The sequence below is a fragment of the Pontibacter ummariensis genome, from assembly GCF_900188175.1.
GTDB lineage: Bacteria > Bacteroidota > Bacteroidia > Cytophagales > Hymenobacteraceae > Pontibacter > Pontibacter ummariensis.
Map to the genome: position 1 here is coordinate 345,314 of NZ_FZOQ01000002.1, position 56,143 is coordinate 401,456.

57 protein-coding genes (2 of these 57 cut by a window edge) are annotated in these 56,143 nt (G+C 50.5%); 33 read left to right on the forward strand and 24 right to left on the reverse strand.

Annotated elements, in window-relative coordinates:
- Positions 1-1,457: the 3' portion of an amino acid permease gene (locus tag CHB92_RS03525; protein ID WP_089317781.1), read on the forward strand. The gene continues 37 nt to the left of window position 1, outside the view; 1,457 of the gene's 1,494 nt are visible here — the last part of the coding sequence; the start codon falls outside the window, past its left edge; its stop codon occupies positions 1,455-1,457.
- Positions 1,458-1,542: 85 nt separating this feature from the next.
- Here the strand turns inward: CHB92_RS03525 and CHB92_RS03530 are convergent, their stop codons facing one another.
- From CHB92_RS03530 to CHB92_RS03545, 4 genes are all read right to left on the reverse strand, one after another.
- Positions 1,543-4,413 (reverse strand): T9SS type A sorting domain-containing protein, encoded by a 2,871-nt coding sequence (locus CHB92_RS03530; protein WP_089317782.1) that lies wholly within the window; start codon positions 4,411-4,413, stop codon positions 1,543-1,545.
- A 553-nt stretch (positions 4,414-4,966) separates the two neighbouring features.
- On the reverse strand, positions 4,967-5,659 hold the full coding sequence (locus CHB92_RS03535; RefSeq protein ID WP_089317783.1) for a LysE family translocator: 693 nt from the start codon (positions 5,657-5,659) through the stop codon (positions 4,967-4,969).
- A gap of 358 nt (positions 5,660-6,017) precedes the next feature.
- Positions 6,018-6,581 (reverse strand): hypothetical protein, encoded by a 564-nt coding sequence (locus CHB92_RS03540; protein ID WP_089317784.1) that lies wholly within the window; start codon positions 6,579-6,581, stop codon positions 6,018-6,020.
- A gap of 75 nt (positions 6,582-6,656) precedes the next feature.
- Positions 6,657-7,409, reverse strand: a complete 753-nt coding sequence (locus tag CHB92_RS03545) for a hypothetical protein (protein WP_089317785.1) — start codon at positions 7,407-7,409, stop codon at positions 6,657-6,659.
- 139 nt (positions 7,410-7,548) lie between these two features.
- Between CHB92_RS03545 and CHB92_RS03550 the strand changes: the two genes are divergently transcribed.
- From CHB92_RS03550 to CHB92_RS03570, 4 genes are all read left to right on the forward strand, one after another.
- A complete protein-coding gene (locus CHB92_RS03550) occupies positions 7,549-8,310 on the forward strand; it encodes a hypothetical protein (RefSeq protein ID WP_089317786.1) in 762 nt (253 codons plus the stop codon).
- 79 nt (positions 8,311-8,389) lie between these two features.
- Entirely contained in the window at positions 8,390-8,635 is a 246-nt protein-coding gene (locus tag CHB92_RS03555) for a hypothetical protein (RefSeq protein ID WP_245842266.1), read from the forward strand.
- Positions 8,636-8,942: 307 nt separating this feature from the next.
- A complete protein-coding gene (locus CHB92_RS03565; RefSeq protein ID WP_089317788.1) occupies positions 8,943-10,313 on the forward strand; it encodes an NAD(P)/FAD-dependent oxidoreductase in 1,371 nt (456 codons plus the stop codon).
- Between the two features lie 11 nt (positions 10,314-10,324).
- A complete protein-coding gene (locus CHB92_RS03570; protein WP_089317789.1) occupies positions 10,325-11,680 on the forward strand; it encodes a 4Fe-4S binding protein in 1,356 nt (451 codons plus the stop codon).
- A gap of 81 nt (positions 11,681-11,761) precedes the next feature.
- Here the strand turns inward: CHB92_RS03570 and CHB92_RS03575 are convergent, their stop codons facing one another.
- Positions 11,762-12,007: a hypothetical protein gene (locus tag CHB92_RS03575; protein ID WP_089317790.1), complete on the reverse strand. Its 246-nt coding sequence runs from the start codon at positions 12,005-12,007 to the stop codon at positions 11,762-11,764.
- A 533-nt stretch (positions 12,008-12,540) separates the two neighbouring features.
- On the opposite strand from CHB92_RS03575, the gene CHB92_RS03580 reads away from it, so the two are divergent.
- Complete coding sequence (locus CHB92_RS03580; RefSeq protein ID WP_089317791.1) at positions 12,541-13,158, forward strand: TetR/AcrR family transcriptional regulator; 618 nt, start codon at positions 12,541-12,543, stop codon at positions 13,156-13,158.
- Positions 13,159-13,436: 278 nt separating this feature from the next.
- Here the strand turns inward: CHB92_RS03580 and CHB92_RS25715 are convergent, their stop codons facing one another.
- Genes CHB92_RS25715 through CHB92_RS03590 form a run of 3 tightly spaced genes read right to left on the reverse strand, consistent with a single transcriptional unit; the run spans position 13,437 to position 15,815 of the window.
- Positions 13,437-13,574, reverse strand: a complete 138-nt coding sequence (locus tag CHB92_RS25715) for a hypothetical protein (protein ID WP_179222947.1) — start codon at positions 13,572-13,574, stop codon at positions 13,437-13,439.
- 19 nt (positions 13,575-13,593) lie between these two features.
- Positions 13,594-14,751 carry an iron-containing alcohol dehydrogenase gene (locus CHB92_RS03585; protein ID WP_089317792.1) on the reverse strand — a complete coding sequence of 386 codons (1,158 nt, stop codon included), beginning with the start codon at positions 14,749-14,751 and terminating at the stop codon, positions 13,594-13,596.
- A gap of 50 nt (positions 14,752-14,801) precedes the next feature.
- Positions 14,802-15,815: an NADP-dependent oxidoreductase gene (locus CHB92_RS03590; RefSeq protein ID WP_089317793.1), complete on the reverse strand. Its 1,014-nt coding sequence runs from the start codon at positions 15,813-15,815 to the stop codon at positions 14,802-14,804.
- 363 nt (positions 15,816-16,178) lie between these two features.
- Between CHB92_RS03590 and efp the strand changes: the two genes are divergently transcribed.
- The 6 genes from efp to CHB92_RS03620 all read left to right on the forward strand — a co-directional run bounded on the left by efp (position 16,179) and on the right by CHB92_RS03620 (position 22,043).
- The gene (gene efp, locus CHB92_RS03595) at positions 16,179-16,742 is read left to right on the forward strand and encodes an elongation factor P (RefSeq protein ID WP_089317794.1); all 564 of its coding nucleotides are present in this window, start codon (positions 16,179-16,181) and stop codon (positions 16,740-16,742) included.
- A 3-nt stretch (positions 16,743-16,745) separates the two neighbouring features.
- Positions 16,746-17,234, forward strand: a complete 489-nt coding sequence (gene accB, locus CHB92_RS03600; RefSeq protein WP_089317795.1) for an acetyl-CoA carboxylase biotin carboxyl carrier protein — start codon at positions 16,746-16,748, stop codon at positions 17,232-17,234.
- Between the two features lie 129 nt (positions 17,235-17,363).
- Complete coding sequence (gene accC, locus CHB92_RS03605; RefSeq protein WP_089317796.1) at positions 17,364-18,710, forward strand: acetyl-CoA carboxylase biotin carboxylase subunit; 1,347 nt, start codon at positions 17,364-17,366, stop codon at positions 18,708-18,710.
- An 88-nt stretch (positions 18,711-18,798) separates the two neighbouring features.
- Complete coding sequence (locus tag CHB92_RS03610; RefSeq protein WP_089317797.1) at positions 18,799-19,749, forward strand: DUF6340 family protein; 951 nt, start codon at positions 18,799-18,801, stop codon at positions 19,747-19,749.
- A 108-nt stretch (positions 19,750-19,857) separates the two neighbouring features.
- On the forward strand, positions 19,858-20,955 hold the full coding sequence (gene lepB / locus CHB92_RS03615) for a signal peptidase I (RefSeq protein WP_089317798.1): 1,098 nt from the start codon (positions 19,858-19,860) through the stop codon (positions 20,953-20,955).
- A gap of 221 nt (positions 20,956-21,176) precedes the next feature.
- A complete protein-coding gene (locus CHB92_RS03620) occupies positions 21,177-22,043 on the forward strand; it encodes a sugar phosphate isomerase/epimerase family protein (protein ID WP_089317799.1) in 867 nt (288 codons plus the stop codon).
- Between the two features lie 185 nt (positions 22,044-22,228).
- On the opposite strand, the gene CHB92_RS03625 is transcribed toward CHB92_RS03620, so the two are convergent.
- Together CHB92_RS03625 and CHB92_RS03630 are read right to left on the reverse strand one after the other, a co-directional pair.
- Positions 22,229-22,807, reverse strand: coding sequence for a DUF3109 family protein (locus CHB92_RS03625; RefSeq protein ID WP_089317800.1), 579 nt, complete (start codon positions 22,805-22,807; stop codon positions 22,229-22,231).
- A 192-nt stretch (positions 22,808-22,999) separates the two neighbouring features.
- The gene (locus CHB92_RS03630) at positions 23,000-24,649 is read right to left on the reverse strand and encodes an ankyrin repeat domain-containing protein (RefSeq protein ID WP_245842268.1); all 1,650 of its coding nucleotides are present in this window, start codon (positions 24,647-24,649) and stop codon (positions 23,000-23,002) included.
- Positions 24,650-24,918: 269 nt separating this feature from the next.
- Here CHB92_RS03630 and CHB92_RS03635 point away from each other — a divergent pair, with 269 nt between their 5' ends.
- On the forward strand, positions 24,919-27,162 hold the full coding sequence (locus CHB92_RS03635; protein ID WP_089317801.1) for an ATP-dependent helicase: 2,244 nt from the start codon (positions 24,919-24,921) through the stop codon (positions 27,160-27,162).
- Between the two features lie 55 nt (positions 27,163-27,217).
- Here the strand turns inward: CHB92_RS03635 and CHB92_RS03640 are convergent, their stop codons facing one another.
- Positions 27,218-27,502 carry a DUF4296 domain-containing protein gene (locus CHB92_RS03640; RefSeq protein WP_089317891.1) on the reverse strand — a complete coding sequence of 95 codons (285 nt, stop codon included), beginning with the start codon at positions 27,500-27,502 and terminating at the stop codon, positions 27,218-27,220.
- A gap of 134 nt (positions 27,503-27,636) precedes the next feature.
- Between CHB92_RS03640 and CHB92_RS03645 the strand changes: the two genes are divergently transcribed.
- The 7 genes from CHB92_RS03645 to CHB92_RS03675 all read left to right on the forward strand — a co-directional run bounded on the left by CHB92_RS03645 (position 27,637) and on the right by CHB92_RS03675 (position 33,339).
- Complete coding sequence (locus CHB92_RS03645) at positions 27,637-28,518, forward strand: DUF58 domain-containing protein (RefSeq protein WP_089317802.1); 882 nt, start codon at positions 27,637-27,639, stop codon at positions 28,516-28,518.
- The gene (locus tag CHB92_RS03650) at positions 28,511-29,425 is read left to right on the forward strand and encodes a hypothetical protein (RefSeq protein WP_089317803.1); all 915 of its coding nucleotides are present in this window, start codon (positions 28,511-28,513) and stop codon (positions 29,423-29,425) included. Before CHB92_RS03645 ends, CHB92_RS03650 begins: the two co-directional genes overlap by 8 nt.
- Complete coding sequence (locus tag CHB92_RS03655) at positions 29,406-30,458, forward strand: vWA domain-containing protein (protein ID WP_089317804.1); 1,053 nt, start codon at positions 29,406-29,408, stop codon at positions 30,456-30,458. Before CHB92_RS03650 ends, CHB92_RS03655 begins: the two co-directional genes overlap by 20 nt.
- A gap of 113 nt (positions 30,459-30,571) precedes the next feature.
- The gene (locus tag CHB92_RS03660) at positions 30,572-31,255 is read left to right on the forward strand and encodes a YggS family pyridoxal phosphate-dependent enzyme (RefSeq protein ID WP_089317805.1); all 684 of its coding nucleotides are present in this window, start codon (positions 30,572-30,574) and stop codon (positions 31,253-31,255) included.
- A 183-nt stretch (positions 31,256-31,438) separates the two neighbouring features.
- Complete coding sequence (locus tag CHB92_RS03665) at positions 31,439-32,293, forward strand: glycerophosphodiester phosphodiesterase family protein (RefSeq protein ID WP_089317892.1); 855 nt, start codon at positions 31,439-31,441, stop codon at positions 32,291-32,293.
- 107 nt (positions 32,294-32,400) lie between these two features.
- Positions 32,401-32,850: a DUF2750 domain-containing protein gene (locus CHB92_RS03670; protein WP_089317806.1), complete on the forward strand. Its 450-nt coding sequence runs from the start codon at positions 32,401-32,403 to the stop codon at positions 32,848-32,850.
- A 111-nt stretch (positions 32,851-32,961) separates the two neighbouring features.
- Positions 32,962-33,339, forward strand: coding sequence for a DUF423 domain-containing protein (locus tag CHB92_RS03675; RefSeq protein WP_089317807.1), 378 nt, complete (start codon positions 32,962-32,964; stop codon positions 33,337-33,339).
- Between the two features lie 61 nt (positions 33,340-33,400).
- Here the strand turns inward: CHB92_RS03675 and CHB92_RS03680 are convergent, their stop codons facing one another.
- The 4 genes from CHB92_RS03680 to CHB92_RS03695 all read right to left on the reverse strand — a co-directional run bounded on the left by CHB92_RS03680 (position 33,401) and on the right by CHB92_RS03695 (position 36,567).
- On the reverse strand, positions 33,401-33,958 hold the full coding sequence (locus tag CHB92_RS03680; RefSeq protein WP_089317808.1) for a hypothetical protein: 558 nt from the start codon (positions 33,956-33,958) through the stop codon (positions 33,401-33,403).
- A gap of 133 nt (positions 33,959-34,091) precedes the next feature.
- Entirely contained in the window at positions 34,092-34,541 is a 450-nt protein-coding gene (locus CHB92_RS03685) for a DUF1573 domain-containing protein (protein ID WP_089317809.1), read from the reverse strand.
- 80 nt (positions 34,542-34,621) lie between these two features.
- The gene (locus CHB92_RS03690) at positions 34,622-36,028 is read right to left on the reverse strand and encodes an ATP-dependent DNA helicase (protein ID WP_089317810.1); all 1,407 of its coding nucleotides are present in this window, start codon (positions 36,026-36,028) and stop codon (positions 34,622-34,624) included.
- Positions 36,029-36,099: 71 nt separating this feature from the next.
- Positions 36,100-36,567, reverse strand: a complete 468-nt coding sequence (locus CHB92_RS03695) for a PaaI family thioesterase (protein ID WP_089317811.1) — start codon at positions 36,565-36,567, stop codon at positions 36,100-36,102.
- Between the two features lie 38 nt (positions 36,568-36,605).
- On the opposite strand from CHB92_RS03695, the gene CHB92_RS03700 reads away from it, so the two are divergent.
- From CHB92_RS03700 to coaD, 3 genes are all read left to right on the forward strand, one after another.
- Complete coding sequence (locus CHB92_RS03700; RefSeq protein ID WP_089317812.1) at positions 36,606-37,091, forward strand: NUDIX domain-containing protein; 486 nt, start codon at positions 36,606-36,608, stop codon at positions 37,089-37,091.
- A gap of 84 nt (positions 37,092-37,175) precedes the next feature.
- Positions 37,176-38,063 carry a DUF3822 family protein gene (locus CHB92_RS03705; RefSeq protein ID WP_089317813.1) on the forward strand — a complete coding sequence of 296 codons (888 nt, stop codon included), beginning with the start codon at positions 37,176-37,178 and terminating at the stop codon, positions 38,061-38,063.
- 131 nt (positions 38,064-38,194) lie between these two features.
- The gene (coaD, locus tag CHB92_RS03710) at positions 38,195-38,674 is read left to right on the forward strand and encodes a pantetheine-phosphate adenylyltransferase (RefSeq protein ID WP_089317814.1); all 480 of its coding nucleotides are present in this window, start codon (positions 38,195-38,197) and stop codon (positions 38,672-38,674) included.
- Here the strand turns inward: coaD and CHB92_RS03715 are convergent.
- Positions 38,628-39,308 (reverse strand): NUDIX hydrolase, encoded by a 681-nt coding sequence (locus tag CHB92_RS03715; RefSeq protein WP_089317815.1) that lies wholly within the window; start codon positions 39,306-39,308, stop codon positions 38,628-38,630. The genes coaD and CHB92_RS03715 overlap by 47 nt on opposite strands.
- A 110-nt stretch (positions 39,309-39,418) precedes the next feature.
- On the opposite strand from CHB92_RS03715, the gene pyrE reads away from it, so the two are divergent.
- Entirely contained in the window at positions 39,419-40,057 is a 639-nt protein-coding gene (gene pyrE / locus CHB92_RS03720) for an orotate phosphoribosyltransferase (RefSeq protein WP_089317816.1), read from the forward strand.
- Positions 40,058-40,142: 85 nt separating this feature from the next.
- Here pyrE and CHB92_RS03725 read toward each other — a convergent pair whose 3' ends face one another.
- Positions 40,143-41,288: a glycosyltransferase family 61 protein gene (locus CHB92_RS03725; RefSeq protein WP_089317817.1), complete on the reverse strand. Its 1,146-nt coding sequence runs from the start codon at positions 41,286-41,288 to the stop codon at positions 40,143-40,145.
- Positions 41,289-41,726: 438 nt separating this feature from the next.
- On the opposite strand from CHB92_RS03725, the gene CHB92_RS03730 reads away from it, so the two are divergent.
- Entirely contained in the window at positions 41,727-42,224 is a 498-nt protein-coding gene (locus CHB92_RS03730) for a metallophosphoesterase family protein (RefSeq protein ID WP_089317818.1), read from the forward strand.
- A 109-nt stretch (positions 42,225-42,333) separates the two neighbouring features.
- Here CHB92_RS03730 and CHB92_RS03735 read toward each other — a convergent pair whose 3' ends face one another.
- The gene (locus CHB92_RS03735; RefSeq protein WP_089317819.1) at positions 42,334-42,546 is read right to left on the reverse strand and encodes a hypothetical protein; all 213 of its coding nucleotides are present in this window, start codon (positions 42,544-42,546) and stop codon (positions 42,334-42,336) included.
- A gap of 77 nt (positions 42,547-42,623) precedes the next feature.
- On the opposite strand from CHB92_RS03735, the gene CHB92_RS03740 reads away from it, so the two are divergent.
- The 5 genes from CHB92_RS03740 (at position 42,624) to CHB92_RS03760 (ending at position 48,164) form a co-directional block, all read left to right on the forward strand.
- Entirely contained in the window at positions 42,624-43,670 is a 1,047-nt protein-coding gene (locus CHB92_RS03740) for a threonine aldolase family protein (protein ID WP_089317820.1), read from the forward strand.
- Positions 43,671-44,235: 565 nt separating this feature from the next.
- Positions 44,236-44,574, forward strand: coding sequence for a P-II family nitrogen regulator (locus tag CHB92_RS03745; RefSeq protein ID WP_089317821.1), 339 nt, complete (start codon positions 44,236-44,238; stop codon positions 44,572-44,574).
- Positions 44,575-44,626: 52 nt separating this feature from the next.
- Complete coding sequence (locus CHB92_RS03750; RefSeq protein ID WP_089317822.1) at positions 44,627-45,943, forward strand: ammonium transporter; 1,317 nt, start codon at positions 44,627-44,629, stop codon at positions 45,941-45,943.
- A gap of 231 nt (positions 45,944-46,174) precedes the next feature.
- Positions 46,175-47,296, forward strand: coding sequence for a porin (locus CHB92_RS03755; protein WP_089317823.1), 1,122 nt, complete (start codon positions 46,175-46,177; stop codon positions 47,294-47,296).
- Positions 47,297-47,540: 244 nt separating this feature from the next.
- Entirely contained in the window at positions 47,541-48,164 is a 624-nt protein-coding gene (locus CHB92_RS03760; protein ID WP_245842270.1) for a DNA-3-methyladenine glycosylase family protein, read from the forward strand.
- A 34-nt stretch (positions 48,165-48,198) separates the two neighbouring features.
- Here the strand turns inward: CHB92_RS03760 and CHB92_RS03765 are convergent, their stop codons facing one another.
- Together CHB92_RS03765 and CHB92_RS03770 are read right to left on the reverse strand one after the other, a co-directional pair.
- Positions 48,199-49,110: a DUF58 domain-containing protein gene (locus CHB92_RS03765; protein ID WP_089317824.1), complete on the reverse strand. Its 912-nt coding sequence runs from the start codon at positions 49,108-49,110 to the stop codon at positions 48,199-48,201.
- Between the two features lie 3 nt (positions 49,111-49,113).
- A complete protein-coding gene (locus CHB92_RS03770) occupies positions 49,114-49,530 on the reverse strand; it encodes a septal ring lytic transglycosylase RlpA family protein (RefSeq protein ID WP_089317825.1) in 417 nt (138 codons plus the stop codon).
- A 133-nt stretch (positions 49,531-49,663) separates the two neighbouring features.
- Between CHB92_RS03770 and CHB92_RS03775 the strand changes: the two genes are divergently transcribed.
- On the forward strand, positions 49,664-49,999 hold the full coding sequence (locus tag CHB92_RS03775; protein WP_089317826.1) for a DUF3276 family protein: 336 nt from the start codon (positions 49,664-49,666) through the stop codon (positions 49,997-49,999).
- Between the two features lie 338 nt (positions 50,000-50,337).
- Positions 50,338-51,435, forward strand: coding sequence for a redox-regulated ATPase YchF (gene ychF / locus CHB92_RS03780; RefSeq protein ID WP_089317827.1), 1,098 nt, complete (start codon positions 50,338-50,340; stop codon positions 51,433-51,435).
- 111 nt (positions 51,436-51,546) lie between these two features.
- Here ychF and CHB92_RS03785 read toward each other — a convergent pair whose 3' ends face one another.
- The gene (locus CHB92_RS03785) at positions 51,547-52,866 is read right to left on the reverse strand and encodes a type IX secretion system plug protein (protein WP_089317828.1); all 1,320 of its coding nucleotides are present in this window, start codon (positions 52,864-52,866) and stop codon (positions 51,547-51,549) included.
- A gap of 161 nt (positions 52,867-53,027) precedes the next feature.
- Here CHB92_RS03785 and CHB92_RS03790 point away from each other — a divergent pair, with 161 nt between their 5' ends.
- Positions 53,028-53,891: an SDR family oxidoreductase gene (locus CHB92_RS03790; RefSeq protein ID WP_089317829.1), complete on the forward strand. Its 864-nt coding sequence runs from the start codon at positions 53,028-53,030 to the stop codon at positions 53,889-53,891.
- A gap of 3 nt (positions 53,892-53,894) precedes the next feature.
- Here the strand turns inward: CHB92_RS03790 and CHB92_RS03795 are convergent, their stop codons facing one another.
- From CHB92_RS03795 to CHB92_RS03805, 3 genes are all read right to left on the reverse strand, one after another.
- Positions 53,895-54,341 carry an OsmC family protein gene (locus CHB92_RS03795; RefSeq protein ID WP_089317830.1) on the reverse strand — a complete coding sequence of 149 codons (447 nt, stop codon included), beginning with the start codon at positions 54,339-54,341 and terminating at the stop codon, positions 53,895-53,897.
- Between the two features lie 72 nt (positions 54,342-54,413).
- Positions 54,414-55,769, reverse strand: a complete 1,356-nt coding sequence (locus CHB92_RS03800; RefSeq protein WP_089317831.1) for a sensor histidine kinase — start codon at positions 55,767-55,769, stop codon at positions 54,414-54,416.
- On the reverse strand, positions 55,759-56,143 hold the 3' end of the coding sequence (locus tag CHB92_RS03805) for a sigma-54-dependent transcriptional regulator (protein WP_089317832.1). It continues 1,001 nt past the right edge of the window; 385 of the gene's 1,386 nt are visible here — the last part of the coding sequence; its start codon lies off the right edge, out of view — the gene reads right to left on this strand; its stop codon occupies positions 55,759-55,761. Before CHB92_RS03805 ends, CHB92_RS03800 begins: the two co-directional genes overlap by 11 nt.

Genomic DNA, 56,143 nt, shown 5'->3' on the forward strand with positions numbered 1-56,143 from the left:
AGTTAATCAGCGAGTCGGAGAGCGGTGAGCATGGGCTGAAACGCACCCTTACCGCCTCTAACCTCACGTTACTGGGTGTTGGCGCCATTATCGGCGCGGGCATCTTTGTTCTCACCGGCACCGCTGCTGCCAACGCGGCTGGCCCCGCCATTGTCATTTCCTTTCTTATTGCCGGGCTGGGCTGCTTGTTTGCAGGCCTTTGCTATGCCGAGTTTGCCTCCATGATCCCCATTGCCGGGAGTGCCTATACCTATGGCTATGCCACGCTGGGCGAGTTCATTGCCTGGATCATTGGCTGGGACCTAATACTGGAGTACCTGTTTGGCGCTGCCACGGTGGCTGTAGGCTGGAGCGGCAACTTCGTAAGCCTGTTAAAATCACTGGGCATTACAGTGCCCGCCGCCATTGCCGCCGCCCCTCTCGCCTATGACGGCAGCTCTTTTACCGCTACAGGTGCGGTTATTAACCTGCCTGCCATCATCCTGATTCTGGTGATGACGGCCCTGTTGGTCGTGGGAATACAGGAGTCAGCCCGCTTCAACAACCTCATCGTGTTTGTGAAAGTAGCCATCGTGCTGCTGGTGATCGGCTTTGGTTTTCAGTATGTGGATGCGGCGAACTGGGAGCCTTTTATCCCCGCCAAGGAAATCCTGACCGATGGTAGCACACGCTATGGCTGGCAAGGCGTAGTGGCCGGAGCGGCCATTGTTTTCTTTTCTTATATCGGTTTCGATGCGGTAAGTACTGCCGCACAGGAGGCGAAAAACCCGCAGCGCGACATGCCGATCGGGATGCTGGCCTCTTTAGGTGTTTGCACTTTGCTGTACGTGCTGATGTCGCTGGTGCTGACGGGTATGGTGTCGTTTAAAACCCTGAACGTTCCGGATCCGGTACTGGTAGCCCTGCAGGCCGCTGGCCCGGGCTTGAAATGGCTTTACTTCTTAACAGGCGTTGGCGCTGTGGCCGGCCTGGCTTCCGTGGTGCTGGTGATGCTGATGGGACAACCGCGCATCTTCTTTGCCATGAGCCGCGACGGTTTGCTGCCGGCCATGTTCGGCAAGGTGCACCCGCGCTTCAACACGCCATACGTCACCACCGTACTCACCGGGCTGGTTGCCGCCGTAGTGGCGGGAATTTTCCCAATCGGTTTACTGGGCGAGTTGGTCAGCATCGGGACTCTGCTGGCCTTTGTGATCGTCTGCGCGGGCATTATCATGCTGCGCCGCACGAACCCCGAGCTCAAACGCCCTTTTAAAACGCCTTTTGTACCGCTGGTTCCCCTCCTGGGCATTGCTATTTGTGGGTACATGATGCTAAACCTTGGTTTTGATACCTGGCTGCGCCTCATCGTATGGATGGCTGTAGGCATCGGGATTTACTTTCTGTACGGTCGTAAGCACAGCAAGCTACAAAAAGATGCCGCTGCCCCACCACAGCAAAAAGAGTTAGTTAGTTAATTGTTTGTTAACTAAACGCCGCCCCGCTGGGGCGGCGTTTCTTATTCAGACGCCTTACCATGGTTGGGGCAGTTCAATCCTTCCCTTATAAAGCAGACTTTACAAATCGAAGCATGTGTGTTCCTTCTGCTGTGCGCAGCTGCAAGAAGTAAAGGCCTTCCGGCAGCGAAGAGACATCTATGGAAAAGCTGGAATTGTTTGCTTGCCCGTACCTCTTGTGGAGCAGGGTCGTTCCTGCCAGATTCAGTACAGTATAATGCTGAACATCCCTGCTTTCCAGGTTTGCTACCTGCAGTGCATCCTGCGTCGGAACGGGATAGGCTTTAAAGGCAACACCATCGCTACCGACATTCCTTACACTTTTAATGGAAGAATAGGTGCTTGTACCATCAAAATCAATTTGTGCTAGCCTGTAATAGACAGTGCCACGGGGTATGTTTGTGTCAGAGAAAGTATATTGGTGAGGTATTGCCGAAGTGCCAGCCCCTTTTACCCGGCCTATTGTTTTAAAGTGCTTCCCATCGGTACTTCTCTCGACATGAAAGTGGCTGTTGTTCAACTCCGAGGCGGTTTCCCATTCCAGGGCTACTGCGTTAATCCCATCAAGCGAAGCATGGAAACGTACCAACTCTACCGGAAGCGGGGTAATGGTCCTGATTAACACCGGGTTGTCATTGGCGATACTCGTATTGTAACGGACCTTGTCATGAGCATTGTTCAGCTCATAAATTCTAAACCAATACGCCGTGCCCGGCTCCAATCCTGTTATCGTCAAGGAGTTTTTGCTGTCCCCACCCCTGTACATGGCCTGCTCTCCTTGCGATCTATAAACGTTGCCCGTTACCTTTACTTCTTCCCCGTCCGCTGGGTCTGTAAAGTCGTTCTCGGTGTTTACCTTCACTACCCGGCCTGTTCCGTTTCCATTCGTCCAGGCAATAGTGATTCGTTCGGCACCCACATAGGTTCCATGAATGTCATGCGCCTGTTCCGTAGGAGCGGCCGGCAAGGTCGTAAATTGTACTTCGTTTCCATAGGCAGTTCCCGAGCTGTTGGTGGCATAGGCCCTTACATAGTAAAGGGTGTTCTGCTCCAGGCCATCCATCCTGCTGCTAAAGCTTTCGCTGCCGCTTCCTTCCGTTGTGCTACCTGCGTTTTCCTCCAGACTTGGCCCGGGAACTGGACTCCACACGATCCCTTTGGCTGTGATCGGGGACCCGCCGCTAGATTGGATAATGCCACCACTAACGGCACTAGCGGCAGTAACATCGGTCACACCCGCGGTTGTGAGCACGGGTTTGCCGACAACACCGGTACCATTTACCAATACCTCGGTTTTACTAAAGCCGCCAAACACTGTTTTACTGCTCAAGGCAATCGCATCATCATACACCTGCGCAGAAGCAGGTACAAAACGCACCATTATAGTCGCGCTGACAATTCCATTCTCTGGGCTTAAGGTGACAGGTTCACTGGTAAAGCCCTCTTCACCAACTACAGACAGTTCAAAACCGGGGGGAGGCACAATCGTTACATCGCCTTGGATCCCCCGCCCCACCAGCATAAACAACTGCGGGGCCGACTCCTGCCCTACACTTACCTCACCAAAGGACAGGGCGGAGGGAAACACGACCAGTCCTTGTAACTCTATTATAACTGGTTCACTCATACCCACTGCCCCACAAGGGCTTGTTGCCGTTGCGACAAGGTAATAGGTGCCGGGGCCCGGAAAATCTGTAGGGTCCACCGTATAAGAGCTGCTCGTAAGCCCGGGGATGGTATGATCATAGGGGCCATCAGCCGAGGTCGCGTACTTCCAGGCATACGATGACTCTCCGGGTAAAGAGGAGCTTGCCGTAAGTGTATTACCTTTTCCGTTAGGATAGCTGATTGTCTGCGCATTGACCGGTGTAACCTTCACCTCATAAGGGTAAACAACACGAAGGTCAGCGCCATACGGAATGCCGTATCTCAGCGGTTCCGTGTTCAGGACCCGGATGCGGTACCCGGTCCCGCAAGGTGTGCCTGCCGGTATCCGGGCCTGTACTACGCCTGTTGCCGCCCCACTGGTACCAATGATGTTTTCGTCCAGATCCATGGAGAACCTGCCGTTCCTGTCCGAAAGCTGTGCTTTCCAGATACCGGTAAAAGTGCCGTTATAGGTATAGGGCACCTCAAAGGGTTTGCTTCCGGAGATTTCGGTGACCTCATACTGGGTTAAGCTAGGTTGTAACGTGGTGATCTTGGGGAGGTGGGTGGGGATAGGGGTTGCTGTGGCCACGACCCTGTCGATGAAAAATTTAGGCCGGTTGCCCGTGTCCCCACCCGGCGTGGTGACCAGATAAAACCGCACCCGGGCGTCTGCTTTTCCATCAAACGCAGCAGGTAGCTTTACCTGAATTGTTCCGCTGGCAGGGGTATAATTCGCAATGGTTACAGCACTGTTCGGCAGGTCTACGAAGGCTCCCCCTGGGCCTGTGTTTGTCTGCACCTTGAAAAGGGCCTGCCTGTTACTGCCGGTGTTCCCGTTGTTTCTGGACTCCCACTTTACATCAATAATACCGGCAGTGGTGCTCGTAAAGTCGAGGTACAGGTCAAAAGCTGCAGCATTCTCGCCGGCTGTTGTACCTGTTGCCAACAGCATAATGCCTCCTGCCCCCTTTTGCACCCCGCCTGTAAAACCATTGGTAAACACACCTGTTTGGTTTGGCGCTGTGGGCAGTGCTGTGAAAGGGGCTGATGCCACCCCATAATGACTCGCCCCTGCCCCGCTCTGGAAGTTATTTCCCCAATTACTGATATTATCGAAGCTTTCGTAGTAATCTCTGTTCGCTAGAGAAAACGGGACCGGTGCACTTTGTCCAAAACCCTGCCCCGAGGCAAGTAGAAACAGTGCTAAAAGAAACAGGCAGTATTTGGCAAGGAGTTTAAAAACATGGTTGAGGTACAAGTGTTTCATAAGTTTGTTTTATTACAATAAGCACATATTATAATAAAACGCTGTGTTCCTCAATCAGTTACACGACACCATCTTGCACTATTTAAAGCCGCTATGCTTATCTTTCGTTTGTCCAAAGCCTGCAGAAAGCGACACACCTTTTTCTCCTCATATAAGAAGAGCTAAAGCAGTACATTTTATCAGCACAACTGCGAAGCATTTGGGTCTAATTTCAGGCTTTACCCGAATACAACAACGATATGGATGGCAGGGTAGCGTGGGGATGCAAGGAACAGGGAAAACCAGCTGCAGCTATACCGAATGCGCAGGCAGGAAGAGAGTCTTTTGGGGATACGGAAGCAAAATGATTACTCTGAGGCAAAACAAAAAGCCGCAGCATAAACATACGCTACGGCTTTTCTCAGATGGAAATTTATGTATATGTACCGCCTTCCCGAACGATTTGTTTCAGCGTGCCAACACTTTAAGAGCTCTCATCAGATAGGAAGAGAGTTTGAGAGAGGCGCTAACAGGCAAAAGGTAGAGGGCTGAGACAGTATTGTTTCAGCGCAGCTTATTGCAGGCTTTTCGTCTCAGCCTGCTTTTCCAACATGCTTTCACTGTCTTTTAACTGGATGCCGTTGTTAAACTCTAAATGCTGAAAAACCTGGTAGGTGCCGATACTGACAATCAGCAGGCCCATGGCAAACTTAACTTTCCCCCAGTGCTGCAGTAGCTTGCTTTTTTCCTGGAGCAGCAGCCAGGAAACCAGGGCTAAGGTCAGGAAGCTGGCAAATTCGAAAGTCAGGATATCGATAACATACTTCATTGTGGACGTTTCCTTTGTATAGGCCTTGATGACCTGCAGGAAGCCTAGGTAAATAAAGGGAATAGCCGGGTTGCTTATTCCAACCAGGAAACCTTTCTTATACAGGGAATCTACGCTCAGCTCTATCGCATCGCCGCTGTCCTTCCTGCTTTTAGCAATGATGATGCCCCCCCAGATAATAAGTACAAAGGAACCGATCAGGTAAACAAGAGCCTCCACTTCTTTGCTTAAGGTAAGGAGGTTAATGATTAAAAGGGCTACAAAGGCATAGAAGAACTTTGTCGTCATTAATCCTCCATATACCTGCAAGGCAGCCCTTTTCCCCTCCTTGATGCAGGTATCCACCACAAAGAAACGGGCAGGCCCGGTGGGAATTCCCAGCATAATTCCAGCCAAAACGGAAATAAGCAAGGTGGCAAGCTCTCCTGATTCAAACATACACTTTTAATAAAATAGGAATTGCCACAGCACCTCAGACAGCACTTTCATTTAACAGATGCGTGCAGGTGGTAGCAGCAAGTAGCAAGACTATAACGCTCAACCCGGGCAAACGTTCCAGAAAAGTGCGCTAACAAGGTATCCTGCACGAGGTCTTAGATCTTGGCATGAGAGTAATGACAGGTTTTAATTTACCCCCAGCTGTTGTTACAGCGAACGGAAAGTACTTTAGCTCCTAAGCATTTCAATAACCTGTCTGTATTTTAAGGGGTTTATCGTCCCGCACAAAAGTAGAAATGGCCAAAGCAAGGTGAACTGCTCTGGCCATTTCTACTTACACTTTATCTTGAAGGAAATCTTAACGGTTGTATCCGCCAAAATGTCCGTAGTAATGTGTACTCACATCATTCGGATCCCCATAACGGTCGTCGCCGAACTCTGAGAATCCGCCATCACTGCTGTACCCTCTGTCATGCCGGAACCCATGGTTACCACGGCTATCGAAGTCGCGGTAGCGGTCGCCTTCCTCGGGGTTGTCGTAGTTCGGGTTATAGCCCATCTTATACGTGTAGTTACGAGGGCGGCCAGCATAAGGACCTTCCTGGTAAGGGAAATACTCTACCCTGTCCAGGTCGTTCTCGGCGCCCCGTGGTAAACCGTAATCTATTGATCGGGGCTGGTAAGTATAGTTGCTCGTATCGTACATTTCGCGGTATCGGTCATCGTGGGTGCCCGCTCTACCACCTTCACGACCGTACTGCTGGCTTTTCTGCAACCTGTAATGCTCTCCCGGCTCGTTGTAGGTATCGCCCAGGTGGGCGTGCTCACGCCCATGGAAGCGCCAGTGCCGGTGGTTATTATGCCCTTCCTGTCTATAGCTGCGGCTAAAGTTGCCGTAATTCATATCTCTTTCGTTTCGCATAGCTTCTTTTTATAAAGGCGGCACCAGCTTTGGGTGCCGCTTGAATTATCAGATCATTTTTTAGGGAAGAGGTCTTTAGCGCCTCTCGTCCCGGTTGCGGATGTTCCTGTCACGGTCGTCCGGGCGGCCAAAACGGCGGTTGTCTCTGTCCCAACGCTCCATGTTGCTATAGTACTGCCCTTCGCCATAGTGCGGTACATCGCGGCTGTAGTTACGCGCACCATAGCTGGAGCTGTAATCGTTGTCATACATATCGTTGTCGTGCTCGTACCGGCGATACGACTCATAGTCACTACGCGACCCACGCGACCAGTTGCTCTCGTCCTGGCCTCTGCGTACGTCATGTCCAAAACGTTCATCGGCTAGCCCATAGCGGTAATCCGGTCGGCCTTTTTGCCGGAGGTCGTCATAGTCCCTGTCGCTGTAATCCACGTTTGGGTCATACTTTTTACCAGCGTTTAATCCTTCGTCTCCGATATAAGTCATACCAAAAGGATTATCCTCGCTAAAGCTACCTCTGTTACCACGGGTATAGTCATCCCCTGCATAAGTAGCGCCGCCTGCCTGGAAGCGCCCCTGTGGGTACATCTGGCTTTGGTCGGCGTTGCTGTTAAAGCTGTTGGTATCACCGTACTGGCTGTTAGCATTATCGCCATAGCCCCTGTTAAAGTGCGAGTCCCGCACATAGTTTCCGCGATCAGAGTTCTGCCCGTGGTGATGCCCGTGCGCCCAGCGCGGCTCCATGTCTCTGTTTCTGTCGTTTCTGTTTCTATCGTTGTCCCGGTTAAAGTTACCGTAGTTATAGTTGTCTCTTCTGTCGTCTCTCATAGTTATCAGTTTAGTTTTTGGATCGTAATTACCTTTTTGTACGGATTCGAGTAGGCAATAGGTTAATATCCTCATTCTCTGACCCTAAACCCAAGGTGAATTCATGCGTTAAAAAAGTATAACCAAAACCTGAACAAACATGGACAGAACAAACTGGAATGATAGAAGAGACTACGATAGGGATAACAGAAGAAATAACAGAGACCGGGGAAACGACTATTGGAGCCAAAGTCGCCCTGTAGATGAGGACAGATACCGTGGCTCTTACCGGCTGGATAATTCGAGCGAGGACCGAAACGAATCGACCTGGGACTGGAATGAGCGCCGCAATAATGGCAACGGAGGCCGTGACAACTACAACAGCAATTACAACCGGGACTACAACCGAAACTATAACAACGACTACAACCGCAACTACAACGGTGGCAATCGCATGTCCGATCGCAGCAACTTCGACGACGATTATACCCGTGACAGCCGTTACCAATATCGCAGCGATAGCGGAGACAGCCGTAACTGGGATGAGCAGTACCGACCAAACAGCGGTGGCTACGGCACGCGTTTTGGCGGCAACCCTAACGGAAGGAATGCTGATATACGAAGCGTCAGAAGCCGCATAGCGGATGAGGACAGATACGGCACGAGCAATTTTAATGGGGACTACGGGCCAGACAACTATGGTACGGGCAGAGGCGACAATTACGGAAACATGGCGGGTTCATTAAGCTATGGCTATGACGGTACCAGCAACTATGACCCTGACTGGAATCGTTATTATGAGCCACAGAGCGGAGAGCGCCGCAGTTATCATGGCAATTATACCAGCCGCCATCCTGAACGCAGCCAGTATCAGAACAACGCTAGCCGTAACCCATCCGATCACGGCAGAGATCGCTATTAACAAGAGGCGGTAAAAGGACATCAAGCAGGGAGACTAACCTGGCCTCCCTGTTTTTTTAAAAATTTAAAACATAAGAACCATGAGCAACAACAATAAGAATAAAGATATCGATAAGCTAAAAAACGAAGACGTTAATAAAACGATCAACGAAGGAAACTCTGTTCCGAATATTCATCCAACTGCCCAGAAGCAGGAAAAGGTGGATGAAGAAGAACTACTGAAAGGCAAGGTGGGCGGAGCCCCTTCACAGAAAAGCGGCAGCCGGGGCAGTGCCGACGTGCAGGACGGTGGTACGGACGTTGGCAGCAGTGCCGGTAGCCACTAAAACTTACAGAAAGCTAAAAAGAGAAAGGCTGGTTTTGCACCAGCCTTTCTCTTTTCCCTAAGACCGACTGTGGTATGTTGGTCTAGCAAGCTGTCATTAATATAAGAAGGCTCCCTAAACTGGTCCCTTTCGTCCCCAACCGGTTCGCCTGCCTTTACTCCCCAAGCAAGCAATGCCCTCGCAAGTCCAACAATAAAGACCATATCAAGTATATTTTAGCGTTCTTTGTAAAAGGACCGGAGGGCATAAAGTTTTTCCTTTGCCTTCAGGCGCAATTCTAGTTAAACAGGCCTTCAAAACATCAAACATGCAGGAAGAGCAGCATTTGGTTATCATTGGCAATGGCATCGCCGGTATAACGCTTGCCCAGCAGGTGCGCTTCGGCAGTAAGTGCCGCATCACGCTGGTGTCCGCCGAATCAGCGACTCATTTTTCGCGCCCGGCCCTGATGTACGTGTACATGGGGCACCTCCGTTACGAGGACATCCTGCCCTACCCGGGCTGGTACTTTAGAGAGAAAAAGCTGGAGCAGCAACATGACCGGGTGCTGAGGATAGATGCACAGGCCAAAACACTACAACTGCAAAGCGGCGAGCGCCTCAGCTACGATGTGCTGGCCATTGCCTCCGGCTCTGTGGCTGCCTTCTATAACTGGCCGGGGCAGGACATCGCGGGCGTACAAGGTTTGGTAAGCCTGCAGGACCTGGAACAGATGGAGGAGAACACCCAGGGGATTCAGGAGGCGGTGCTGGTAGGCGGCGGCCTGATTGGGGTAGAAATGGCAGAAATGCTGCGTAGCCGGGGCATTGCGGTAACCATACTGGTACGCGACAAGCTTTATTGGAACAGCGTGCTGCCCGAGGACGAAGCCCGTCTTGTAACGAAGCACATCCAGGAACATGGGGTGGAGCTATTGCTGGAGGATGAACTGCAGGAGATCTTACCAGATGCGCAGGGGCGCGTACAGAGGGTCAGGACAAAGCGCGGGAAAGAACTCCCCTGCCAGTTTGTAGGCATCGCCACCGGTGTAAAACCCAATGTCGCCTTTCTAGAGGAATCTGGCCTGGACCTGGACAGGGGCATCCTGGTAAACGAGTACTTCGAAACAAACCTGCCACAGATTTATGCCCTGGGCGACTGCGCCCAGTTTCGGCAACCAGAGGCAAAGGCCCTGACAATAGAACAGCAATGGTACTCGGCCCGCCTGCATGGGGAGACCCTAGCGAAAAACCTGCTGGGCAAGCGTAGTCCTTACCGCCGTGGCCCCTGGTTTAACTCCGCCAAGTTCTTTGACATTGAGTACCAGGCTTACGGGTTAGTACCCAGTGCGCTAGGGGATGAACTCGACTCGCTGTACTGGCAACACGAGGCGAAGAAAAAGTCTATCCGGCTGATTTATAACCGGCAGTCTGCGGAACTGAGAGGAGTAATTCTTTTAAGCGTACGCTACCGCCACGACCTTTGCCACCACTGGTTACAGAACAAATACACGATTCACGAGGTTATAAAAGAAATCTCGGCCGCCAATTTCGACCCCGAGTTTTTCCAGCGCTACGAGCAAGAACTACAGCGACAGTACCTGAAACGCTTTCCGGAAAAAACAGCGCCAGCCAAACCCGGTAACTGGTGGAAGCTACGGCACCGCTTCGGTTTGTTTTCTGACACTGAAAACTGCTAAAACAGTACAACATGCACACGACTACCTCTACATATACCCCACCCTTTAACTCAGAAAGTTCCGGAGGTGCCTTAAAAACCATTGGCCTGTTACTTGTAAGCTTAGGCTTACTGGCACTGCTGGTAACGGTTTTCAGTATAGACGCCCTTCCCACTGCTGTAACCGGGCTGGGAGGTACTGCCGCCGTAACGATAGGAGCCCTGCTCTGGATCTGGGTAACTAGAAACCAAAAATCAGTGGCGGGGCAAAACGACGGCGTTTGGCAAAATGGCATGACCAGCAGAGGCACGATTGCCTGGGTGCTGGGCGTGGTGCTGACGGGCTTTTATGTGCTGCTGTACTGGTACCCGGCAGCCTTGCAAGGGCTTATTGAAGCAATGGACCCACTCAGTCTGTGGCTCCGGGACAGGCCTGCTGATCAGTGGTTTTTGTACGGCACCTTCTATACCCTCGCCATTCTGATCATGGGGGTCCATGCGCTGCTCAAGTACCGCAACAGCCAGTACCACATCATCCGTACACTGTCTCTCATGTTCTTTCAGCTGTGCTTTGCCTTTCTGATACCGGCACTGTTGCTTTTTTTGAATGAGCCGGAATTTTACTTCAACTATTTCTGGCCCCTCAAGTACGACTACCTTTTCCCGAGCACCATTGATTACCTCATCGACAACGGTGCTGCGCTGGGCGTGTTCATGGTGTTCTGGGGAACCCTGTTCACTTTCATCGCCACCCCTATCCTGACCTATTTTTATGGCAAGCGCTGGTACTGCTCCTGGGTATGCGGCTGTGGCGGACTCGCCGAAACAGCCGGTGACCCCTACCGCCATTTGTCAGACAACAGCCGCAAGGCCTGGCGCTGGGAAGTTGCTATTGTTTACTCCGTGCTGGGCTTTATTATCCTCACCACACTGTTGCTCTGGCTTAACTCCTGGAGCGGCGGCAGCATTTTAGGAGGGCTATCCTGGGGCTTTTCGGCTACCTATGCTTTTTTTATCGGGGCTATCTTTTCCGGTGTGGTGGGTGTCGGTTTCTATCCGCTGATGGGCAATAGGGTGTGGTGCCGTTATGGCTGCCCAATGGCGGCCTACCTGGGGATACTCCAAAAGCACTTCTCCCGCTTCCGCATCACGACGAATGGAGGGCAGTGTATCTCCTGCGGCAATTGCTCTACTTACTGTGAGGTGGGAATCGATGTACGCCATTACGCGCAGCAGGGAAAACCGATCATCCGGGCTTCCTGCGTGGGGTGTGGCATTTGTGCCCATGTGTGCCCCCGTGGGGTGCTAAAGCTGGAGAACGGCCCCAAAGAAAAGCGCTACGCCGCCACCCCCCTCATCAAGCGCGACGAGTTGCACATACTCTCCTAGTCAAAACAGACTGACTAAAAAAAGAAGAAGCCACCCGTGGGTGGCTTCCGTTTTCAGAGGTATAAAAGTAAAACGTTCTGATTATTGCAACTCTTCCTGCTCCATATACTCCCACATGGCATCTTCGCTCAGCCCATGCTTTACGGCATAAACCAACATGGTAGTATATACCCCGATCAGCAGAAGGCTCAACGGAACAGAAAAGACAAAGGAAACAATAAAAGTCTTGATTGGATCTGCCTTTGATTTCATTTTCGTGGATGCGTACCAAAAAAACAAAACGTTGAAAATACCTGACAGGGCCACGAAATTAATGATGTCCACCATGGAGAACCAGTTAAATGTTGTTTAGCGTAAGAAAACCTGCATGTACTTGTGTAAGCTCTTTCCGTTTATTCCGTACCACTTCGCAGCTATTCGCGTCAGTATTTAATTGCACCTTTCAGGAAAGTACTTGACACAAAGTAAAGGGGTATGAGGCAAAAGTCAAGCCACTTAAACGAAATATTTTACAAAAAGAAGCAACCTATATTATAGCAAATAAGCTATATATCAGTGCAATTAGTGTTACCGCATAAGCTCCGGGTGCAATCGGTGCTCCCCCATTGCTTTAAGGGATATTGGGGAAAATGTACTCCCAAGTCTTCAGGATTATCCCTGGCTGGCAACAGCCCTTTCCACCATAACTGTGCTATAAGCCACTCCAGGGGCGCCAGAGGAATAGTTCATGTTACACCATTCTTTTTATATAGGATATTAGACGCAAGTTTTTAAATTTGCTCAACTGCAGTAGCTTCCTTGCCTCGAAAGAGGCTCAATTTTCGAGCTGCAGGAAACTAAACAGAAAGATTAAGTTTCCTATGGAAGTAACAGTAAGCCCTCGCGATAAAATAATTGCTGCGGCACAAGCGCTTTTCTTCTCCGTTGGCTACAGCAAAGTGCTAATGGCTGATATTGCGCGTCAGCTGGGCATGAGCAAGAAAACGCTCTACCAGTATTTTTCCGGAAAAGAGGAATTGCTAAGCATGGTGATTCGCGCCCATGGGCAGGACATACAGCAGGAAGTGGAAACAATATTGGCAAACAACACCCTTGATTTCCCGGAAAAGGCCCGGCAGATCTTCAGCTATGTGGGCACTAAACTGCACGATATTAACCCTTCCTTTGTAAAGGACATCAAGAAGAACGCCCCCGCTGCCTGGCAGGAACTACAGCAGTACAAGGCCGATGCAGCTTTTCTGCGCTTTAACGCTTTGCTGGAAGAAGGTGCCCGACAGGGCTATATACGAAAAGATGTTCCGCGCGCCATGGCCGTTCTGCTGTATGCCAGCGCCCTGGAAACCATTCTGAACCCCTCCTTTACGCAGCAAGTTCCGGAAGAACTCATGAACCAGCTGCCACAGACTCCTGAAACCGTGTTTGAGAGCCTGGTAAAGATCATCTTCACTGGCGTGATGGATGGCAAGGCACATACTTAGGCTTCCAGGAAAAAAAGCTTCTGGATAGAACGAAAAAATACCCACACTAAACGTGAGGGTACAGTGCTAACCTGGGCCGCACGTAGCGTTATGCTGCATGCCCTATTTTTAGACATAAGTGATCCTAGTTCTCTTGCTCAGCTGCTATAAAAGCCAAAAGCACGTGTAACAGAACTTTGCCTTTCCATACTAACTTGTTCATTTCGTACAGGATTTATAGTTCAAGAATGTAAGGATGCCAGCTTCAAAGCCTATTTAACGGGAATCTTTAGGCATGGTTATGCTTTAAAGTGCTCTTTCTTAAATTCTTTCTGAACTACGACATAAACACCCTGCTCTTCAAAGCGCATTGCCTTACCATGAAGCGGAAGAAATAAAAAAGCCTTTGCAGCAATTGCTGCAAAGGCTTTTTCCAATGTTCCTGTTATTCCAAGCTTATAAGCTCATCGTCAGGATCTGCTGCACGTCTTCTACCTGAATATCAGCACGCTCGCCCAGGTCCTTGACACCCCGCTCCTGGAAGCGCTGCACAATTCTCCGAATCGTGTCTTCCCCCACCTGGTAGTCAGAAAGGCGGGTGTTGATGTCCAGCGACTCAAAGAAGGCGATGGTGGCCTGTATCGTCGCCTCAATGCATTCATCCTCTGTGCCGGCATCTACGCCCCATATGCGCTTGCCGTACTGCAGCAGTTTTTCTTTCTTGGTCTCACTCTTGTAGCGAAGCAGAGCCGGTAGCACTACAGCCAAAGTACGGGCGTGGTCTATCCCGTGCAGGGCAGTCAGTTCGTGCGCTATGTAGTGGGTGGCCCAGTCTGTAGGCACCCCTACCCTAATCACACCATTCAGCGCCATCGTCGCACTCCACATGAAGTTTGCCATGGTATCGTAATCCCCAGGGTTCTGCATGGCTTTAGGCCCCTCCTCTTTTAGCGTCAGCAAAATAGACTCCGCCATCCGGTCCTGCAGGGGCGCGTTCACGGGATAGGTAAGGTACTGTTCCAGTACATGCGTAAAGGCATCCACTATACCGTTGCTGATCTGGCGCAAAGGAAGCGAAAAGGTTGTTTCAGGGTCCAGTACCGAGAACTTCGGGAAAGTGTGGGGGCTGCCAAAGGAAAGCTTTTCCTTTGTCTCTACCCTTGTGATCACAGCGCCTGCGTTCATTTCAGAGCCGGTAGCGGGCAAGGTAAGTACGGCACCAAAAGGAACGGCAGTCTCTACCGGGGCACGCTTCGACAGAATGTCCCATGGGTCGCCTCCCTCGAACGGTATAGCCGCCGCAATAAATTTTGTGCCGTCCACAATCGACCCGCCCCCAACTGCCAACAGGAAGTCGATGTTCTGGCGACGGGCAATCTCCACAGCCTGCATCAGCGTTTCATAATGCGGATTAGGCTCTATGTTACTAAACTCCAGCACCGTGTGTTCTTTCAGTGCTTCCATCACCTGGTCGTACACGCCGTTCTTCTTGATGCTGCCGCCTCCGTAGGTTACCATAACACGTGCCTCAGCGGGTATTTCTTTGCTGAGCTTGCTGATCTGTCCCTTTCCAAAAAGTATTTTGACAGGATTATAAAAAGTGAAATTGTTCATATCTAAATTTTAGTAAATACAACATGCCTGGCCTTCAACAGACCAGTGTCTTAAACTCCTCTGTCAGCGATTTTTACCAGCAGTTTCCCGGTGTTTTCGCCTTTAAAGAGGCCCAGAAAAGTTTCCGGCAGCTTCTCGAAGCCTTCTTTTACCGTCTCCTGGTACTGGAGCTTGCCCTCTTTCACCCAATCGGCCAGCTCCCTGGCAGCGGTGCCGAACTCTGCGGCGTAATCCCCCACAATAAAGCCCTTCATCAGGGCGCTGCTCCTTAACAGAAGCGGCTCTACCCGAAGCCAGGTTGCTGGGTGGGTGTTATTATAAAAGGCGATCTGGCCGCAAATGGCAATACGGGCAAACTTGTTCATCGACAGTAAGACGGCATCGGAGATCTCCCCGCCAACATTGTCGAAGTACACGTCTACCCCATCGGGGCAAGCCTGTGCTACAGCCTCCTGTAGATTGGCTGTGCTTTTATAGTTGATCCCCTCGTCAAAGCCAAGTTCATTTTTCAAGTAAGCAATCTTTTCGTCTGACCCGGCGATGCCCACCACGCGGCAGCCTTTGAGCTTGGCAATCTGCCCGACGACGGTGCCTACAGCCCCGGCAGCCCCGGATACCACCACTGTCTCCCCTTCTTTTGGCTGCCCGATGCGTAGCAGGCCAAAATAGGCTGTGAGCCCCGGCATGCCCAGGATACCCAGGTGATAACTGAGCGGGGCTACCTGCGGATTTACCTGGTTCAGTCCTTTTCCGTTGTGCACGATGTACTGCTGCCAAGGCAGGATACCCACCACCACCGCTCCTTGTGGCAGCGTATTGTTCTTGCTTTCCACTACCTCGGCCACCACGCCCCCTTTAAAGGGCTGGCCCACCTCATAGGGCGGGGCGTACGATTTGGCAGCACTCATGCGGCCACGCATATAGGGGTCCACTGAAATGTAGAGCGACTTTAGCAGGACCTCTCCCTCCTGTAAAGAAGGCAGGTCCTGTTCTATAAACTTAAAGTTATCTTCGGTTGGTGTGCCTTGCGGGCGACTGTCTAATAATATTGTCTTTGTTTTCATGCAACAGTATGCCTTGTTTGTTTTTAAATACACGCACAACTATCCGGGCGTGTTTTTGTTTAAATCTTTTTGTGGGTGCTTTACGACTAAAGAATGCCTCTTCAGCTTAGCCCCTCAGCTCCAAGTGCTTAGAAAGGTGCTCTAATTTTTCTTTAAAACAGGGGCTAAACAAAACAGGGGTTCCGCTTAAAACCGTAATCTATAGCATAAGAGAAGGTGTTCACAAAAAGCGGGTTTCCTACAGGTGCCTTGCTTAGGTTTCCGGTGCATCTTTAGCGACAATTCCGGGACTTTATCTAACTTTGCTTTGCATGACACAAAATTCGGATATACTTTTACCGCTTTATTAAGATATATACTTGTATGGCAACTACAGCTGATATTAAAAACGGCGTGTGCATTGAATTCAACAACGACCTCTATGTCGTTACTGATTTTCAGCACGTAAAGCCAGGAAAAGGTCCTGCCTTCGTGAGAACGAAGCTAAAAAACGTAAGAACCGGTAAGGTGATAGACAACACTTTCTCGGCCGGACACAAAATCACCACTGCCCGTGTAGAGCAACGCCCTCATCAGTTTATCTTTAAAGATGACCTGGGCTACCACTTCATGGACATGAACACTTTTGAGCAGGTTGCTCTGGACGAGGCGATGGTGCCATTCGCTGACCTGATGAAAGAAGGACAGGAAGTTACCATCCTTTTCCATGCCGAAACAGAAACCCCACTGACTTGCGAAATTCCTCCTTTCGTGGAGCTGACCATTACCTACACGGAGCCCGGCATTAAAGGCGATACCGCTACCAACGCCTCTAAGCCTGCTATAGTTGAGACAGGCGCTACTATTCAGGTGCCCCTGTTTATTGGTCAGGATGAAAAAATCAAAGTAGACACTCGTACCTATTCATACGCAGAGAGAGTAAAATAACACATGAAAGCTAAAGAAATCCAGGAACTCATCGACTTCATTGCCAAGTCCGGACTGAACAAAGTCAACATTGAAACAGAAGAATTCAAGATCTCGGTTAAGCGCGAGCCAGACCAGAAAGTGAAGTACGTTAGCGGTTCTGCTCCAGCTCCAGCCCCAGCTCCTGCTGCACCGGCTCCACAGGCTGCCCCTGCCGCCGCTCCGGCTCCTGCCGCTGCTGCGCCGCAGGCCCCTGCCTCTGACGAGAGCAAGTACGTGGCGATCAAGGCTCCTATGATCGGCACCTTTTATCGTGCCTCCAGCCCGGACACCCCTGTTTTCGCGAATGTTGGTGATGAAGTGAAAAAGGGCCAGGTGATCTGTATCATCGAAGCAATGAAGCTCTTCAACGAGATCGAGTCTGAAGTATCAGGTAAAATCGTGAAGGTGTTGGTAGACAATGCTTCGCCTGTTGAATACGATCAGCCGCTGTTCCTGGTAGATCCTAGCTAATACCATCATTTGAAAGTTTGAAAATGTGAAGATGAGAAAATGGAGATGACCTTTACGTACTCCGGTTTCTCATCTTTTACATTAAGAATTTCCGCATTTTTAAATCTTCAAATCTCCTAATCCGAATTTATGTTTAAGAAAATACTGATCGCCAACCGCGGTGAGATTGCGCTTCGTATTATCCGTACCTGCAAGGAGATGGGCATCAAGACAGTGGCTGTTTACTCCACTGCCGATAAGGAAAGCCTGCACGTGCGCTTTGCAGATGAGGCTGTTTGCATTGGCCCGCCCCCAAGTGCCCAGTCTTACCTGAATATACCCAACATCATTGCAGCGGCAGAGATCACCAATGCCGATGCCATTCACCCGGGCTACGGCTTCCTGTCCGAGAACGCTGAGTTCTCCCGCATCTGTGCCGAGAACGGCATAAAGTTTATTGGTGCCTCCCCGGAGATGATCAACGCCATGGGCGACAAGGCCTCTGCCAAAGACACGATGAAAAAAGCCGGCGTACCGACTATTCCGGGCTCCGATGGTTTGCTGAAGTCGATGGAAGAGGGCATTAAGCTGGCCAACAAGGTGAAATACCCTATTATCCTGAAGGCAACTGCCGGTGGCGGTGGCCGCGGTATGCGCATCGTGAAAAATGATGCGGAGTTTGCCAAGGCCTGGAACGATGCCCGCACAGAGGCGAAAGCAGCCTTCGGCAACGACGGCATTTACCTGGAGAAGTTCGTAGAGGAGCCGCGCCACATCGAGATACAGTTGATCGGTGACCAGCACGGCAACGCAGCGCACCTGTCCGAGCGTGATTGCTCTATCCAGCGCCGCCACCAGAAACTGGTGGAAGAAACGCCGTCGCCATTTATCACAGACGAACTGCGTGAGAAAATGGGGCAGGCCGCCATTGCCGGCGCCAAAGCCATTAACTACGAAGGCGTGGGCACGATCGAGTTCCTCGTAGACAAGAACCGTGACTTCTACTTTATGGAGATGAATACCCGTATCCAGGTAGAGCACCCGATCACAGAAGAGGTAATTGACTATGACCTGATCAAAGAGCAGATCAAAGTGGCAGCCGGCGAGAAGATCTCCGGAAAGAACCACTACCCTAAGATGCATGCCATCGAGTGCCGAATCAACGCCGAGGACCCGAAGAATGGCTTCCGCCCTTCTCCAGGTAAGATCACCAACCTTCATGTACCGGGTGGACATGGTGTGCGCGTAGACTCTCACGTGTATTCCGGCTACGTGATTCCGCCAAACTACGACTCGATGATCGCCAAATTGATCGTGAGCGCCCAGACGCGTGAAGAAGCCCTGGTGAAGATGAAGCGTGCCCTGAGTGAGTTTGTGATTGAAGGCATCAAAACCACTGTGCCTTTCCACCTGAAGCTGATGGATGACAAAGGCTTTAAGGAAGGAAACTTTACCACGAGCTACTTGGACGGATTCGACTTTAGCGCAATTCAGTAAAACAACACTATCAAAAGCCTCAGCCGAAAGCTGAGGCTTTTTTTGTGCCTGTATGCAACGGAGTTCGCCTCTTTTGTATCTTGTGTATATGAAAAAGAGCGCTCTTCGTTTTTTCCTGCTATGTGCAGTTGCACTGACCCAGTTTGGCTGTACCTCCCTCCTATACCTGGATAAAACCCAGCCTGCAGCGGTCTCCGTCGCTAATAGCCAGTGGAAAGTAGCGGTGCTGAACAGATACAACCCCGAGCTTCTGCCTTTTGAAAAGGATAAGAAGGTGGCCGTTTTTGCCGACGGGGTCCGGGGAGCATATGCCGGTGTGCTGGGAGCCATCGAACAGGACAGCACCTACCTGCTCGTTTATACCGACACCGCCAGCTTTAAGGCTGCAACAACACAGGAGCAGTTAACGCCGGCACAGGTGAAGGAGATTTATAGCCAGGCCCCGCACCACCTGCTCCTGTCGCTTGATGATTTCGACACCTTTTTTGAACAGACAACGGTACGAGAAGAGGCCGATAACGGCGAAGTTTCTAAAACAGCCTACTACACCCTCGTTGCAAAGTCCTCCTGGACCCTCTACGACAGTACAGGCGCGGTGCTGGACAAGGCAACCCTTACCCAGGAAGTGCCCTATCAATCCCGCGCCGTTGTCAGTGGCTTGCTGGCTATTGGACCGGCACTTAGCAAAGCAGGGCCTGTTGTAAACGAACTGGCATGGGAAACAGGTCTGTTTTACTGGGAACGCCTCTCCCCGCACCCTGTCACCGTAGCCAGGGCTTACTATTCTGCCCAGGACTTCTTTCCGGCAGCCATCCGTATGGCTGCCGGAGAATGGCAGCAGGCTGTTACCTTGCTGCAACCACTCACAAAGAGCCCCAAGCGGAAAGAAGCAGCCAGGGCAGCCTATAACCTTGCCGTAGTGTACGAAGCCCTGGGCAACCTGAAGGAGGCAAGGTACTGGGCCAATGAAGCGTTGCAAAAGCGAGACAAACGAGCCCCTTCTTTGTTAGCCGAACTGGAAAAGTTTGAAAGCCTGTAAGAACAGAAAGAAACTTTGGTTGAACAGAGCATAAATCAAAGCCTAGGTATAATTTAAAAGGACAGAAGGCAGTTATATATCATGTATGTTCTATAAACCATATGATATATGAAGCTACCGTTTAGAAAGAAAGCTCCCTCACGCAAAAGACAGGTACAAACGGGCGTACTCCGGCAATGGGGCGATGCGCTGATGTTTGCCGTGGTGGCTGCCTGTTTTATACGCTGGGCTACTTTTGAGGCCTACGCCATTCCAACCCCTTCCATGGAGAAGTCAATGCTGGTTGGCGATCACTTGTTTGTGAGCAAGCTACACTACGGTCCGCGCACGCCTATGACGCCCCTGCAGGTCCCGCTCACGCACCAGACGTTTTGGGGAATGCCCTTTGCCTCCTACTCCGATGCCCTACAAGTGCCCTCTTTCCGGTTTCCCGGTTTCTCAGAAGTACGGCGGAACGATGTCGTAGTGTTTAACTACCCGGCTGAGGAAGAGCACCCCACAGACCTAAAAACACACTACGTCAAGCGCTGTGTGGGCATCGCCGGCGACTCAATCGCCATCCGGGACATGCAGGTGTTCATTAACGGGAAAGCGGCGGACAACCCGGAAGAGCGGCAGTACCGATACTTTCTAAAGACAGACAAGGTACTGAACAAGGAGTTCTTTACAGACAGGAACATAACAGAAGCTTACCCTGGTGCAGACGGATACCTTCTGCATACTACCCCTGCAAAAGCCAAGGCGCTGGCCTCGCTCGAGATCATACAGGAAGTGCAGCTCCTGAAGGCAAAGCCAGGCGAGGCGGAGCCAGCTGTTTTTCCGCAGGCACCGGCCTTGTACACCTGGAACCAGGATAATTTCGGACCGGTCTACATCCCGCAGGAAGGGGCCACCGTGGCCATTACCCCACATACGTTGCCCCTGTACGAGAAGGTAATCCTGGACTACGAGCAAAACAAGAATGCTGTGGTGCGCGGCGGGAAGCTATGGATAGACGGCAAAGAGGTAAAGCAGTACACCTTTAAGCAGAACTACTACTTTATGATGGGCGATAACCGCCACAATTCCCTCGACTCCCGCTACTGGGGTTTCGTGCCCGAGGACCACATTGTTGGCAAAGCGGCTTTTGTCTGGTTTTCGGTGGACCCGACCGAAGAGTTGCCCGACAAGATCCGGTGGGGACGCCTGTTTAGCCTGATTGAATAAGTAACCCGGCAAGTGCTGCAAACAAAGGATTCCCTCCTCGCGTTATTCCCAACCACGGGGCGCAGGTTGAAAACAGCAGCCGAAGCGAGTGCACTCGCCTTTCTCATTATTAGAGAGTTAGGCTGGCCTGCTTCTCTTTAACATCACGGTAAGCTAAAATATATTCGTATATTAAACCAACAGTACTTCTCCAGAACAGCTAACGCACAAAAGCACTTCTTATGAGAGCATCCTTCTGTATGGCCCTGGTCTTCCTAAGCTTATGGTCCGGCTTTAAAGCATGTGCACAAGCAATACCCACGCTAGGCATGATTGCCTCCCTTGAGCAGGACAGTCTGCTTCATGCAGCTGGCTTCAGCTTTTTGGGCGAGTCAGTTGGAAAAATGCTCTCCCCCTCCTTGTCAGACACAGCGTTCTTGGTGAACAAGCAAAAGATAGCGAATGCCAAAACCAAGGTGTACGTGTGCAATGTCCTTTTCCCTTCTACTTTAAAGATTGCCGGACCTGAGGTAGATGAGGACAAAGTGCTGAATTACCTGGATAAGGTCTTTTTTAGGGCGAAACAGGCGGGCATTCCGGTAATTGTGCTGGGTAGCGGCGGGGCCAGAAGGTTGCCCGACAACTATGATTATGTGGCAGCCAAAACTGCGTTTACGGCCTTAGCACGTAAAATGGCCAGGGTTGCCCAGAAACATGGCATCATCCTCGCGATAGAAAACCTCAACAGCACGGAAACTAATTTCTTAACGACCCTGCAAGAAGCCGCGGATGTGGTAAAGGCTGTTGATCACCCTCATTTCAGATTGAATGCCGATATCTATCACATGATGAAGGAAAATGAGCCCCCTCACCATATTGTAGCGGCAGGAAACATCATCGTGTATGTAGAGGTAGCCGAAAAAGAAGAACGCACGCTACCAGGGGTAAAGGGAGATGACTTTAGGCCCTACTTCAAGGCATTAGAGACGATTGGTTACAAAGGGCCCCTATTTATTGAAGGCAGAGTAAACAACCCCAAAAAAGAGATCCCATTTGCCTATGACTACCTGACGAGGCAACTCCGTGAAATATATGCAGGCAGCAAATAGTACATCTTTTAGAAGGTACGTGGAAATGATTTCGTCCTAAATGCAGCTACAACTGGCATCAGAAAGCTACATTAGAAATAGCGAGAAGTGTAGACGTGAAGGAGCTTTTGCCGCTTGAAACAGTTGTTGAATAGCCGTAAAAAGCGAAAGGCCCTGCTATAGGGCCTTTCTTTAATTCTAGGTGCTTAAGCCTTTTCCGGCTGCTGCTCGTCCATTACCTGTTCTAACTCCTTATACCAGTCTTCGCCATACTTCCGAATCAGAGGCTCCTTCAGAAACTGATATACGCGCACACCCAGGTCCAGGCCAAAGTTACAGGCTGAACTACAGATACCCCAACGGTCGTAGTTCAAGGCCTCGAAGTCGTCGTACTTGGTGATGCGGATCGGGTAAAGGTGGCAGGATATAGGCTTCTTCCAGCTTATCTTGCCATCGTTATAGGCTTCCTCTATGGCACACTTCAGGGTCTTGTTCTCGTCGTAGACAGCATACACGCACTCCCGGTTGTTAATAGTGGGCGTAGAGTAGTCGCCTTCCCAATCCTTGATGTAAAGCCCCTGTTCCTCCACGGCCTGCTTGCCGGCACCTGTCATGTAAGGCTTTATCTGCTCGTAGCTTTCCTCCAGAATGGCCAGCTCCTCTTCTTCCAGCGGTGCCCCCAGGTCGCCTTCTACGCAGCAGGCGCCTTTACACTTCTCCAGGTTACACACAAAAAACTGATCACGTACATCATCACTGATCACGGTATTCTGCAGGACTATCATATTCTTAAAGACAAAAGATAAGGGACAAAAGAAGAAAGCCTTTCACCCACGATTACTGTTTAAAGAGAGACAAAGGTAACCATAAAATAGTTTACAAAGACCTGCCCCGGTAAAAGCGGTTCAGCTCTAAAAGAACACAGGCAACGGCTTTTATAAGCCATTGCCTGTGTTCCTCCTCATAAGTACTCAACTTTACTCCTGCCGCTTCGGAGATCCGGCAGCCATCAGGATATTCTGCACATTCTCGCGCTTGGTGTAATCGATGGCAGCCTTACCGGTTTTGTCTTTATGCTTCGCATCGGCCCCTGCCTGCAGGAGCGCCACGATGATCTCAAAATTAGCGTCTATCTCACTCGCCAGCAGCAACGGCGTTTTGCCTTCGTTGTTCTCGATATTAGGGTCTGCCCCCGCCTCCAGGAGCTTATGCAACTCCATAATACCAATGTGCTGCCCGATGGTGGCCTTAAGGGCCTGCGTCAGCACCGTGTTGCCCTTCTTATCCTGTATGTTAGGGTCTGCCCCATACGACAAGAGCTTGTCTAACAGTTGGACCTGCTCCATTTCATATACCTCCGACCTGATACGGGAGCTGCTCACCACATAGTGCAGGGCTGTTTTCCCTACATCATCCTGCGCGTTCACCTGTGCGCCCTTTTCCAAAAGTTGACTGGCTGTTTTCAGGCGTACTTCCGGTTTATAGATCACGCCATAGTCTTCCTGCAGCATGGGCACAAACACCGCGTGCATTAAGGGGGTGCGGCCATGGAGGTTCGCCTGGTACTCTGTAGGCACTGCCTTGGTATTTACGTTAGCCCCTGCCGCAATAGCCCGTTTCAACATGTCAGGGTCGCGGGTAATGGAGGCAATCACCAATTTCTGGTCGGGCGTTTGGTTAATATACTTGAGCTGCTCATACGCATTCTCGCTGCCCTTGGACACTGCTTTGCGGTACAGCTTACGCGCCTCATCCACCTTTACTTCGCCCAGGGTCCCTTCTTCATAAAGCAGGGCCAGGGTATACAAAGACTCCCGCTCTCCGGCAGCAGCGCCTTTCTTTAGCCAGTAAACCGCTTTCTCGTAGTCCTTCTTCACCCCTTCCCCATTCAGGTACAGGTTCGCCAGGGAAGGATAGGCGGCCACATCATTCGCCTCCGCTGCTTTGCTGATGTAATTAAAAGCCAGCCCCTTGTCCACAATCTCCCCAAAGCCGGTATAGTACATACTGCCCAAAATGCGATTACTGAAAGCATCCCCGCTGATGGCCTTTTCCCGGATCACGACACCGGCTGAGCGCATGTGCTGCATAAAGCGGCGCATATCGTCCTGGGTGTGGAGCACCATCTGCTCTCCCAAACCAAGGTGTCCCAGCAGACTGCCGTTGTCCACCGCAGCCTGGTAATAATAGCGGGCCGAGTCTTCGTTGGCTGCAAAGTAACTTTTAGCTTCCTGCACCTGCTGGATAGTATCGATCTGCACCGAATCGTACTTCAACTCGCGGTACTGGTGCATGCGCCCCATAAAGTACAGCGCATCCGGATCGCCCTGGCTGGCCGCCTCTTTAAACTTCGCGTAGGCCTGCTGGTACTGCAGACCGGCATAATAGGCCATGGCCTCGTCCATAACGGGCGTCCGCCAAATTCTTTTAAGAGAGGCTGTAGCAATCGCATCGGCCGGTTTAGCCGTAACAGCGTCAGTAGCCTTGGCTACCGCTTTCTGGTCTGCTGGGGTTTTCTGCGGGCCTGGTGTCTGCGCCAGGCTTAGCTGCCCCATTCCGCCTAAAACCAGGATCAGGGCTAACCTTTTAGCGGATACCCACCTGTCGTTTGTGTCTACTTGTTTCAAAGCTATTGCTTTACGTAAGAAATTTGTTGCAAAATAAGCCCCTCAGGGCCTCTAAATCAAGAAAATGCCGGCTTATGTGCATTCACAAGCCATTTGGGCTAACTGAAGCTGTCAAATCTAAACGCTTTGCGCCTCTTTCGTGTTCCTCCTGTAGGGCCTGTATTAACCACAAGGCTGCATGCACTGTGCCAAAAGTACAGGCGCCGTTCTGAAAACGGAATTGTATTTGTAAATTGCACAGATTTTAAGACGCACGCGGAAGAGAAGAAATGGATTATTTAGACTTATTGAACGAGTCGCAGCGCAAGGCAGTGCTCCATACCAAGGGACCAGCCATGATTATTGCGGGTGCCGGCTCCGGTAAAACAAGGGTACTGACCTACCGAATCGCTCAACTGATTGCTCAGGGAGTGGATCCCTTTAATATACTGGCCCTTACCTTTACCAACAAGGCAGCTAAGGAGATGCGCCACCGGATCGAGAAGGTGATCGGCAACGAGGCCAAGAACATCTGGATGGGCACTTTCCACTCGGTGTTCTCACGCATCCTCCGTGCTGAGGCGGAGAAAATCGGCTACCCGAAAAGCTTCACGATTTACGACACGGACGACTCGAAGACGCTTATCCGCAACATCGTGAAGGAAATGAACCTGGACGACAAGCTGTATAAGCCCAACGTGGTGCTGAGCCGTATTTCCTCTGCAAAGAACAAGCTGATCTCGGTGAAGCAGTACATCAATGACCCGGTGATCCAGGCGGATGACGAGGCGGCCATGCGCCCGAAGATCGGTAAGATCTACGAGACCTACCAGAACCGCTGCTTTAAGGCCGGTGCCATGGACTTCGACGACCTGCTGTTCCAGACGAACGTGCTCTTCAAAGACCATCCGGACGCGCTGAACAAGTACCAGAACATCTTCCACTACGTGATGGTGGACGAGTACCAGGATACGAACTACTCACAGTACCTGATTACCCGTAAGCTGGCTGCCAAAAACCAAAACATCGTGGTGGTAGGCGACGATGCCCAGTCTATCTATGCCTTCCGTGGCGCTGATATCCAGAACATCCTCAACTTTGAGCGCGATTACCCGGAACTGGAGGTGTTTAAGCTGGAGCAGAATTACCGCTCCACCCAAAACATTGTGCATGCCGCTAACTCTGTGATCAAGCACAACCAGGCCCAATTGCGCAAAGAGGTCTTCACAGATAACGAGCAAGGCCCACTGATCGAAGTGGTAAAGGCCAACTCCGACAACGAAGAGGGCAAGCTGGTAGCCACCACCATTTTTGAGGAGAAGATGAGCAACCACCTCTCCTACGACGACTTTGCCATCCTGTACCGCACCAACGCCCAGTCGCGTGCCATGGAAGAGGCCCTGCGCCGCATGAACATCAAGTACAAGATTATCGGTGGCCTTTCCTTCTACCAGCGCAAAGAGATAAAAGACCTGATCGCCTACCTGCGCCTGACGGTAAATCCCAATGATGAGCAGGCCCTGCGGCGCGTGATTAACTACCCGAAGCGCGGTATAGGGGAAACCACAGAAGCCAAGCTCTTTGTGACGGCCGATGAAACGAACCATACGGTTTGGGAGGTGGTGCAGAATGCCGGCAGCTTCCTTGGCAATCGGGTGGGCGCTGCCATTGAGAACTTCTCCATCAAGATAAAAGACTTTGCCCGCATGGCAGCACAGCAGGATGCTTTTGAGGTAGCCAAGCATGTGGCCAAGCACTCCGGCATTGTAGATGAGCTCTATGCCGACAAAACAGTGGAAGGACTGGCCCGCTACGAAAACATACAGGAGCTGCTGAACGGTATCAAGGAGTACGTGGACGACCCGGAGAAGGAAGACAAGAGCCTTTCGGCTTTCCTGCAGGACATCGCGCTCATCACCGATGCCGACACGAAAGCCGATGAGGACGGGGAGTTTGTAACGCTGATGACGATACACTCCGCCAAGGGCCTGGAGTTTAAGAACGTGTTTATCGTGGGCATGGAGGAAAACCTCTTCCCAAGTCAGATGATGCTAAACTCCCGCGCAGACCTGGAGGAAGAGCGCCGTCTTTTCTATGTGGCCATTACCCGTGCAGAAAAGAAGCTGTACCTGACCTACGCCACCAGCCGCTACCAGTGGGGCAACCTGCGCGCCTGTGAAAAAAGCCGCTTCCTGGATGAGATCGATCCGAAGTACCTTAACTTTAAGTACGGGGACAACGGAGCTTCCGGGGGAGGAAACATCTTTGACCGGGTACTACAGCGGAAAAGTAACTTGGTAGCACCTGCCCCCAGGAAGCAGGTAGCCAGCAACTATACCCCTCCGGCTGACTTCAAGCCGAGTGACACGAGCAACCTGGCTGCAGGCATGAAGGTAGAGCACCCGAAATTTGGTTTTGGTGTGGTAAGTAAAATGGACACCCAAGGCAACAGCACCAAGGCCATCATCAACTTTGATGAGGTAGGTGAGAAAACGCTGCTCTTAAGCTTCGCGAAACTGAAGATCCACAGCTAAAGATAAGAACACAGGTGGCTGTCATTGGCCTTCGAGGCAAAGTCAGCCACTTGTGTTACTGCTGCTCGCTGCTTCCTGCCGCCTGTGCTTTTGACTCCCGTACGCTCAGGGTATCCACAATAATCTCGTAGAGCTTGTCCATCTCGCGCAGGTTATCGAGATAGTACCGGTAAGAGGTTCTAAAATCCTCCTTCGAAACACCGTGCTTTTTCAGGATCTCCTCCTGTTCCCGGTTAAACACCATCAGGCTGGTGTCCGGATAAATCACGCTTGTCTCGATAATCGCCTCAGCCGTGTGCACATCTGCCAGTATTCGCACCATTTTCTCCTGGGGAACCATATTAGCCGGCTTTTGTTCGTTTTGCCCCTGGCAGGCCAGCAAGGAGAGGCAAAAAAGAATGGGGAAAAGTTTTTTCACGGAGAAAAATACGAGATAATTGGTAATTTTAAAATCAGACTTTACAGCACCTGTCGATGAAAGAGCTTGTAAAGAAGCTACGAAAGTACGAAATCCGCATACGCAAAGCTATCACCACGCAGATGCAGGGCGATTTCCACTCGGTGTTTAAAGGCACCGGGCTGGAGTTTGACGACGTGCGGGCATACCAGTATGGCGATGACGTGCGTTCTATTGACTGGAACGTGTCGGCCAAAGGGCATGGTACTTTCGTGAAAACCTACCGGGAGGAAAAAGAGCAGTCGGTCTTCCTGATGCTGGACGTGAGCGGCTCGCAAAATATTGGCACAGGGGATCAGCAAAAGCTGGACGTGGGCAAGGAGATATGCGGGGTATTGGCCCTCTCGGCGGCCAGGCAGCAAAGCCAGATCGGGATGATCTGCATATCAGAACAGAAGGAGAAGTACATACAGCCCGCCAAAGGCATACAGCAGGCCTATGCCATCATCAAGGCGTTGAATGAATTAGAGCCAAAGTCCACGAGAACCAATCTGGCGGCGGGCATTAAGCTGACCTTAGACATCATCAAGCGGCGCAGCATCATCCTGCTCCTCTCCGACTTCATTGACGTGAATTACGAAAAGGAGTTGGCCATGCTGGCAAAGCGCCACGACCTGATCGTGCTGCACCTACAGGACCTGCGGGAGCATACCCTACCATCCATGGGTATAGTACCGGTGTTGGACAAAGAAACAGGCCGCACCATCTGGCTGAACACCTCGGGGCAGGAGTTTAAAAAGCGTTACCTCTCCCAGTACCAGGAAAACAAAGAGCAACTGATGCGCCTTTGCCAGAAGTACCAGGCCAATTACCTGGCGATACAGACAAACGAAGATTACGTGCCCCAGCTGGTCAACCTGTTCAGGCTCCGAAACAAGTCAACAAAGAAAAGTGCGTAACCTCATCCTATTCACGCTGCTGTGCCTGTATCCTTCAGCTCTTTGGGCCCAGCAAATAGCACTGCCTAGCGGGACCTTTAACCGGGATACGGTTAAACTAGGCGAACCACTGAAGTACCTCCTCGTGCACCGACACCCCGACACCCAGGAGGTAGTGCTCCCTTCCGGCAAAAACAACTTCGCACCTTTCGAACTGGTAAGCCGGGACTTTTATCCGACCAAAACCAAGGGGGGCATCAGTACCGACAGTGCGGTATATACCCTCCGCACATTCGAGACGCAGGCAGTACAGCAGCTATCCCTGCCCGTGTACGTGCTTCGCCAGTCCGATACCTTACAGGTGTTTGCCCCCTCGGCCAGGGTGCATCTGCAGCAGTTGGTGCAACAGGTAGAAGAGCCACTGCCTGTAAAATCAGAGACAGAGCTCGCACCGGTGGAAGAACGCTTTAACTGGCCCTACGTGCTGCTGTGGGTGGTGGCGGTAATCACCTTCCTAAGTTTGGTGTGGCTTTTGTTCGGGCAGGCTATTCGCCGGAAATACAAGCTATACCGACTGCGCAAGGACCACCTTTACTTTGCCTCCCGCTACGGCTCGCATGTGGACAGGTTCGTGAAGTCAGGCGCTACGGGTAGTATTGAAAAAGCGGTGTCGCTCTGGAAAAATTACCTGACAAAGCTGGAGCGGAGCGCCATTAATTCTTTCACCACCAAAGAGATCGTAGAGTTCTACGAAAACGACGAGGAGGTAAACACCGCCCTGCGCATTTGCGATAAAGCGATCTATGGCAACATGCAGACGGAGTCGGAAGGAGAAACAAACCTGGCCCTGGGCATGCTCCGCCGCTTTGCCAAGGTCAGGTACAAAACACGAAGGGAACAAATAAACAATGCTAAGAACAGGCAATGATTTCTGGGACTGGCTGAGCCTGGAATGGTTTAGCTTTAGCACTCTTGGCTCCTTTGACTGGGTGTACCCCCTGGTGCTCTACGGGTTGCCGGCGGTCCCCCTGCTCTTTCTGCTCAAATGGCTCTTTACCCTGAACTCTCGGAACAAGCTGGACATGGCAATGTTCGAGGGCAAGGTCCGCTGGCAGTGGAGCAGTGTGCTGCGCCATCTCCCCAATTTGGTGTTTATGCTCTTTATGATGTTAGTGGTGGTTGCCCTGGCAAGGCCACAGCGCGTGAACGAGCAAGTAGAGCTGAATGCCGAGGGCATAGACATTGTGCTGGCCCTTGATGTGTCCGGATCCATGGAGTTGGAAGACATACAGCCCAACAGGTTAACGGCTGCCAAAGAGGTTGCTTTAAACTTCATAGAAGGTCGCGTACAGGACCGCATCGGGATGGTTGTTTTTGCCGGAGATGCTTACTCGCTGGCTCCGCTCACCACTGATTACCAGTTGCTGCGGGACAATATCAACTCCATCGGCTTTCAGATGATCCCAAACGATGGGACAGCGATCGGAAGCGCCTTGGCGGTGGCCATCAACCGGATGCGGGATTCCGAAGCCAAAAGCAAAGTAGTGATCCTGATCAGCGATGGTGAAAACACCGCCGGTAGCCTGAACCCGGAACTGGCCGCACAACTGGCCTATGCCTATGGCATTAAACTTTATACCATCGGGATTGGTAAAGATGGGCAGGTAGCCTACGAGGTGGATGAAACGGGGAAAACACTCTACGTGGAAACCCAAATGGATGAATCGACCCTGCGCCAGATAGCGACCATTGGCGCAGGGCAGTTCTTTCGGGCGGATAGTAAAAGTGCCTTACAGGAGATCTTCAATAAGATCAACAAACTGGAAAAGACCGAGGTAACGGAGAAACGCTTCCGCGATACCAAAGACTACTACCAGGTGTACCTGAAGTGGGCGCTCCTATTGCTCTTAATTTGGATGCTATTGAAGAACACCTTCATCACCAACGTACTGGAGGACTAAAATTTGGATAGCGCATCAGAACCAGGGAAGATGCCCTTCTCTGCTTGCTAAGTAGGACTAATTAAACAGACTGTACATACCAGAAGAAACTAGGGAAAAAAGCTTACAAAAAGATGCGAATAGCAGAGAACATACAATACTTTGAGGAGCAACTGAAAAGCAGCAACTGCCGCCTGGTAGCCGTTTCCAAAACGCACCCAGTGGAAAAGATCCAGGAAGCCTATGACGCGGGGCAGCGCCTCTTTGGTGAAAACAAGGTGCAGGAACTGGTGGACAAGCAACCCGCTTTGCCACAGGACATTGCCTGGCACCTCATCGGCCACCTCCAGACAAACAAGGTAAAGTACATAGCTGCCTTCATCGATACCATTCAGTCGGTAGACAGCCTGAAGCTGCTCAAAGAAATCAACAAGCGGGCAGCGCAGGCCGGCCGCAGCACACCAGTTAACTGCATGCTGCAAATCTCTATTGCCGATGAGGAAACCAAGTTCGGCATGGCTTGTGAAGAAGCCGTGGCGTTGCTGCAGTCTGAAGAATACCAGCGCATGGAGCATATCCGTATAACAGGCGTAATGGGTATTGCCACCAATACCGACGACGAGGACAAGCTGCGCCAGGAGTTTGTTTGCCTGCGGGACTGTTTCCGGAAACTAAAGGAAAGCTTCTTTTCTGACAGTGACTATTTCAAGGAAATCTCCATGGGGATGACCTCTGATTGGCAACTGGCCCTGCAGGAGGGCAGTACCATGATTCGGGTAGGCAGTGGCATCTTTGGCTCCCGGAACTATAACAAATAGACTGGCACCCGTTGGTGTACCGGGGTCGCTTGTTACCTTTTTGTTAAGATAGGGGGCAGTACTTTTAAAGTACGCCTGACAGACGAATCTTTACAAGAACCAACAAACACTTACATGCGCTTTATACGTACTTACGCCCCTGTCGTAACCGGCCTCCTCCTTTACGCCTGTACCTCCACGCCTATGGCATCAACAGCAACAACAGCCCCATCCAATCCCCTTCCGGCCTTTGATTTAGAGGGCCACAGAGGCGCGCGTGGACTGATGCCGGAGAACACGGTTCCCGCTATGCTGAAGGCGCTGGAGTTGGGTGTGACAACTCTGGAGATGGACGCCCACATCAGCAAAGACGGCCAGGTGCTGCTCTCGCACGACCCCTACCTGAATCCGGAACATGAACTGCTGCCATCCGGAGAGGCCATTCCGGAAGAAGAAGGCAAAAATTACGTGCTGTACCAAATGAATTATGCGGACATCAGAAAGTTTGATGTAGGATCCAAGCCTTATAGCCGCTTCCCAGAGCAACAGTTGCAAAAGGCCTACAAGCCCCTGCTCTCCGAGCTAATTGACACGGTGCAGGCCTATTTGCAGGCCCACCAACAGCCGCAGGTCTTTTATAATATCGAGACGAAGTCTAAGCCCGCAGGCGATGGCACCTACCACCCAGCCCCTGAGGAGTTCGTAGAAAAGCTTATGCAGGTATTGCAGGAAAAGGAAATCCTTCCCTACGTGATCATTCAGTCCTTCGATGCGCGCACCTTGCAGGTGCTGCACCGCAAATATCCCCAGGTAAAAACTGCCTTGCTGGTAGAAAACCTGAAAGGACTGAACAAGAACCTGCGAACGCTCGGCTTCACCCCTACCATCTACAGCCCTAATTTTAAACTCGTAAGACCACAACTCGTAGAGCATGTCCATAGTAAAGGAATGAAGATAATCCCCTGGACGGTGAATGACCTGGAGAAAATGCGACAACTGAAAGAGATGGGGGTAGATGGCTTGATCTCTGACTACCCGAACCTGTTCCAGCAGTTGTAGTGCCTGCGAGAAGGGGTACTACTGTCGCCCTTTCTTTTAAGGTTAAGCCTGTTCAAACGTTTCTTAAACCAGTTAATCATTAATTTCATACATAAAAGCAGACAGATATGGCACAGCATGCAGCGAGCACAGAGACGAGCTACCAGAATTTTATAAAACAAATTATTGAAGCGGATGCTGTGTGGGGGCTTACCAAAGGCGACACCTGGGCAACTTCCAGCTCTGCTGAGTTTGAGGACACAGAAGTAATATTGTTTTGGTCGACGGAAGAAGGGGCCGCGGCCTGTGCGGAGGATGAGTGGGCGCAATACAATGCCGAATCAATCGAACTGGTGGAGTTTTTGGAAAACTGGTGCGTCGGCATGTACGAAGACCATTTGTTGCTCGGAGCCGACTGGGGTACAGACCTTAGCGGTAATGAAGTGGAGCCGCTTAACGTGGCGCTGGATGTGGTGACACAGCTGAAAGCGAAGGGCAAAAGACTGGAATTTACGCAGTACGACAGCCAGGATGAGTTCGAGGAGCAACTAATTGAAGCACTGGAAGGAGAAGAGTAAATTCAGGGGGATAAGGCACATGGCATGATAAATTAGAGACAAGCGTCGTTTTTAAGAGTGGCTGTTATACCTTTGTAACACCATTGAACATAACCTGATAACCCTTCACTTGTGACGCAAAAACTAATACTTCTGATAGCCAGCGCCCTGGGAGCCTTAACAGTAGCCATCGGCGCTTTCGGCGCACATGCACTGGCTCCTTTACTAAACGCCACCAACCGTGTCGATACTTTTGAGACAGCCGTTAAGTACCAGATGTACCATACCCTGGCCCTGCTGGCCGTGGGCCTTCTTTTGTTTCGGGTTGAGCAGCCTGCCCTACAGGTGGCAGCCTGGTGTTTCTTCCTGGGCATTCTGATCTTTTCAGGCTCTTTGTACACCCTGTGTGCCACCGGTATTACCTGGCTGGGAGCCATTACTCCTCTTGGAGGCACTTTATTTATTGTGGGTTGGGGAGCCCTGTTCTACGCCGTATTAAAGGCTTTCTAAGTCAGAAGGCCTATCTCATAATAAAAAAGGCAGTTACACTGCCTTTTTTATTGGGCTCACCTTAAAGCCGCCGGCTCAGCCCCACATTCACAATGCCCTTGTACCCGTACCCCAGTTCCAGAAAAGCTCCGGTTCTTCCGGCCGTTCTTACGCCGATCGGGGTTACCTGATAAGACAACTGCGGGGATTGCTCCTGATAAGAGTCCGATGAGTGAATATAATAGGTAGCCCCGAAGGCAAGTCCCACATAAGCTTCCACTTTATCTTTTCTACCCAGGAAGAGCGTGGATTGGGGCATAAAAGTATAATATTTGTTGCGGGAGAAGATTTCCCCCGAGTCGTTTACATGAAGCGTGGCCTGCGTGTAGGAACCGGTGATGCCTACAGTAACTCTATCGCCCAGGTGGTAGGTGTAACCAACTGTTAGGGGCCCCACTGCTTTTAACTGTGTATCGGATCCTGTGATAAAAGACGCGACCACCTTGCCTAGTGAACTCGCGATTATAGGAGTAGAGAAAAAACCATAGCTAAGGGTAATGTCCTGCTCCCCTTTCTGACAAAAGGCCTGTTGCCAAACCAGTAGAAAAAGGCACGCGAAGCAAAGCACAAGCTTTCTCATAAGCAAAGAGGCGGGTTACAAACCTAAAGTATATAAAATATACTTTTTATGCAAATACATAGCTCCGGAAACAAAAAGCCCTCCTGTGCAGGAGGGCTTTTCTTACTTTATTTCTAAAAGCGACAGTGCCTATTTAGTTCTTAGCGCTGGCAGCCTCAGCTTTCGGCTTAATGTTCGTTACAAAGTATACATACTTCGTGCCCCCTGCCGCATTTGAATGGATGGTCAACGGCTTTTTCTGCTGTCCCATTTTACCTGCGCTGTTAAACTTGGCGGAGATAAAGCCTGTTTTGCCCGGCATTACCGGCTCTTTTGTCCAGGCGGGTGTAGTACAGCCACAGGATACATCCACCCGCTCAATTACCAGCGGCTGTGTGCCCGTGTTTGTAAATTTGAAAGTATGCTCTACCACATCACCCTGCGTGATGTCGCCAAAGTTATGCTCTGTTTCGTCAAAAGTAATGGCAGGGCCATTTACAGCCTGCTCCTGTGGAGCAGTCGCCTTTGCTTTTGGCTGTTCCTGAGCTACAGCGCCACCTGCTACCAAAGCGGCAAATGCGAGAGAGAGAAATACTTTTTTCATCTTTTTGGGGTTAAGGTTAACGCAATGCGTGTTATACGTAAGTTTTAGTTAACAACGATGCAAAATACGTTTTTCTTTTGTCAGCTAACTAATATTTGTTGATTAAAGTTCAGCAGGTAAAGCTCTTCTGATGAGCGGGTAAGGGCTGTGTACAGCCAACGGGCAAACTCCTCATTCACCATATCCTCTTTCAGAAAGCCCTGGTCCACGAACACGGCCTGCCACTGGCCACCCTGTGCTTTATGGCAGGTAAGGGCATAGGCAAACTTTACCTGCAAGGCATTCAGGTAAGGGTTTTTCTTCAGTTCCTTGTTACGGTCGCGCTTGGTCTTTATGTCCAGGTAGTCCTGCAGTACTTCTTCGTACAATTTCTTGTTTTGGTCTGCCGGTAAAGCGGGTGCATCAGAATACAGGGTATCCAGCATGATCTTCATTTCCTCTTCGGGCGCATCCGGGTAATCTACAAAGCGTAAGCGCACATCCGCAAAACGAAAACCATACATCTCTTCATAGCGGACGATTTTTGTGATCTCCACAAAGTCACCATTCGCCATAAAGCCGATGTCCGAATCCTTGGGCAACCAGAAGTAATTGTTGCGCACCACCATCAGGTAGTCCCCCACCCCAATTTCATCCTCCGCGAAAAAAATGGATCTGCGGATGTGCTGGTTGTAAAGGTTTGCCGACTTGTTGGAGCGGCAGATGACGATGGTGTTCTCAATGCCGAACTTGTCGTAGGCGTAGCGCAAGCCGTCCTCCAGCTTCTCTCCTGTCATTTTGTAGATATCGCGCCAGCCCTTGGTAAAGAGCTTTATCTCCAGGCGCTCCTGCCGCATCTGGTCGCGCAGCTGGGTAGCGTTCATGAGGATACCCGATGCCTCTGCCTGCCGCATAACCTGCCGCAGCTCAATCTCCTGCACCTGGCACCGGAAATTCTGCTTCAGGTAGTTCGCGTCCAGGGACGGGCTCACGACCTGCCCCACGGGTGGGAGCTGCGCCGTATCCCCGATTAACAGTAACTTATTGTGCTTTTTATCAAACACAAAGCTCATCAGGTCCTGCAACAAGCCATTCTCCCCAAAACCACTTTCATCCGATATCATGGAGGCCTCATCCACTATGTAAACCGTGTGGTCCGACTTGTTTGGCTGCCGGGTAAAAGAAAGCCCCTCGGAAAATGGATTGGCCGTTTGGCGGTAGATCTTTTTATGGATCGTGAAGGCTGGATGGCCACTGTAACTAGCCATTACTTTGGCCGCACGGCCCGTTGGCGCTAACAGCACGTACTTGTACCCAAAGCTGTTCAGGATTTTCACCAGCGAGGTAACCACTGTGGTTTTACCGGTGCCGGCATACCCCTTGAGCAAGAACACCTGGCGCTCCTCCTGTTTGGACACAATAAACTCATCCAGCTTGGCAAACAGCCGGGCCTGGTCCTCCGTGGGCTCGAAGGGGAAACTATTTCGTAAGGCTTCTACTGGACGCATGGTTTGTAAATAGGTAAGATATAGAGAGGACCGGGAATGGAACAGGAACTGTTAATTCTGTATGGCTCATTTTAACTCTCCCGCTTCGCTCTGTTCTTAATGTCTTCGGGTGTAATGGTGGCCATGGTGGTACTGGCCTTGGCAATCAGCAAAGGTTCTTCCGTTTCCTGTTGTACGTATACTTCCGCCTCGCAGAAATTCAGCTTCTTGCCCGGCTTTACTACATAGCCCTTGGCCAGCAGCTTAGCACCCACGCCCGGGTGGAAATAGGAAACCTTGATCTCGGCTGTCACCACATGATGGTCTTTCGGCACCAGGCTGACGGCTGCAAAACCAGCCACTATGTCAGCCAGGGTGGCGATAACGCCCCCATGGGTAAAACCTTTGTGCTGCCGGTGCTTCTGTTCCAGTATTAATTCGCCTTCTATCCTACCTACTTCTATCTTTGTCACGTTAAAGCCCATAAGCTTCATGAATTCCTGCCGTTGGAGCTTTTCGCGTATGTCTTGTTCGAAGTCCGGATTATGCGTTTGTATCATTTTGTAAATTTACAACCCTATAAACTCGTTCCCAAACCATGGCCAAACTAAACCCTGATGCCGCCGCTTATGCCGACAGGCTCCGTGTGCGGGCATGCGGTATTTGCATTCAAAATGAGAAGTTATTACTTGTGCGCCACGGCAGCACGGTAGACAACAGCGCCTTTTGGGCACCTCCGGGCGGCGGGGTGGACTACGGCGAAACACTGCACAGCTGCCTAAAGCGTGAGCTGGTAGAAGAGACGGGATTAAAAGTGGAGATAGGAAAGTTTCTTTTTACGAACGAATTCCTGCGCCCACCCTTGCACGCCCTTGAACTGTTTTTTGAGGTACACGTTACGGGCGGGAGTCTCTTCACCGGAGCAGACCCGGAAATGGGTACAGGCAAACAACTTTTGGAGGAGGTCGCCTGGCTGGCGCTACCTGAGATACAGGCTATTCCACAGCAAGACAAGCACAGGGCACTGCACTACCTGCTGTCCCTGGACGACTTGCTGGGGCTGGACCATTATTTTGTCGGTTAGTATCGGTATTGCTGCCTTTTGCCACTTTTTTTTTATACTTGCAGGAGTACTGCAGTACACCTTTAATTCCAACCAACGCATACCTTGGACACCATTAACACGCATTTTCGCCTCTCCCATAAGATTGTGGACGAAGCCTTTGACCTGTCGCAAGCCACCCGTTGCAACCTGTACGTGTCGCTTAGCCAAAAGGCTATGCGCTTGGCGGTGGCAGACGCGGAACGCAATAAGTTTCTGGTGCTCATAGATTATGAACTGATCACCGTATTCACCCCTTTGCAGGTGGCGGAGCAACTACAGTTAATTGCGACTGAGAACCCGCTGTTGCAGGAAAAAAGCTGGAACACGATCAAGGTATCTTTCAGCAACCAACAGTTCACTTTGGTACCGGAAACGCTTTATGATCCGGCCCACCAGTCCGACTACCTGCGCTTACATGCTGACCTGAACCCGATCCAGGACCAGGTGCTCGCTTATCGCCACAGCACCATTGGGGCAATGAACATATTTGCGGTAGATGCGGCTTTGTTTCGTACCCTGCAGGACATCTTTTCTGGTCGCCCCATACAAATGCTTCATCAGACAAGCGCCCTCATCCGGAGTGTTCTGCACCAGGGCAGCCTTAGCGCCAAACGCAACACCTGCATTTTTGTGGAGCGGGACTATGTCACCATTCTAGTGGTGGGCCAGAATGGGCTGGAGTTCTGTAATGTGTTTCAGTACCACACGCCAGAGGACTTTATCTACTACATTGTGTTCGTAATGCAGGAACAAAAGATGGACCCGGAGCAGGAAACCATCACCGTATGGGGCGATATCACCCATGACTCATCCTTGTTCCATATGTTGCAAAGGTACATCCGCTATATTAAACTAGGCAAAAAACCAACGGATGTAGACTACAGCTATAAGTTCCATGACTTATTTGAGCACCGCTATTTTGAGCTCTACAGCCTGCACCTCTGCGAGTAATGATTCGTTTTAATTAACTGACTTGTTTACTAACCGAACTGAGATTTTCCTTTGGTGAGGCTTGTAACTTTCAGGCATCCACAGTCTGTTTCACATTTACAATTTCAAACATCACTCTTTAAAATTCAGGTATGAAAAGAATTGCTTTGTTCCCCGGCTCTTTCGACCCATTTACAAACGGCCATTATGACGTGGTGATGCGGGGGGCAAAGCTGTTTGATGAAGTGATTGTGGCTATCGGCAATAACAGCAGCAAGCAGCGCTATATCCCCGTAGAAAAGATGTATGAAGTGATGACGCGGCTGTTTGAGGGGCACCCAAACATAAGTGTACAAACCTTTAAGGGACTAACGGCCGAGTTTGCCCGGGAGGTAGGCGCGCAGTTTCTGTTGCGGGGGCTCCGAAACACTACGGACTTTGAGTACGAGAACACCATTGCACAGGCCAACAGGCACGTGAACCACGACCTGGAGAGTGTTTTCCTGATTACCTCCCCGCAGTTGGCTGCCATCAGCTCTTCTATTATCCGGGAGATTCACCGCTTCGGCGGCAACGTGGACCAGTTTATACCTTTCCAGTTTTCAGAGATTGCAGATAGTGCCTTACAATAAAGGCAATGGATGTATAGGCCTTCGGTAACACCTCTATGACCTCTTCCGGGGCCATCCAACGCACTTCCTCTATAAACTCCTCTGCCTGTGGCTTCATTAAGCTGTCGTCTGTGCAATGCATCAGGTACCAGCTGGTCTTCTTCAGGATCTTTTTGCCTTTAAAGGCATAAGAGTGCCAGGTCTTGGGCAGCTTGCTTACCACCTCTACCTGTATGTTACACTCCTCTTCTACCTCCCGCAAGGCACCGCTCTCAACCTTCTCTTTTTTCTCCAGCTTCCCTTTAGGCAGGTCCCAAACCCCCATGCGGTAAATCATCAGGATCTTTCCATCTTTCAGTACTAACCCTCCTGCTGCTTTTACAATCTTAAACTGGTCCTTCAGGTGCTCGATCAGCTTTTTCTTCTTGTCTGTCACCAGCGTAAGCGACTTCAGCTTCTTTAGCTTTTTGACCTCCATCAGTCGCACGATCCGGTCAATTAACAAGGCACCGGCATCTTTTATCAGCACATCCCCTACCAGGTCTTTAGACGTGAAATGATCGGAAGCCTTGAGAATTAAGTCGTACTCATGCTTGTACACCTTCTCGGTGGCTTTTTTCAGGATCAGGGGGATATCGTTAATGAAAACGTTCATACGCTTAGGAGTACTGCTGATGAAGGCGAAAGATACACAAATGAATAAATAATTCACTCTAAAGAAAAAGCCCCGGCTCAAAAAGGAAGAATAATTATGTAATTTAGGGCATGGATTCTAAGAGCACAGCACATCAGGTGGCCTCGTTTCTGCTAGAAACTGAGGCGGTAAAATTAAGACCGGAGCAACCCTTTAAATGGAGTAGCGGCTGGAACTCCCCTATCTACTGCGATAACCGCGTAACACTCTCCTTCCCGCACATTCGCAGTTATATCAAGGAACAGTTAGCCGCCCTAGTAAAACAACGTTTTCCGGAGGCAGAAGCCATAGCAGGCGTAGCCACTGCAGGCATCGCGCAGGGAGCTCTTGTCGCTGAGCAACTGGAGATGCCCTTTCTGTATGTACGCCCGGAGCCTAAGAAACACGGGATGGGAAACCAGATTGAGGGCCGTTTGCTAAAAGGCCAGAAAGTAGTGCTGGTAGAAGACCTGATCTCTACTGGTGGCAGTTCCTTAAAAGCAGCGGCCGCCGTGCAGGAAGCCGGTGCCGAAGTAATTGGCATGGTCGCCATCTTTACCTATGGCTTTGCCCTAGCCGATGAAAACTTTAAAACCGCAGGTATTCCCCTGCACTGCCTGAGCAACTATAAGGCCTTGCTGGAGGCAGCTGCCGAGCAAGGATACATTCAGGAGTCAGCTACGCAGGCCCTAAGCCAGTGGCGACAGTCCCCAGAAACTTGGGCGGTGTAGGGATGGTTTGCTAAGAGGAAGAAGGAAAGCCTTCCTCCTCTTAGCAAACCACTGGTGCAAAGCTAAAAGAGTGACCTGTTTGCCTTTATGCCATTGTCCTCACTGATAAAAGCTGCTCGAGCTTATACTGTAGCTTTTTCAGATCGACAGACAAGTCTTCTCCCACATTTCCCCAGTGTGAGTTTCCTTGGTTTAGGCTTTCCTCTGTAATGCAGGAATATTGCAGGTCGAGCGCAGTGGACAAGTAGTAAAAGTAATTTGGCTTATAGCCACTGCTGAAAAACTCGAGTACCTTGGTACCAGGATCGCACCATAGCAGGTTAGTGAAGGCGGCTCCGTGAGGCCCTGCTACCACTGATGCATTCTGAAACAGAGAAATCTGTTCTGGTACACTGCGTGGTTGGTCTTCTACAATCCGGAAGCCGTACCGTAGCATTAAATTGCGTACCTCCTCCTCGTTTTTAACTTTTCGCCTACCCCTCCTCGTTAGATAAAGCTTTTCTTTAGGTTGGGCAAACTGTCTACCCTGACAAAACCGCTCTCTCAGTAACCGGATGTCTCCTAGGCTGGGGCTCCAGCTAGGCTGGTTTGCTCCCACAATTACCCTTTCTGCGTACAAAGCCGTGTTCCATAACCGCTTTGTATCAACAAGGGCTTGCTCGGATATCCCCAGCATGGTCATAAAGTCCTTTTCATAACAGGTTTGCAGGAGCGGGTAGCATACCTTTGCTTCTTTCCAGATGTCTTTCCCGTAAGTGGCTTCGACACGGCAAAGTTTTGCTACAACAAACATGACATAGTCATAATACCCGCCCCAAAAGTGTGCCCAGGGTGCTACTACTAGAGGATACCGGACTTTATTTCGCTTTATCGGGAAATCTAAAAGCCCTGCTGTACAGCCAAAGTCCAGGTCCGGGAGTACTTTTTCATTAATCAGCACATTCCCTGATCTACAGACTTGTACATTGTGCCCGGTATTACTTCCTGCTAGCCAGATTCTGTCCGGATCAAAGCCCCGCAGCTCTTCCGCATGTACAAGCTTGTTAAATGAACTATAAGCTGGCATATAAACCGAAGAAGCAGGACTTTCATAGGCCAAGCCTTTTTCGAGAAGTTTAAAAGTCTCAGGCTTCGTAAGGGGCTTTCGCCAGAGGCTTTCTGAAGCCCTGAGTAGTACTGATTTGCATTGGTTGCGACTGTTACCGATGAGCTGGTTGAGAGATTTCTTCATTAGACATAAACTTAGATATTGCTGTCTCAAACATGTGAAGTAAACAAACAGGGCTGGTTCAGCTGGGGTAAGCCTGACCAGCTAAGCTGGCAAGACTTTGGAAGCCAGCGACTTTGCATTGTTTAAGTAAAGATGAATCGGCAACAGGGACTTCGCTGAAATGACTCCTTAAACGAGTAGTACCACATAAAATCAGGCCTCTTGCCAGCTGCATGACAAATAATCACATAACTTAATATTAACATTGTCCTATTACGAACACCTGTTTGTATAGTTATTATAATTTTGCACATAATTTTACTTATGCCTTACAGTAAATTAAAAGAACAGGTGCAAGAGAAGGGGCTATATCGCTTTTAGAATGTTTTTATACCAACATTTGATGTCTTACATTAGTATTGACAGCTGAACTTTAGAACCAAAAGAAGTAGACGTTAAATGAAAATAGGCCTCCTTTCCGATACGCATTCTTACCTAGACGACCAGATACTGCGCCTCCTCTCCGACAGGGACGAAATTTGGCATGCGGGCGACTTTGGAGTAGCAGAAGTGTCGGAGCGGTTGAGCGAACTAGCCCCGCTACGAGGGGTATATGGAAACATCGACGGGCAGGATGTCCGAAGCCTGCACCCCAAAGTAGAGCGGTTTGTGGTAAATGGGCTGGACGTGCTGATGACACACATTGGAGGTTACCCGGGCAAATACCACCCGGATGTACGCCCGCTGATCAAGGAGAACCCGCCACAACTCTTTATCACCGGCCATTCGCACATTCTGAAGGTGATGACTGATAAGAACCTGAAAAACCTCTTGCACATCAACCCTGGGGCAGCAGGCAGGCACGGTTTTCATAAAGTGAGAACCATGGTGCGCTTTGCGATCGAGCATGGGCAGGTACAGGACCTTCAGGTGTTGGAGTTAGGTAAACGGGCATAAAAAAAGTGTGCTTGCTGGGCAAACACACTCTGAATTCTTCTTGTAAGCCGCCGCCATTTGCTGAACAGCAGCGGCAGGCAGATGGTCTTACGAACCGTAAAAAGAGCTACTAAGCAGTTGTTTCGTCTTTCAGCTCGGCAGAAGAAGCTTCAGTGTTCTCTGCTTTCTTGTTTTTCGGTGCCTCACCGAACTGAGCTCTCAGTTCATCCATGTCAACGTTCTTGATAACAGGCGTTAAGAGCAGTTGCTTAATTCTTGCAATTCTGTTGTTTGCTCTTGCCTTATTCTTACGGTCTTTTCTTTTTAATCTAGTAACTCCCATCGTTGCAATATTTAATTTGAACGGCAAAAGTAAGTTATTAATTTTACAAAGTAAAGTATTTCCAGAATCAAATTGACATGCAAATAATAGACCTACGCTCCGATACAGTTACCAAACCCACCCCTGCTATGCTGCAGGCCATGTTCGCGGCCCCTGTTGGTGACGATGTGTATGGAGAAGACCCTACCATCAACGCCCTGGAGGAGAAAACAGCCGCTATGTTTGGCATGGAAGCGGGCCTCTTCTGCCCTTCCGGCACTATGACAAACCAGATCGCCATAAAAGTACACACCCAACCTTTGACAGAAGTTATTTGCGACGTAACAGCGCATATCTACCAGTATGAGGGGGGCGGTATTTCCTTTAATTCCGGTGCCTCTGTAGCACTCGTGCACGGGGAGCGCGGCAAGATGCGCCCCCAACAGGTAGAGGCGCAAATTAGACCCTTGGACAACGTACACTTCCCGGAAACAAAACTCGTTGCCCTGGAAAACACCTGCAATAAAGGTGGCGGCACGTATTATACCTTGGAGGAAATCGCTGCTATTTCAGAGGTTTGCAGGCGGCACAACCTTGCCCTGCACCTGGACGGGGCCCGTGTGTTTAATGCGCTGGCTGCCTCGGGCGACAAAGCAGCGGACTACGGCAGGTACTTTGACAGCATCTCAGTGTGCCTTTCCAAGGGCCTGGGAGCACCGGTGGGATCCGTACTGCTGGGTAGCAAAGGCTTCATTAAAAGAGCACGTCGCGTACGTAAAGTATTAGGTGGCGGAATGCGGCAGGCTGGCTATCTGGCTGCGGCTTGCATTTATGCCTTAGATAACCATGTGGAGCGCCTACAGGAGGATCACCGCAAGGCAAAGGCCATGAAAGAAGTACTGCTGCAAACGGATTATGCGGAGAGCGTGCTGCCGGTAGAGACGAACATCGTCATCTTTAAACTAACCGATAAGTATACAGATGCAGCTTTTGTTGCTGCTTTAGAGAAAGAAGGAATTCGTGCCTCCAGCTTCGGACCGCAGATGATTCGATTTGTAACGCACCTGGACGTAACAGAGGAAATGCTGCAGCATACCCTTCGTACTTTAAAAGCCATGAACCAGGTATCGTTAGCCACAGCGTAGCTTTTAACAAATACTCTTGATGATAGCACGGGAAACACCCGTGCTATTTTTTTGCTTATCCCAATACTTTTGAGGTAACAGCTTTCCCTATTCCCTTCACCACATCCCCCTGCTTCCTTTTGTTTACCCCGCACATAACCGGTAAAACAGGAGCTTCTATCTCAACCAAACTACCTGTCACTTTCCCTCCGCGGGTTCACAAAACGGTGTTCCTGCAATTCAAACTTCACGCGCCCTCTCTTCCGCCAGTTCTTATGAGATTCTTTCCTTACAAGAAGTTTATGTTGTTGTTAATTAGACATTTTCAACCTAGCCCGTCTGTTCCCGATCAAAACCAGCCGCTGTAACCGGCTAACATATTCTTAAGCTACATCTATAATTAATACAAGTTAGTTAAATATTTTTGCTATTCACTCCCACAATCACATCAATCACCCCTTATTTTTATATTGTTAACAATTTAAGCGCTTACCCCCTATTGGCTATAAGGGGGTAAGCGCTTAAATTAGAGTAATTTCATCAGCACCCCCTCTACAAATATACCCACAACTAAAATTTATTGATTATGAAAAAGATTGAAGCTATCATCAGAACATCCAAATTTGAGGATGTTTACGAAGCCCTCACAGAGATCGGCATCGCTTTTATGACGACCTATGATGTTAAGGGCTTCGGTTTAGAGCACAGCTCCTCCCAAGTGTATAGGGGCACCACCTATAACGTCGGGTTTATTCCCCGAACAAAGATCGAGATGACTGTTACGGAGGACCACGTGGATGAAGTGGTGTCTACTATTCTAAAGGTGGCTAACACGGGCAAAGTAGGCGACGGCAAGATCTTTATTATGGATGTAGAAGCAGTTGTCCGCATCCGGACCGGAGAGGTGGATGAGCTCGCCCTCTAGCTAAACGCACGCATTTTCAAATCATAAGTCAAATTCACTTAACCTTTAAGCCATGTCACAAGAACTATTCGTCACGAACAACGTCTGGATGATGGTTTCCATCTTCCTGGTATTTTTGATGCACCTCGGGTTTGCCACACTCGAGTCTGGATTGGCCAGATCGAAGAATACCGTAAACGTGCTGTTTAAGAACAGCATGATTCCTGCTCTCGGGCTTATTACCTATGCCCTTTGGGGCTTCTCCATGATGTACCCCGGAGAAAGCTTTACGGGGGGCTACTTTGGCTTCTCCGGCTTTGGCATACCCCTGCCAGAAGGCGGCGAGACCTCTGCCTATAACGAAGGCTACACCTTCTGGACTGACTTCCTGTTCCAGGGCATGTTTGCCGCCACAGCCGCTACCATTGTCTCCGGTGCGGTGGCAGAACGCATCAAGCTCTCTTCCTTTATCATTTTCTCCATCCTCTTTGTGGGGATCTGCTACCCGGTGGTGGGCATGTGGAAGTGGGGCGGCGGCTTCCTCAATACCTTGGAAGTTCCGTTCTATGATTTTGCGGGCTCTACGCTGGTGCACGCCGTAGGCGGCTGGGGAGCGCTGGCAGGCATTATCCTGCTCGGCCCACGAATCGGGAAGTACGTGGACGGCAAGATAAAGCCTATCCCCGGGCACAGCATTCCGCTGGCTACCATTGGCGTGTTTATTCTTTGGTTCGGCTGGTTTGGTTTTAATGGAGGCTCTGTGCTGTCTGCTGATCCCGGCGCGGTATCGCGGGTACTGGTGATGACGAGCCTCGCGGCAGCCGCCGGTGCCATTGGTGGATGTCTCTTTTCCATGCTTCTCTTTAAAGCAAGCGACATCACGATGGTGCTCAACGGCATCCTGGCAGGACTGGTAGGCATTACGGCAGGTGCTGACCAAATGGGCGTAACAGATGCCATAACGATAGGTCTGATCGCCGGTGCCCTGGTGGTACTGGCGGTTGCCTTCTTCGACCGTATTCGCATCGACGACCCGGTAGGCGCGCTTTCTGTGCACCTGGTGTGTGGGATCTGGGGCACCCTGGCCGTAGGCCTCTTCGGGGAGCTGGCGGGACCGGATCAGCTCATTAGTCAGCTCATTGGCATTGGCACCATTGGAGCTTTTAGCTTTGCCTTTGCCCTTTTCGTATGGTACGCCCTGAAGCTGACAATAGGTATTCGTGTTAGTGCCAGAGAAGAGATAGAAGGGCTGGACATCCACGAACACAAAATGCACGCTTATCCTGATTTTATCGGAACCGGCTTCGAAATGAGCCTGGACGAGAAAGAAACGATGGCAGACGCCAACCCGCGCAACCACAAAGAGCCCGGCAAACCGGTCACACCCTGATCCCCCCCTCCTCAGGCATGATATGGAGGTAAAACAGTGGTAACGGGATCAACCATTACCACTGTTTTACAAACCAAAGCAAGCTGAGCAAGCTACCGCGCAGTGTCAGGACACCGCCTTCCCCTTTCAGACTGACACCAATTCTAAAACGGCAATTTCAGAGTTGGCACCCAGCGGGGCAGTACGGACGAATACTTCTCTCAAATATTTCCCAACACTAAATCTTAAAACATGAAAAGACTTTTATCTTTCGCCGCAGCTATCATCTTGGCTAGTACAAATATAACAAAAGCACAAGAAACTACAACTAAAGAGACCAAGGGCGCTCTTACCATAAGCGGCTACGTAGACACTTATTACCAGTACAACCTCAACAATCCAGCGTCGGGCTTACACCAGGGCAGGGTCTTCGACACGAAGCATCACAACTTTGCGCTGGGCCTGGTACAGACCATGCTCACTTATACAAAAGGCAGGGCACGGGTGGTAGCGGATCTTACCTATGGGCCAAACGCTGAACTGGGGAACTTCGGAAATGAAGGAACAGCGCGCATCATCAAGCAGGCTTACATTGCTTATGACTTTAGCAAAAAATTCAGCTTTACAGTGGGGCAGTACGGCACACACATTGGCTATGAGCTGATAGACGCCCCCTTGAACTACAACTATAGCCTATCGTACCTGTTTGGAAACGGCCCTTTCTACCACACGGGTGCCAAACTAAATTTTGCAGCAAGCGAAAAGGTTGGGCTGATGCTGGGCGTGGTAAACGGCTGGGACGGCCTTTCGGACTTTAACGATAAGAAGTCGGTAACTGCCCAAGTCCACCTCTCCCCTGTGAACGGCTTTGACATGTACCTGAACTGGGTTGGTGGCGATGAGTACAACTCCTTGTCAAACTTCGGGGATACCAAGGGGTCCTATACCAGCCTTTATGACTTTACCTCCTCCTACCAGTTAAACGACGCCCTAAAAGTAGGCGTAAATGTGGCATACGGCAATTTTTATTCCGGCACCGCAGAAGCTGACCCAACGAATCCATGGTCGGACAATGCCGGTTGGGGTGGTGCCGCCGTTTATGTAAATTATGCCACCAGCCCTGCCTTAGGCTTTGGTCTTCGCACAGAGTACTTTTCAGACCCGGAAGGTATACGCTACTTTGGTCCCCTTCAGGTTGCCTCCGTCACCCTTACCGGGGATATAAAACTTGCTGCGGGAAACCTGGCAATAAAACCGGAAATACGCTATGATAAATCTAAAGCCTCCTTCTTTGAGAACAGCAGGGGCTTACCCTCCAAAAAAAGCCAGGCTACCTTAGGCGCAGCTTTTGTCTATTCTTTCAGCACGGAATGAACCGAGACTCTCCCTCGCTTCACCGATTAGCAGCCCCTTTTCCTTGAGCAGCAAGAGGTACTTGTGCCTCTGCTGCTCATTTTTATTTTAAGGGGTAGGGCTTTGAGCTACCTGTACGTTACTACAGGTTCTCGCTCTGCTGTTTGGTGATATCCTGACTTAACCAGGCAGATTGCTTGGTAAGCCCCTCTGTTAGCTTGGCTAGTTAGAAAAATTTTAGCTATTTGGGCTAAAACCCAACTGTATGCACCCAGATTTTATCTCTGCTGATGTAATGGCTGTGTTAGGCAAGGACCCTGTAATGGTCACCATCATTCAACAGGGCCGTCCCCTAAAGTCCTCCAAATCAGAGGACCTTTACTATAAGTTACTCAGTTCGATTGTTTCGCAACAGCTAAGCACGAAGGTAGCCGCTGTTATTTTCAGGCGTTTTACCGAGTTGTTCCCAGCACAGTACCCACACCCCTACTTGGTCCTCGAAACACCGGATGAGTCCCTGCGCAGTGCGGGATTGTCCTTTCAGAAAATCGGCTATGTACGGAACGTCGCGGCTTTTGCTGCGGAGAACAACCTGGCACACGCTACAATTGATGCCATGGAAGATGAGCCACTCATTAAACACCTGACGCAGATAAAGGGCGTTGGCCGATGGACGGTGGAAATGCTGCTGATGTTTGCCCTGGAGCGCCCGGATGTTTTCCCGGTAGATGACCTGGGTATTCAAAACGCCATGAAAAAGCACTATGGACTGGAAGAGACCGGTAAGGCCTTAAAGCTGCGGATGCAGGAAATCGCTGAGAATTGGAGACCTTACCGCACCATCGCCAGTAAATACCTCTGGCAGTCGCTGGACAATACTCCGAAATGAGCGAGGTATTGCGCATTTATTCTTATGCCAGGTGTTACCTTGCTTTCCCGCGCTTTACCAGGTAGGCATACAGCACTTTGTCAAAAGGCTCGTTGATATCCGCCGCTACCAGGTCTATCTTATATTGGCCGCACTTCAGGGCCAGTTCCCGCTTATAGCCCTCTACGGCTTTTTGGTAGTGTTCCCGCACCTGCGAGGGCTGCAGTTTTAGCTCCTGCCCCGTCTCAACATCCACAAATACATAAGGGCGCTCGGCAAAGTCGAACTCCTCTTCTGTCTTGCGGTCCATTACATGGAAGATCAGCACCTCGTGGTGCTGGTGCTTGAGGTGCTGCAAAGCGGCAAAAATTTCCTCCAGGTTACCCGCCCGGCTTAGCATGTCGCTAAAGATCACCACCAGGGAGCGCTTTGGGATCTGCTGGGCAATCTGGTGCACCACTTCGGCCACGTTCGTCTCCCCGCCCACCGGCTTTTCCTCCAACTGCTTTTGCAGGAGCAACAAGAGGGTGTGCAGGTGAGAGGCTGTGGAGCGGACGGGGGTCTGTAGCTCTACTTTGTCGGAAAAGGTAATCAGCCCAATGGCATCCCGCTGCTTCCGAAGCAGCGTGGCCAGCGCTGCGGCACAGAGGGCAGAGAAACGAAGCTTGCCGTTAGTTTCGACCGGATAGTACATAGAGGGCGACACATCCAGCAAAATGTGGCAACGCAGGTTGGTCTCTTCCTCGTAGCGCTTTACAAAAAGCTTATCGGTACGGGCAAACACTTTCCAGTCGATGTGGCGCGTGCTTTCCCCGTTGTTGTAAAGGCGGTGCTCCGAAAACTCTACAGAGAAGCCATGGTAAGGGGACTGATGCAGGCCCGTGATAAATCCCTCGACCAGTTGTTTCGCCAGGAACTCCATGTTCTCAAACTTCTGTACGTCGGCAAGGGTGAGGGGCTTTGGCATGGCTTAGTCTTTCCGTAAGATTTCAGCTTCTGAAACGTTGCCTACGGCTACTTGTTGCTTTAACTCGTCGCTTTTCACTTCCCGGAGGCGTACCTGCGCTGTTCCTTCCTGAATCATGTCTAACTCCTGTGCGGCAGCTCTCGATAGGTCAATAATGCTGTACCGGTTCTTGGCCTTCCGGTCGTTAATCCTGACAACCACGGACTTCCCGTTTCTGAGATTGGTTACCTGCACTGTTGTGTGCAGCGGAAGCGTGGCATGTGCAGCGGTCAGGAGGTTTTTATCGTATCGTTCGCCGCTTGTGGTGCGGTGGCCCTGCAGGCGATCCGCGTAGTAAGAGGCTTTGCCTTCTGCTGTATACCCAGTGGGGCTAGTAAAGAACGAAAGGATAAATATTAATACTATGGAACATATATTCACAGTATCTTATAGTTGGTCCGGCTACAAATATAGGGGGAAATTATTTATGCGAATTTTAAATTCAAATGTTTTTATATATCAGAAGTATATGTTACTTTTAGGTTCACAAAGTTGAATTTAACGTCTAAAAACGGTGGAAGAGAACAACGAAAAAGCAGAAATTTATTCCCAAAGAGTTAGAGCCGGAAAAAGAACGTATTTCTTTGATGTAAAGTCTACTCGCTCCAATGACTATTATGTAACCATCACGGAAAGCAAAAGAAAGTTTAAGGACGAGAGTTTCTCTTACGAGAAACACAAGATATTCCTTTACAAAGAAGACTTCGCTAAGTTCTTAGAGGCACTGCAGGGAACAATAGACCACGTTAAATCTGAGCTTTTAACAGAAGAGGCGCTGGCTGCCTTGGAAGCGCCAGTGGAAGAAACCTCCACAGCCCCTTCTTTCGATGAAGAACTGAAGTGGGAATAAGCCTTTCCTACTTTAAATAAATATAGGACTTTAGAGCCCACGGCACCACTGTGGGCTTTTGCTATTGCTAAGGATTCCTTGCAAGCGACCATTCCTTTTCCAGAAGGCGATGCGCCCTTGGGCTTCCTGTTTCCATACAGGCAGTCATACAATCCCCTCATAAACTATCCCCCGCTACACACGCATCGTTTTTTACCTTCTAAAATTAGAGCCCGTTACCGTTTCATAACTTTTTCGTTTTTTCAGGCTATTTATAAAATAAGGCCTTTTGCCGCATAAGGCGCTAAACCTCCTTATTTTATCGTATATTTGCGGCTTGATTTAAAAGATTAAAATTAATGGGACTAAGATGCGGTATTGTAGGACTACCTAACGTAGGAAAGTCTACTCTATTTAACGCTATTTCTAATGCCAAGGCAGAGTCTGCCAATTACCCTTTCTGTACCATCGAGCCGAACGTTGGGGTAATCACGGTGCCGGATGAGCGCCTGCAAATACTGGAGGAGTTGGTGCACCCGGAGCGGGTATTGCCAACAGTGATCGAGTTTGTGGACATCGCCGGCCTGGTAGAAGGCGCGAGTAAAGGCGAAGGCCTTGGAAACAAGTTCCTGGCAAACATCCGGGAAGTTGATGCCATTATACATGTGGTACGTTGCTTCGAAGACCCAAACATCGTACACGTGGCCGGTAAAGTAGACCCGATTGCAGACAAAGAGATCATTGACACGGAACTGCAGCTGAAAGATCTGGAGTCGGTAGACAAAAAGATTCAGAAAGTAATCCGTACGGCAAAATCTGGCGATGCCAAGGCAAAGAAAGAACTGGCCGCACTGGAGAAATACAAAGCGCACCTGGAAAGCGGACAGAACGTTCGCTCGCTGGGAGTAACGGAGGAAGAAAAAGAGGCCGTAGATGACCTGAAGCTACTCACAGAGAAACCAGTGATTTATGCCGCTAACGTAGACGAAGACTCGATGCTGACAGGCAACCAGTACTCTGAGGCGCTGAAAGAGCATGTAAAGAACGAGAACGCGCAAGTCGTGCTCATCTCTGCCTCCATTGAGGCCCAGATTGCCGAGCTGACTGACCCGGAAGAAAAAGAGATGTTCCTGGCAGAGTATGGTCTGCAAGAGTCCGGCCTTAACAAGCTGATCCGGGCCTCTTACGACCTCCTGAACCTAATCACTTACTTTACTGCCGGTGTAAAAGAAGTGCGTGCCTGGACCATTGGCAAGGGATGGAAAGCCCCACAGGCTGCCGGCGTTATTCACACCGACTTTGAGAAAGGCTTTATCCGGGCCGAAGTGATCAAACTAAAAGATTACCAGGAGTACAAAACCGAAGCCAAGATAAAAGAAGCCGGTAAGATGGCTGTAGAAGGAAAAGAATACGTGGTACAGGACGGCGATATCATGCACTTCCGCTTTAACGTATAAACTTCTTTAGCAATAGCATAAAAAGAGAGAGCCGTGGGTTTTAGTACCCGCGGCTCTCTCTTTTTATGCTATGTCCCAAAGGATTTCCATTCACAGCCAAGGCCTTACGGCTTACCTTCTGTTAAAGTAAAACTGCTCGTACCCAATCAACAGGTCGGCTCTGGTTCCTGGCGGCCGGTAATAGACCAGGATATCGTAAATGTTGTCTGTTTCAAAATGGCTTCCCTCAAAATAGCTGGGGTCCAGGAATGCTGCGCCTTTGGGCTTTACTGCATAGTAGTAATTGTAATAGCCCTGCTTCAGAAGCATCTTGCCAGAATACACGTTGCGCTCGATGTCATAAAGCAACTTTGCCTCGTCCAGTGCACGCCAACCCGTTAAAGCGCCCATTACATACACCTCCCCTGGTGCCTCCTCGGGCGCATACAGCTCAAAGTCCACCCACGTATAGTCCCCGTTAAAATCACCATTGCCATATTGTTTATTCCCAAAAATGCGCATGCCGTTGATGTCGGGGTCCTGGCTGTACACGCTGCGCAGCCGGCTTTTGTCTGGCTCCAGGTTTACCTCTATCGGACTGGCCTGCAGGTTAATGCTTTCTATCCCTATCCCTTTAAAGTTCAGGCTACGCGTATCGAAGGCACGAAACTCGCTTAGTCCCAGGAACAGCTCGCTCGGCTCGAAAAAGACGTACTCCAGGCGGCGCTGCGCATCCTGCACATAAGTAGGGCGTAGAATCACTTTGGCATTATCCCACCGGTAATTCTGTCGTATCACTGCTTTCACTTCCTGCGAAGGGTTCACAAGCGGGTAATCCCCATACAGCACATTGAACTCTATTGGCTGCCGCGCCTCTCTCCCACCCGGCCCCAAAGGGGCGCCCAGCTTTGGAGCCACCACCACGGCCTCCTCGTAAAACATCAGGCGGCGTGACAGAAGCGGAACTCCCCCCTCCTCCTGCACGACCAGCAGGTAATTGCCGCTAAGTTTGACCCGGGGCACCTTAAAAGTATAATGCACATAAGGTATTCGGGTGTTCACAGAGATAACGGCGTCCGTGATAAAGAACTCATTGAAGTCGGCCAAAAACTGAGCATTGGTAAGCGAAGAAGGGGTCCAGTCAGCATTACAATGCTGCATTCGCACGATCAGGCGCTGTGGTCCTGCATTCAGCCTGTCAAACTCCAGGACGATAGGGCGTGCCTGGCTTAGAGGGGCTACGGCTGGGTTGAGGACTTCCTCTTGCAAGCCTGTGCTCAGGTAGGTCTGCACCGAGGCGATGCTTTCGTCATAGATATAGTCGTCGTAAATGAGGGATGTGGGGGCAGTACCTGTACTGCTTTGCCCCTGCTGCTCTATAGGAACACAGGAGACCACGCCGCTCGAAAGCAGTGCTGCTAAGAGGTAGGTATAAGTGGATTTCCGAAACATTTTTATAGGGAATAGAGCTACCGAGGCAGCCACAAAAGCGTGATTTTCTTAAACGAATATAGTTAAATTAGGAAGTAAGTAAAAATTAGGCCAAGAGTTGCAACTTACTTTATAATTCAGTTCAAAGTTTGCTTTTATTAGGAGATCCCTTACCCGATACCATGAGAAACATACTATTAGCCGGCGCTACCGGCCACGTAGGGCAGCACTTGCTGCGCGAACTGAAAAGGCAGGGCTATCCTGTAAGCGTCCTGGCCCGCACCGCCGCAAAAGCCAACCAACTTCTTCCGCCACCGGATAACATCCTGGTAGCCGATGCCACGAAGCCTGAGACTTTACGAGGTTGTTGCCAAGGAATGGATGTCGTGGTTTCTACTCTGGGTAAAAGCATTAGTCTTACGGACAACAGCAAAGGCAGCTTTCAGGAGGTGGACTACAGGGCCAATTATAACTTGTTACAGGAAGCAAAAGCAGCCGGCGTACAGCAGTTTGTGTACGTCTCCGCCTTCTCTGCAGAAGCGCATCCCCAACTGGCTTACTTTAAAGCCCACGCTGATTTTGCACGGGAGCTAAAGCATTCGGATATTCTGTACACGATTCTGGAGCCTACAGCCCTGTTTTCTGCCTTTGACGAAGTGGTGGCGATGGCACGAAAAGGACGGATAGGCTTGCTTGGTACGGGCGATAAGCTGACAAATCCGATATATGAAGGAGATCTGGCGAAAATAGCGGTAGGGGAAATCGGCTGCCCATCCCGGACAATCGCCTTAGGCGGTAAAACCATTTATAGCAGAGCCGAACTGATTCGCCTGGCGTGTAAGGCGGCAAACTACAAGGGGTTCCTCCCCTCCGTTCCCTTCCCTGTTGTAGCAAGTGTACTACCGCTGGTAAAGTTGTTGAACCGAAATCTGTATGACAAGGTCTCTTTTATGATAGCTGTAAGCAAAGTGGATTGTGTGGCGCCACAGGTAGGGGCACATACACTTGAAGAGTACTTTCATATAACCCCAAAAGAGCCCGCCTGAAAGTTACACTTCCAGCACCGTTGTAACGGAGATTCCACTTTCCAAAGTCCGCTGCACGGGGCACTTAGAGGATATGGCCTCCAGGCGCTGGCGTTGCGCAGCCGTTAAATCCCCTATCAGCCGGAGCTTTTTGGTCACGTGGTTTAGCTTAGAGGCTTTGTCCTCGCAGTTCAGGCAGTCGCTGGGATGTATCCGTTCATGCCGCAGACTCACCTCCGCCCGCTCCAGGGGCCAGCTTTTCCGCTGCGCATACATGTGCAAGGTAATGACCGTGCAAGCCCCCAGGGCACTCAGGATATAATCATAAGGGTCGGGGCCCGTTTTCACTCCCTGCTCTATCCCGGACTCATCGATGGTCATCTCCTGACCTTCCATGCCAATCTTCGCCAGAAAAGGAGCACTCTTATCGGCACTTACCTGCACAAAGCCTTCATTGTCTGTTAAACTCATCCCTTTCGTGTTTAGTCAAAACGCTTAACTAGGTATATGCAAGACAGCCCTTAAAAGTTATGGTTCACTCGTTTAGAAACGGAGGGTAAAGGTGGTGCCCTTCCCTATTTCGGACTGTACAGAAATGGTGCCCTTGTGCAGGCGCATGATCTGCCGCGACAGACTAAGGCCTATGCCGGAACCGGTCTTCTTCGTGGTAAAAAAAGGAATAAAGATTTTACTGGCTGCCTCCTGCGTCATTCCGTAGCCGTTGTCTGCTACCTGTAAGCTAATGCGGCTGCGCTCATCATGATAGGCCCTCAAAATAACCACCCCCTCTTTCTTTTCCCGCACGGCCTCCAGGGCATTTTTCACCAGGTTGATCAGCACCTGCTCTATCATACTTCTGTCAGCTGCCAAAAGGAGACTATCGGGCGGCACCTCGATCTGTAGTTTTACATGGTCATGCGAAAACTGCTCCCGCATCAGCGTCTTGATCTCCTTTAAAAGTTCTCTAACGTCGAAGCGGCCTACCTGCGGTAAGGAGATAGTGGTAAGGTTCCGGAAGTCTTGCACAAAACGGATCAGGCCATCGGAGCGGCGGTGAATGGTGTGCAGGCACTGCCCGATGTCCTCCAACTCCTCGCGCAGCAGGGTTACCTCCTCAGCTTCGGTATCGGTATAACTCTCGATCTCTTCATGCGCGCTGGCCGACAAAGAGGCGATAGGGGTAACGGAGTTCATGATCTCATGCGTCAGCACTTTGATGAGGTTATGCCAGGCCTCCATTTCCTTGTCCTCCAGTTCGCTTTGAATGTTTTGCAAGGAGGCAAGGCGTATGCGGTCCCCCAGCAGGGAAAGCTCAATCACGTGGACGGCCAGGTTGGCCTGTTCTACCCCCTGCCGCACCGGCACCAGCGCTTTATCCCCGTTGTCTAACTGCTGTAAGCCCACAGCCAATTCCGGACTCACCTCTTCTAATTGTTGTACCTGTTGCAGTTGCCCCACGCGGAGCAGCTTTTTGGCGGCATTGTTCAGCAACAGAATGCTTCCGTCAGGCCTGTACGTGATGATGCCAATCCCTATGTGCTGCACGATCACCTCAAAGTAATGCAGGTGCGCTTCCTTCTCTGCCCGTACTTGCCGGAACTTCTCCATTACCTCGTTCAGGCGCTTTGCCAATTCCCGCTGGGTTTTGCCCTCACCCCCTACATGGAACTGCTCGGTAAAGTCGTCGTAATTAATGGAGTTGAGAAAGCGGAGTACCAGCTTGTTCGTGCGCTCATTAAACCGGATAAGCAGCCAGACCTGCAACAGCACCAACAGGGCCAGCCCGATGAAAGTACTCCGATAGGTGGGGTTAAAGCCAATCCAGGCGAGCAAATAAATGGACAGAACAAGCAGTGCCAGCCGCAAGATCAGCTGCAGACGGAAGTTCTTAAAGCTCATACTTCTCCAGTCTTCGGTACAGCGCCCCCCGGGACAAGCCCAACTCCTTGGCTGCTTTGGAAATGTTTCCCTCGTGTTTCTGGATAGCCCGCTGCACGGCCTCCCGTTCCAGCTCGTCCAGGTCCAGGCTCTGGCTCTCTGTTTGGTTTGTGGCAAGAGGCTCTGTTTCGGCTAAAAAGAAAAAGTCCTCCGCCTGCAGTTCCCGGTTATCGCTCATGATAGAAGCGCGTTCCAGCGCATGCTGCAGTTCCCGTACGTTACCGGGCCAGCTGTAGCGCCGCAGGCGTGCCAGGCCAGCGTCCCCGAGCCGTTTAGCCGGCTGCTTGTACTTTTGCGCATAGATCCCCAGAAAATGGTCCGCAAAAAGCGGGATG

What these genes read in the sequence shown, in the direction of transcription:
- accC (WP_089317796.1), top strand. Translation starts at nt 17,364, where the DNA reads ATGTTTAAGAAAATACTGATCGCCAACCGCGGTGAGATTGCGCTTCGT.
- CHB92_RS03800 (WP_089317831.1), bottom strand. Translation starts at nt 55,769, where the DNA reads ATGAGCTTTAAGAACTTCCGTCTGCAGCTGATCTTGCGGCTGGCACTG.
- CHB92_RS03790 (WP_089317829.1), top strand. Translation starts at nt 53,028, where the DNA reads ATGAGAAACATACTATTAGCCGGCGCTACCGGCCACGTAGGGCAGCAC.
- CHB92_RS03555 (WP_245842266.1), top strand. Translation starts at nt 8,390, where the DNA reads ATGAGCAACAACAATAAGAATAAAGATATCGATAAGCTAAAAAACGAA.
- efp (WP_089317794.1), top strand. Translation starts at nt 16,179, where the DNA reads ATGGCAACTACAGCTGATATTAAAAACGGCGTGTGCATTGAATTCAAC.
- CHB92_RS03590 (WP_089317793.1), bottom strand. Translation starts at nt 15,815, where the DNA reads ATGAAAACAAAGACAATATTATTAGACAGTCGCCCGCAAGGCACACCA.
- CHB92_RS03655 (WP_089317804.1), top strand. Translation starts at nt 29,406, where the DNA reads ATGCTAAGAACAGGCAATGATTTCTGGGACTGGCTGAGCCTGGAATGG.
- CHB92_RS03785 (WP_089317828.1), bottom strand. Translation starts at nt 52,866, where the DNA reads ATGTTTCGGAAATCCACTTATACCTACCTCTTAGCAGCACTGCTTTCG.
- CHB92_RS03680 (WP_089317808.1), bottom strand. Translation starts at nt 33,958, where the DNA reads ATGAGAAAGCTTGTGCTTTGCTTCGCGTGCCTTTTTCTACTGGTTTGG.
- CHB92_RS03585 (WP_089317792.1), bottom strand. Translation starts at nt 14,751, where the DNA reads ATGAACAATTTCACTTTTTATAATCCTGTCAAAATACTTTTTGGAAAG.
- CHB92_RS03695 (WP_089317811.1), bottom strand. Translation starts at nt 36,567, where the DNA reads ATGATACAAACGCATAATCCGGACTTCGAACAAGACATACGCGAAAAG.
- pyrE (WP_089317816.1), top strand. Translation starts at nt 39,419, where the DNA reads ATGGATTCTAAGAGCACAGCACATCAGGTGGCCTCGTTTCTGCTAGAA.
- CHB92_RS03760 (WP_245842270.1), top strand. Translation starts at nt 47,541, where the DNA reads ATGCACCCAGATTTTATCTCTGCTGATGTAATGGCTGTGTTAGGCAAG.
- accB (WP_089317795.1), top strand. Translation starts at nt 16,746, where the DNA reads ATGAAAGCTAAAGAAATCCAGGAACTCATCGACTTCATTGCCAAGTCC.
- CHB92_RS03725 (WP_089317817.1), bottom strand. Translation starts at nt 41,288, where the DNA reads ATGAAGAAATCTCTCAACCAGCTCATCGGTAACAGTCGCAACCAATGC.
- CHB92_RS03740 (WP_089317820.1), top strand. Translation starts at nt 42,624, where the DNA reads ATGCAAATAATAGACCTACGCTCCGATACAGTTACCAAACCCACCCCT.
- CHB92_RS03690 (WP_089317810.1), bottom strand. Translation starts at nt 36,028, where the DNA reads ATGCGTCCAGTAGAAGCCTTACGAAATAGTTTCCCCTTCGAGCCCACG.
- lepB (WP_089317798.1), top strand. Translation starts at nt 19,858, where the DNA reads ATGAAGCTACCGTTTAGAAAGAAAGCTCCCTCACGCAAAAGACAGGTA.
- ychF (WP_089317827.1), top strand. Translation starts at nt 50,338, where the DNA reads ATGGGACTAAGATGCGGTATTGTAGGACTACCTAACGTAGGAAAGTCT.
- CHB92_RS03735 (WP_089317819.1), bottom strand. Translation starts at nt 42,546, where the DNA reads ATGGGAGTTACTAGATTAAAAAGAAAAGACCGTAAGAATAAGGCAAGA.
- CHB92_RS03700 (WP_089317812.1), top strand. Translation starts at nt 36,606, where the DNA reads ATGGCCAAACTAAACCCTGATGCCGCCGCTTATGCCGACAGGCTCCGT.
- CHB92_RS03795 (WP_089317830.1), bottom strand. Translation starts at nt 54,341, where the DNA reads ATGAGTTTAACAGACAATGAAGGCTTTGTGCAGGTAAGTGCCGATAAG.
- CHB92_RS03545 (WP_089317785.1), bottom strand. Translation starts at nt 7,409, where the DNA reads ATGAGAGACGACAGAAGAGACAACTATAACTACGGTAACTTTAACCGG.
- CHB92_RS03540 (WP_089317784.1), bottom strand. Translation starts at nt 6,581, where the DNA reads ATGCGAAACGAAAGAGATATGAATTACGGCAACTTTAGCCGCAGCTAT.
- CHB92_RS03640 (WP_089317891.1), bottom strand. Translation starts at nt 27,502, where the DNA reads ATGGTTCCCCAGGAGAAAATGGTGCGAATACTGGCAGATGTGCACACG.
- CHB92_RS03765 (WP_089317824.1), bottom strand. Translation starts at nt 49,110, where the DNA reads ATGCCAAAGCCCCTCACCCTTGCCGACGTACAGAAGTTTGAGAACATG.
- CHB92_RS03755 (WP_089317823.1), top strand. Translation starts at nt 46,175, where the DNA reads ATGAAAAGACTTTTATCTTTCGCCGCAGCTATCATCTTGGCTAGTACA.
- CHB92_RS03715 (WP_089317815.1), bottom strand. Translation starts at nt 39,308, where the DNA reads ATGAACGTTTTCATTAACGATATCCCCCTGATCCTGAAAAAAGCCACC.
- CHB92_RS03625 (WP_089317800.1), bottom strand. Translation starts at nt 22,807, where the DNA reads ATGATAGTCCTGCAGAATACCGTGATCAGTGATGATGTACGTGATCAG.
- CHB92_RS03745 (WP_089317821.1), top strand. Translation starts at nt 44,236, where the DNA reads ATGAAAAAGATTGAAGCTATCATCAGAACATCCAAATTTGAGGATGTT.
- CHB92_RS03730 (WP_089317818.1), top strand. Translation starts at nt 41,727, where the DNA reads ATGAAAATAGGCCTCCTTTCCGATACGCATTCTTACCTAGACGACCAG.
- CHB92_RS03685 (WP_089317809.1), bottom strand. Translation starts at nt 34,541, where the DNA reads ATGAAAAAAGTATTTCTCTCTCTCGCATTTGCCGCTTTGGTAGCAGGT.
- CHB92_RS03635 (WP_089317801.1), top strand. Translation starts at nt 24,919, where the DNA reads ATGGATTATTTAGACTTATTGAACGAGTCGCAGCGCAAGGCAGTGCTC.
- CHB92_RS03570 (WP_089317789.1), top strand. Translation starts at nt 10,325, where the DNA reads ATGCACACGACTACCTCTACATATACCCCACCCTTTAACTCAGAAAGT.
- CHB92_RS03580 (WP_089317791.1), top strand. Translation starts at nt 12,541, where the DNA reads ATGGAAGTAACAGTAAGCCCTCGCGATAAAATAATTGCTGCGGCACAA.
- CHB92_RS03550 (WP_089317786.1), top strand. Translation starts at nt 7,549, where the DNA reads ATGGACAGAACAAACTGGAATGATAGAAGAGACTACGATAGGGATAAC.
- CHB92_RS03565 (WP_089317788.1), top strand. Translation starts at nt 8,943, where the DNA reads ATGCAGGAAGAGCAGCATTTGGTTATCATTGGCAATGGCATCGCCGGT.
- CHB92_RS03750 (WP_089317822.1), top strand. Translation starts at nt 44,627, where the DNA reads ATGTCACAAGAACTATTCGTCACGAACAACGTCTGGATGATGGTTTCC.
- CHB92_RS03670 (WP_089317806.1), top strand. Translation starts at nt 32,401, where the DNA reads ATGGCACAGCATGCAGCGAGCACAGAGACGAGCTACCAGAATTTTATA.
- CHB92_RS03665 (WP_089317892.1), top strand. Translation starts at nt 31,439, where the DNA reads ATGGCATCAACAGCAACAACAGCCCCATCCAATCCCCTTCCGGCCTTT.
- CHB92_RS03530 (WP_089317782.1), bottom strand. Translation starts at nt 4,413, where the DNA reads ATGAAACACTTGTACCTCAACCATGTTTTTAAACTCCTTGCCAAATAC.
- CHB92_RS03535 (WP_089317783.1), bottom strand. Translation starts at nt 5,659, where the DNA reads ATGTTTGAATCAGGAGAGCTTGCCACCTTGCTTATTTCCGTTTTGGCT.
- CHB92_RS03610 (WP_089317797.1), top strand. Translation starts at nt 18,799, where the DNA reads ATGAAAAAGAGCGCTCTTCGTTTTTTCCTGCTATGTGCAGTTGCACTG.
- CHB92_RS03660 (WP_089317805.1), top strand. Translation starts at nt 30,572, where the DNA reads ATGCGAATAGCAGAGAACATACAATACTTTGAGGAGCAACTGAAAAGC.
- CHB92_RS03575 (WP_089317790.1), bottom strand. Translation starts at nt 12,007, where the DNA reads ATGGTGGACATCATTAATTTCGTGGCCCTGTCAGGTATTTTCAACGTT.
- CHB92_RS03620 (WP_089317799.1), top strand. Translation starts at nt 21,177, where the DNA reads ATGAGAGCATCCTTCTGTATGGCCCTGGTCTTCCTAAGCTTATGGTCC.
- coaD (WP_089317814.1), top strand. Translation starts at nt 38,195, where the DNA reads ATGAAAAGAATTGCTTTGTTCCCCGGCTCTTTCGACCCATTTACAAAC.
- CHB92_RS03645 (WP_089317802.1), top strand. Translation starts at nt 27,637, where the DNA reads ATGAAAGAGCTTGTAAAGAAGCTACGAAAGTACGAAATCCGCATACGC.